Raw genomic sequence first — 52561 nt, 5'->3', positions numbered from 1 at the left:
TATTACCGCGGCTGCTGGCACAGAGTTAGCCGGTGCTTATTCTGTCGGTAACGTCAAAACACTAACGTATTAGGTTAATGCCCTTCCTCCCAACTTAAAGTGCTTTACAATCCGAAGACCTTCTTCACACACGCGGCATGGCTGGATCAGGCTTTCGCCCATTGTCCAATATTCCCCACTGCTGCCTCCCGTAGGAGTCTGGACCGTGTCTCAGTTCCAGTGTGACTGATCATCCTCTCAGACCAGTTACGGATCGTAGCCTTGGTGAGCCATTACCTCACCAACTAGCTAATCCGACCTAGGCTCATCTGATAGCGCAAGGCCCGAAGGTCCCCTGCTTTCTCCCGTAGGACGTATGCGGTATTAGCGTCCGTTTCCGAACGTTATCCCCCACTACCAGGCAGATTCCTAGGTATTACTCACCCGTCCGCCGCTCTCAAGAGATGCAAGCACCTCTCTACCGCTCGACTTGCATGTGTTAGGCCTGCCGCCAGCGTTCAATCTGAGCCATGATCAAACTCTTCAGTTCAAACATCTTTGGGTTTTGAGAAAACCCTAAACTTGGCTCAGCAATCGTTGGTTACATCTTTGATTTCTCGCGGAGTAACTTGTGATGCTGATAATCTTTTTGACTATCAGTCTGACTCCACAAGCACCCACACGAATTGCTTGATTCAGTTGTTAAAGAGCGGTTGGTTAAGCTTTCGCTCAACCGAGGCGCGCATTCTACAGCAGCCTCTGTTGCTGTCAAGCGGTTATTTTAAGAAGTTTTCAAAGTTTCCCCTGTAACTTCAACCACTTGCGCTATCGATTGCTCGTTAGCGGGAGGCGAATTCTACAGCGTTACACGCTGCTGTCAACACCTCATTTCCTGCTTCGATGACTTGAAGCTGACACCGTCGAAAACCAATCCAACTCATTGAAACTCAAGGAGTTTTCCGTTTCAACTGCGCCGGAAGTGGGCGCATTATAGGCTAATAAAATGCGCCGTCCAGCACTTATTTCAGCTTTATTCCGATTTCAGCGTTACACGCGCAAAAGCCTTCTTGCCCGCCTGACAAACATGAGTCGAACCCAGCTTATATATATAGGTGCGATCAACCACCTCACCATCTATACGTACGCCACCGGAACCCAGCAGATCGCGCGCGACCGCAGAGTTCTTGACCAGGCCGGCCTTATTAAGGATGGCCGCAATCGGCATATCCTCTGAAGCCAGAATCTCGACCTCCGGCAGATCGTCAGGCAGCTCGCCATCCTTCATGCGGTTACCCGCACCTCGGTGAGCATTGGCAGCAGCCTCCTCACCATGGAACCGGGCAACAATCTCTTCAGCCAGCTTGATCTTGATATCGCGCGGATTGGCTCCCGCCTCGACATCTGCCTTGAATGCATTGATCTCGTCCATCGAGCGGAAGCTCAACAGCTCGAAATAGCGCCACATCAAAGCATCAGGGATAGACACCAGCTTGCTGTACATCACGCCTGGCGCTTCTTGAATACCTACGTAGTTGCCCAGCGACTTGGACATCTTCTTGACACCATCCAACCCTTCCAGCAATGGCATGGTCACAATGCACTGAGCTTCCTGACCATAGCCCCGCTGCAGCTCACGCCCCATCAGCAAGTTGAACTTCTGATCGGTACCACCCAACTCAATATCTGCTCGCAAGGCTACCGAGTCATATCCCTGCACCAGCGGATAAAGAAACTCATGGATAGCGATAGGCTGATTCGAGGAGTAGCGCTTATCGAAGTCATCGCGCTCAAGCATGCGGGCAACAGTGTACTGAGATGTCAGGCGAATGAAATCAGCCGGTCCCATTTGATCCATCCAGGTGGAGTTGAACGCCACCTCGGTCTTTGCCGGATCAAGAATTTTGAAAACCTGGGTCTTATACGTCTCGGCATTGTCGAGCACTTGCTCACGCGTTAGCGGAGGACGCGTAGCGCTCTTGCCGCTCGGATCGCCGATCATCCCAGTGAAATCACCTATAAGGAAGATGACCTGATGACCCAGCTCCTGGAACTGGCGCAGCTTATTGATAAGGACGGTGTGCCCCAAGTGCAGATCAGGCGCCGTGGGGTCGAATCCGGCCTTAATACGCAATGGCTGTCCACGCTTGAGCTTCTCAACCAATTCAGACTCGACCAGTACCTCTTCGGCACCACGCTTGATTAGCGCTAGCTGCTCTTCAACCGACTTCATAACAGACCCGTAAGGCTCAAATTCAAAGGGCTCCAACCATACAAGATCAGGGGCTAATTACAAGTTCCGGGCGGCATACGGCTGACTATCCGCGCGCGAATGGTTCACGGACTTGCTTCAAGGGCGATTTGGTTATATTTTATACAGTTATTTCATCTTCACCGTGTCAGTCATCTTTTCCAATTCATCCTTATCTCAAAGTCAAAATTATCTATGACCAGTCAACCGCCTAAAGCGCCACCGCTTTATCCGAAGACCCACCTGCTTGCCGCAAGTGGTATCGCCGCCCTTTTAAGCTTGGCCCTGCTGGTATTTCCCTCCAGCGAAGTAGAAGCCAAAAGAACGACCCTGAATCTGGAACTGGAAACTCCTGCAGAACAACTCACACAAGATCAAGACGCTGCAGAACTCGTTCAAGCCACAAATGAAGCCACTCCAACTCCATTTGCGCAGATCGAACCGGCTGAAAACGCTGCTGCAGAGACGGCCAAAGCTGAAGAGCCAAAAGCTCCCAGCCACCGCGAAGTGGTCGTATCCAGGGGCGACACCCTGTCCACCCTGTTTGAAAAAGTAGGCCTGCCGGCAACCTCGGTACACGAGATTCTGGCCAGCGACAAACAAGCCAAGCAATTCAGCCAGTTGAAGCACGGCCAGAAGCTCGAGTTTGAAATGAGCCCCGATGGCCAACTGAGCACCCTGCATAGCCAGGTCAGCGACCTCGAAACCATCAGCCTCAACAAAAGCGCCAAGGGCTACACGTTCCGTCGTGTGACCAAGCTGCCGACCATGCGATCCGCTTATGTTCACGGCGTGATCAACAGCTCCCTTTCAGCCTCGGGACAACGCGCAGGCCTGCCTCACAGCTTGACCATGGACATGGCAAAGGTATTTGGATACGACATCGACTTTGCTCAGGACATACGCCCTGGCGACCAGTTTGAAGTGATCTATGAGCAAAAAGTCGTCAACGGCAAAACCGTAGGCACAGGCAATATCCTGTCCGCACGCTTTACCAACCGCGGCAAGACTTACACTGCCGTGCGGTACACCAACAAACAGGGCATCAGCAATTACTACACGGCTGATGGCAACAGCATGCGCAAGGCCTTCATCCGCACGCCCGTCGACTTCGCCCGTATCAGCTCGCGCTTCTCCTCGGGGCGCAAACACCCGATCCTGAACAAGATCCGAGCCCACAAAGGGGTCGATTACGCCGCACCGCGCGGCACCCCCATCAAAGCAACCGGCGACGGCAAGGTCCTGCTCGCAGGGCGCCGCGGCGGATATGGCAATACGGTGATCATTCAGCACGGCAACACCTATCGCACACTGTACGGACACATGCAGGGCTTCGCCAAAGGCGTCAAAACCGGTGGTTCGGTGAAGCAAGGCCAGGTGATTGGTTATATCGGTACAACCGGCCTTTCGACCGGCCCGCACCTGCACTACGAGTTCCAGGTCAATGGCGTACACGTCGACCCGCTAGGCCGCAAGCTGCCGATGTCTGACCCGATTGCGAAGTCAGAGCGTTCACGCTTCCTGCAACAAAGCCAACCGCTAATGGCTCGCATGAACCAGGAAAAAGCTACCCTCTTGGCCTCGAGCAAGCGTTAAGCGATGGCACTCTATATAGGCGTGATGTCCGGGACCAGCCTTGACGGGATGGACATTGCGCTGATTGAAATGGGGGTAAGCATCACCCTGCTCGCCACCCATTACACGCCAATGCCCGAATCCTTGCGCACTGAGCTACTTGGCTTGTGCGCAACCGGCCCCGACGAAGTAGCACGCTGTGCCATCGCCGAAAACCACTGGGTTGAGCTGGCCGCGCAAGGTATCAATACCCTCCTTTCACAGCAGCAACTGCCCCCCGAGGCTATTCGTGCGATTGGCAGCCACGGCCAGACCATCCGGCATGAGCCCGCCCGCGGCTTTACCGTTCAAATTGGCAATCCCGCGCTGCTGGCCGAACTGACCAATATCTGTGTCGTAGGTGATTTCCGCCGTCGTGACGTAGCGGCTGGCGGACAAGGCGCACCATTGGTCCCTGCTTTCCATGAGGCGCTGTTTACAGACGACTGCGGGTATCGGGCGGTGCTCAACGTAGGAGGATTCAGCAACCTGAGCCTGATAAGCCCTGGCGCTCCTGTTGCAGGGTTTGACTGCGGCCCCGGCAATGTTCTGCTCGATGCCTGGATACAACAGCAACGCGGTGATCTGTATGACCGCAACGGTCAATGGGCTGCAAGCGGCCAGGTCGAACCATTGCTGCTCAACACCTTGCTCAATGATCCGTTTTTCCAGACCCAAGGCCCCAAAAGTACCGGGCGCGAAGTCTTCAACCTCCAATGGCTGAATCACCACTTGCGCAACCTGCCAGACTTCCCGGCAGAGAACGTTCAGGCGACGCTTCTGGAGCTCACCGCACAGACCATCGTGCAGTCATTGCAAATAGCCCAACCGCAGACCGACGAGCTGCTGGTGTGCGGCGGCGGCGCCCACAATGCCGCCCTCATGGCCCGCCTGACCCAATTGCTTGCGCAGACAAAGGTCGACAGCACCCAGGCCAAAGGAGTTGATCCCGACTGGGTCGAGGCCATGGCCTTCGCATGGCTGGCGCATTGTTGCCTCGAAGCCATTCCCACCAATCGCCCCAGCGTCACGGGCGCCCGTGGCCTTCGAGTGCTCGGCGCAATCTACCCTGCCTGAATGCCACACAGCAAAACGCCGCGAATCGACGCGGCGTTGAGTGTGAAGCCCTTTACCGTGCAATCAAATCGAGAACGATGACCCACAACCACAGGTGGTGGTGGCATTCGGGTTCTTGATCACAAAGCGTGAGCCTTCCAGACCTTCCTGGTAATCAACCTCGGCACCTGCCAGGTATTGAAAGCTCATTGGATCGACCACCAGACTGACGCCTTCGCGCTCAACAAGGGTGTCGTCATCAGCCACTTCTTCATCGAAGGTAAATCCATACTGAAAACCGGAACAACCGCCGCCCGTAACGAATACGCGCAACTTCAAACGATCATTACCCTCTTCATCGACCAGGCTCTTCACCTTGTGCGCAGCACCTTCGGTGAATTGCAAAGCCATGGGGGTGAAGGATTCGACGCTCATGCTGACTATCTCCCGGCGCTATGCCGCCATAATGCGTGATGAAGCGCATTATCCGCTTCTCCTAGAAAAGCGGTCAACTATTCATAAGTAGCATCGGCAAGCTATTCGCCTGCCGAGCACGGCACGATGCCGCTTTTTAAGGCAGCATTCCCGCGTGGGACAGGCCCAGACGCTCATCCAGGCCAAACAGGATGTTCATGTTCTGGACCGCCTGACCGGAAGCCCCTTTCACCAGGTTGTCTATAACCGATAACACCACGACCAGATCGCCGTCTTGCGGGCGGTGCACTGCAATACGGCATACGTTTGCGCCACGGACACTGCGGGTTTCCGGGTGGCTGCCAGCAGGCATCACATCGACAAAGGGCTCATTGGCATAACGCTTTTCAAACAGCGCCTGGAGGTCTACAGAACGGTCGACCACAGTCGCGTACAGCGTGGAGTGAATACCCCGGATCATGGGCGTCAAATGCGGGACAAAGGTCAGCCCCACGTCCTTGCCGGCTGCACGACGCAAGCCCTGGCGAATCTCAGGCAAATGCCGATGCCCCTTCACGGCGTATGCCTTCATGCTTTCGGACGTTTCGGCGTAAAGCGAACCTACGCTCGCCCCACGACCCGCGCCGCTCACGCCAGACTTGCAGTCGGCAATCAGCAATGAGGTATCCGCCAGCCCAGCCTCCAGCAAGGGCAGGAATCCCAGTTGAGTCGCTGTTGGATAGCAACCCGGGACCGCAATCAGCCGTGCTTGTTTGATGAGCTCGCGATTCACTTCAGGCAGGCCGTATACCGCCTCTTGCAGAAGCTCTGGCGCACCATGGGGCTGGCCGTACCATTTGGCCCATTCATCTGCGTCCTGCAAGCGGAAGTCAGCCGAAAGGTCGATCACCTTGGTACCGGCATCCAGCAATTCGCCGGCCAATGCATGCGCTACACCGTGCGGCGTCGCGAAAAACACCACATCGCACGCGGCAAGCGCCTGGGTATCGGGCACGCTGAACGCCAAACCGTCGTAATGACCACGCAGGTTGGGATACATATCGGCAACTGGCAGGCCCGCCTCGGATCGGGAGGTAATGACAACCACCTCAGCCTGCGGATGCTGTGCCAGCAAACGCAGCAGTTCGACACCTGTGTAACCCGTGCCGCCGACAATACCGACCTTGACCATAACCTGCCCCTTCAACGAACCACTGGAAAGCCCTCGATGATAGGGACACCGCGCCTCTGCGACAACCGTCAAGGTGACTCTCAGACGGTCTACTACTACTATTTGATCTACCGTGAACCTGGGAATAACTAAAAATGCTTTATCTATGGCTCAAAGCTTTCCACATCATCAGCATCGTCTGCTGGTTTGCCGGCCTGTTTTACTTGCCTCGCTTATTTGTTTACCACGCACAAAGCGAAGACTCCGTCAGCAAAGAACGATTCAGCCTCATGGAGCGCAAGCTGTATCGCGGCATCATGGGCCCGGCAATGATCGCAACCCTCATCTTTGGCGGCTGGCTGATCAGCCTCAACCCGAGCGGTTACTTCAGCCAGGGCTGGATGCACGTCAAGTTGACTCTGGTCATTCTGCTGATCGGTTACCACCACATGTGTGGGGCGCAGGTAAAACGCTTTGCCCGCGGTGAAAACAAGCGCTCTCACGTGTTCTACCGCTGGTTCAACGAAGTGCCCGTGGTGTTCTTGCTGGCAATTGTCATTCTGGCGGTGGTCAAACCGTTTTAAGCACATTTCATTGATTAACAGAGGTTATCCAATGTCACTGCCCGACCTGCTTGAACAGCGCTTGCGCCTGCCGCTGGTAGCAGCCCCGATGTTTCTGATTTCCAATCCTCAACTGGTCCTGGCGTGCTGTCGCAATGGTGTTGCAGGCAGTTTTCCTGCACTCAACCAGCGCGAAAGCAGCGGGTTCAAGGCATGGCTTGAGGAAATAGAAGCCGGACTCGCGACAATGGATAACCCTGCGCCTTACGCCGTAAACCTGATTGTGCATGACAGTAACCCGCGCCTGCAGGCAGACCTGGCCATTTGCGTTGAACATAAAGTCCCCATCGTCATTACCAGCCTCGGCGCAGTGAAGGAAGTCGTGGATGCCGTGCATAGCTATGGCGGCCTGGTATTCCACGATGTCACCACCCGACGTCATGCCGAAAAAGCCGCTCAGGCCGGAGTAGACGGGCTGATTGCCGTGGCCGCAGGCGCCGGAGGACATGCCGGAACCTGGAGTCCGTTTGCGCTGGTCGCCGAAATTCGTCAGTTCTTCGACAAGACCGTATTGCTGGCTGGCTGCATGAATCATGGGCACGAGATCCTGGCGGCGCAGGTGCTGGGGGCAGACCTTGCCTACCTTGGTACACGCTTTATCGGCACCCACGAAAGCCATGCTCCTGACGCTTACAAAGATATGCTGCTGGCATCCCAAGCGGCGGATATTATTCATACCCCTGCCGTATCCGGGGTGCCAGCCAGCTTTATGCGCCAGAGCCTTGAGAACGCCGGCTTCGATCTTGCAGCACTACAAGACAAGACTGGAATGAGCGCCAGCAACAAGCTCAAACCACTGACGGAGGAAGCCAAGGCCTGGAAAACAGTATGGTCTGCCGGTCAAGGCGTGGGCGGTATCCATGATCTGCCGACAACCGATCAATTGATCGCACGTCTGGATGAGGAGTACCGCAAAGCGCTCAACCTCACCCGCCAGTTATCCCGGCAATGGCCACACCCCTGACATACCAGAGCCCGCCATCTCCGGCGGGCTTGTTTATACGAACCGGACAAGGACGCCTTCATGCCCGAACTGAGCCTGGACAAGACACCTCAAGCGCATTACGCCACCCTGGACCCTTTTGGCTTCAGCGGTCGAATTGGGCGTTTACGCCTGCTGGCATGGAATATGGTGATTACCCTGATCACCATGGCGGCTTCGCTACTGGCTCTGCTCGCAACCAAGCTGTCGCCTACCTTGGGGATCACCGTGTGTACAACGCTGACAATTGCTTATTTCCTCATCAGCCTGAGGATAAGCGCACAGCGTTTGCACGATCTCAATTGGTCTGCCTGGATGCTGTTGCTGCATGTGGTGCCTGTGGCCAACCTGGTCCTGACCCTCATGATGCTGTTGATGCCTGGCACTCCAGGACCAAACAGGTTCGGCCCCCCACCGCCACCGAACAGTCCATCGGTCGAAGTGCTGGCACGAATTGTTATCTTTTTGATTGGGTTGGGCATTTTCGCAATGATCGCCATCTTCGCCCTGAGCCTGATGAATGCGGTGGTCAACACAGTCAACAGCAACAGTCTGTAGACTGCGCACCTTTAATGAGCGCGATAACACCAGGGACATCATTGTCACCGGACTGTACCGTTCGATGGAGAACAGCATGACCCGTTACGCTTTGATCACTGGCGCCTCCAGCGGCATTGGCCTGGCCCTGGCTGAAGCCCTCGCCCGCCGTGGTCGCAGCCTGATCCTGGTGGCCCGCCAGCGGGATGCACTGGAAAGTATTGCCCTTGAGCTGAACCAGCGTTTCGGCGTTGAGGTTCTGTTCCGCGCCTGTGACCTGGGGGAGCCCCTGCGGCTGTCCGGCTTCTTGCTCGAGCTTGAAGAGGGCGATCGACAGATCGACCTGCTGGTCAATTGTGCAGGTATCGGCACATGCGGACCTTTCCTGGCGCATGACTGGAGCGCTGAGCAAGACCTGATAGAGCTCAACGTGCTGGCACTCACGCGCTTGTGCCATGCCATCGGCAACATGATGGCGGTACAAGGCGGCGGCCAGATCCTCAACGTCTCATCGATAGCGGCCTTTCAGCCCGGACCGTGGCTGAGCACGTACTTCGCCAGCAAGGCCTATGTATTGCACTTCTCCGAAGGATTGCGAGAAGAAGTGAAAAAAACCGGCATCAAGGTCTCGGTACTCTGCCCCGGCGTGACACGAACGCGCTTCTTCGATGCCGCCAAAATGAATACCGACACCGTTGAGCAAAGTACCGGCGCCATGACCCCCGAAGAAGTGGCGCTCTACACTGTGCGAGCCCTTGAAAAGAACAAGGCCATCATCATCCCGGGGCGACGCAATCGCTGGATAACCCGTGTCCCCCGCCTGCTTTCACGCTGGATGACACGAAAAATCGCAGCGTCCATCAACAAATCCTACTGCCCACGTTAACGTGGGCTGGTGTAATCCGCGTCCCTGAGTACACTCTGACCAGACCTTTCTCAGGGAGATATAGCTTTGGATACTCTGTTCACCAAGATCATCAACCGTGAAATACCCGCCAGGATCATTTATGAAGATGATCAAGTATTAGCCTTTCACGACATCGCCCCTCAAGCACCGGTGCATTTTCTGGTTATCCCGAAAAAGCCGATTCGCACCCTTAATGACTTGACCGAAGAAGACAAATCGCTGGCAGGACATATCCTGTTCACCGCGCAACGTCTGGCCAAAGAGCTCGGCTGTGAAGACGGTTTCCGCGTGGTGATGAACTGCAATGAAAAAGGCGGCCAAACGGTTTACCACATTCACATGCACGTTCTGGGTCAACGTCAGATGAACTGGCCACCGGGCTGATTGGCAAACTTCCAGGCGGCAGTGGGGGCGACGCTGCTCCCACGCTCAGGGATGATCACGCGCAAACCCTCACCGCCCGATTGGGGTAAACTGGGCGCCGTGATTTTTTCCGGAGGTAAGCATGACTACCCAACGTCACTACTCGCCGATTGACCGTCTTCTTTTACAAGCTGATACCGCGATGCGCACCTTGCTGCCATTTAGCGGCCAGCCTCATCGCCCGTCACCCGCGATCGTCAAACCTGAAAACCCGCTGGACGACAAGGCCACCCGACACGTTGCCGGGTTGATGCGGATCAACCACACCGGAGAAGTCTGCGCTCAGGCCTTGTATCAGGGCCAGGCACTGACAGCCAAGCTGCCACATGTCCGCGAAGCCATGGAGCATGCAGCCGAAGAGGAAATTGACCATCTGGCCTGGTGCGAACAGCGTATCCGGCAATTGGGCAGCCATCCCAGCGTCTTGAACCCGCTGTTTTATGGGATGTCTTTCGGGATCGGTGCCGTTGCAGGGCTTATCAGCGACAAAGTCAGCCTGGGCTTTGTGGCCGCCACTGAAGATCAAGTGTGCAAGCACCTTAACGAGCATCTTGAACAATTACCTGCTGACGATGAAAAGTCCCGGGCAATCCTCGAACAGATGCGTATCGACGAAGAACAGCATAAAGAGTCTGCTCTCAATGCCGGTGGCTTTCGCTTCCCGGCCCCGGTCAAGTTTGGTATGAGCCTGATGGCCAAAGTCATGACCAAAAGCACTTACCGCATCTGACTCGCCTGCAGAACGGCAGTTACCAAAAAGGCGGCTACCTCGGGGTAGCCGCCTTTTTTGCGGCTGAAATTTTTACGGCAGTGAACGCACGTAAATAAGCTCGGGCCTTGATTGAGTGCCGACTTAACCCAACTCGATAATTTCGTAGTCATGGCTGATGGCGACACCCGCCGCGCCTAGCATGATGGATGCAGAGCAATACTTTTCGGCTGACAGCTCAATCGCACGCTTAACCTGAGCTTCTTTCAGACCACGGCCCTTGACCACAAAGTGCAGGTGAATCTTGGTGAACACCTTCGGGTCTTCAGTAGCGCGTTCAGCTTCAAGAAACGCTTCGCAACTTTCCACCGCCTGGCGTGACTTTTTAAGGATGCTGACGACATCAAAATTACTGCAACCGCCTAGCCCCAATAGCAGCATTTCCATGGGTCTTACGCCCAGATTACGACCACCACTTTCAGGCGGTCCGTCCATGACAACGACGTGACCACTACCGGACTCGCCAAGAAACATGGCTTCGCCAGCCCATTGAATGCGTGCCTTCATCACCCAGACTCCACTGCTTTAAAAGGGGCGCCAGCTTAGCACAGGGTCAGAAATGGAAGACTCGTCGCACTGAACACTTCTCTGACCTTGCACCAGGAAAATTCTGAGAACCGCACAGAATCTGTCTGTTAAGCTGGCGCCAAATCACTGGCGCCAGCCAGCAAGCGCTCTATATAAAAATAGATCCAACCCATACTGTGCAAGCTTTCGGGATACAACCATGGTGGCTCTCCCCTCTCAGACCAAGATCAAAAACCTCGACAGTTTTTTGACTCAGTGCCAACGCAAACGTTATCAAAGCAAGAGCAACATCATCTGCGCAGGCGAACACTCCCACACACTGTTCTTCATCATTAAAGGATCAGTCACTGTCGTGATTGAAGATGAAGAGCGCCGTGAAATGATCATTGCCTACCTGAACTCCGGGGACTTCATAGGAGAGTTGGGTCTGTTTGAACAGCCGGGGCAAGAACAGACACGTAGTGCCTGGGTACGCGCCAAGACCGAGTGCGAAGTAGCAGAGATCAGTTACACCAAATTCAGGGAGTACTCGCAGCAAGAGCCAGAAATCCTTTACGCACTGAGCGGTCAAATCGCCCAGCGCTTGCGCAACACCACGCGCAAGGTCGGCGACCTGGCTTTTTTTGATGTTACGGGACGAGTCGCACGCTGCTTGCTTGAACTGTGCAAACAACCCGACGCCATGACTCACCCGGACGGGATGCAAATCAAGATCACCCGTCAGGAGATCGGCAGAATTGTCGGCTGTTCACGCGAAATGGTAGGACGCGTATTAAAGGGTCTGGAAGAACAGAACCTGGTCAGGGTAAAAGGCAAAACCATGGTGGTGTTCGGTACGCGTTAACGCTGAAGCAAAGGTGCCAGGACCTGTTGGTAATTGGCACTCAGCCGCTCGAAGAAGTCAGGCGCCGCAAATACCTCATGCAAAGCAATGTGGCTCTCAGCCAGGCAACGTTGGTCCAGTTCGCACAGCTGGTTGAAGCGATTGACCGCAGCCACCATCGACTCGCGCTCGTTTTCAACCAGTAACGCTCCATGTACCAGTCCAACCGGACGCTGCCCGCCTTTACTCTGGCGCCAACGCTGAGCGGTCCCGACCAGCTTGCGTGCATTGAGGTTGACGTTAAAGCGGCCATCACAAAATGCACCGGCAACCTCCCCCACAGATGCTACGCCCCCCAGCTCAGTCAACACATCGCAGACCGGCTCGCATAACCGGCGATACGCCATTTCGATCCGACCGTGATCGCCTTCACTGCGCAAAGGTGCATAGACCAACGCAATATTGATGGTCGATGCCGACTGTGGAACCGGCTCGCCGCCGGTTTCTCGCAACAGGATTGGCCAACCGCTGGCAGCCAATTCGCCACTTGCCTGCTCGAACCCGGGCAAACGACTCAAGCGCCGAGGCATGACCAGCGCACGGTCTATAGGCTGCCAAAACAACACACCCGCCTCTAGCTCACCTGCGCACACAGAAGCGAGCAAGTCTTGCTCAGCCTTAAGACCTGCTTCGACGGTGAGTTGCTGGATGGGTGTCATAAAAGTCCTGGCCAGGCACGATCTGAGTGGAAAGGGGTTGGCACGCGTGACAGACGATACCGCTAATTGCCTGTGCGGTGATTCGGTCACGAGTCACCGCACAGAACTGCTGTCGATCAATCCAGCGTAGAACCGGTTACGTGTACAGCCCGCTCCGGAAAGAACAGACGCTGCAATTCGTTGCCCGGGTTCTCAGCCCGCATGAAGGCTTCACCCACCAGGAATGAATAGACTTCACTGATTTCCATCAGCTCGACATCTGCCCGGTTAAGAATCCCGCTCTCAGTGATCACCAGCCGGTCGCGCGGGATGCGCGGCAACAGATCCAGCGTGGTTTCGAGGCTCACCTCGAAGGTGTGCAGGTTGCGGTTATTGATACCCACCAGTGGTGTGTCGAGGGTTTTCAATGCGCGCTCCAGCTCATCGCCGTCATGCACTTCAACCAGCACATCCAGCCCTGCACTTTTGGCAACGGCAGCCAGTTCGGCCAGTTTCACGTCATCCAGTGCAGAGACGATCAACAGTACGCAATCAGCACCCAGTGCGCGGGCTTCAACGATCTGATACGGGTCGATCATGAAATCCTTGCGAATCACCGGCAAGGTACAGGCCGCACGCGCCTGCTGCAGGTATGCGTCAGCACCCTGGAAATAGTCGACATCCGTCAGTACGGACAAGCAAGTGGCACCACCGGCCTGATAACTCTTGGCGATTTCGGCGGGCACAAAGTGCTCACGAATCACACCCTTGCTCGGCGAAGCCTTTTTGATTTCGGCGATCACTGCCGGTTGTTTCAGCTTGGCCTGTGCCAGCAATGCGTTGGCAAAACCACGCACTGGGTCTGCCAGAGCCGCCATGCGTTCAAGTTCGGCCAAGCTCACGCGCGCACTGCGCTCGGCGACTTCCTGGGCTTTACGCGCCAGAATATTCTCCAGAACAGTAGGCACACTCATGCTTCATTCTCCTGCTTGAAAATAGCGGTAAATGCGCCCAGCTCTTCGAGTTTTTCCCGGGCCAGGCCGGTGTGCAGGGCATCGTGAGCCAGTTCTACACCCTCTTTGAGCGTATAGGCAATGTCGGCGGCATAAAGCGCAGCACCGGCATTGAGTACAATCATTTCAGCGGCTTTCTGGCCCGACTCCGTTTTTCGACGCCCCAAGGCATCACGGATCAACTCCAGCGATTGCTCCGGGCTGTCGACTACAAGGCCGAACAAGCTCTGACTCTTGATTCCCAAGTCTTCGGGCTGAACCCAATACTCTTTGATCTCGCCCTTGTGCAGCTCTGCAACAAAAGTGGGAGCCGCCAGGCTGAACTCGTCCAGACCGTCTTGCGAATGCACCACCAGTACATGCTTGCTGCCCAGGCGTTGCAACACTTCAGCCAAAGGCCGGCACAATGCCTGATTGAATACCCCAACCACCTGATGCACTACACCTGCCGGATTCGTAAGCGGGCCAAGCATATTGAACAGGGTACGCAGGCCCAGATCGCGACGCGGGATAGCCGCATGCTTCATGGCACCATGGTGGGACTGGGCGAACATGAAACCGATGCCCACGCTATCGATACAGCGGGCCACTTGCGTCGGTGTCAGGTTCAGATAGACACCGGCCGCCTCAAGCAGGTCAGCGCTGCCGCTTTTACCCGACACCGCACGGTTGCCGTGTTTGGCTACAGTGCAACCTGCAGCCGCAATCACCAAGGCAGAGGCTGTAGAGACGTTGAAGATATTCGCGCCATCGCCGCCAGTACCAACGATGTCGACAACACCCTCGAGGGTATTAAGCTCAACCTTGTCCGCCAGTTCCCGCATCACCGTCACGGCCCCCACGATCTCGTCGATGCTTTCACTCTTCATGCGCATGCCCATCATGAATGCACCAATCTGTGCCTCGGTGCATTGGCCGGTCATGATGTCGCGCATGACATCGCGCATCTCATCGGTGGTCAGATCGAGGTGGCCGACGATACGGCTCAGGGCAGTTTTGATATCCATATAATGTCCTTAGCGCATGCCGCCGGTTTGTTTCAGAAAGTTGGCGAACAGTTCATGACCCTGCTCGGTCAGAATCGACTCAGGGTGAAATTGCACCCCCTCGATGTTCAATGTTTTGTGACGCAAGCCCATGATCTCGTCCACCGAGCCATCGGTATGCTGCGTCCAGGCGGTCAGCTCGAGGCAATCCGGCAAGGTTTCGCGCTTGACCACCAGGGAGTGATAACGGGTCACCGTCAACGGGTTGTTCAAGCCGTGGAACACGCCCTGGTCGAAGTGGAAAACCGGACTGGTCTTGCCGTGCATGACTTGCCGCGCGCGCACCACGTCACCACCAAAAGCCTGGCCAATGGATTGATGTCCCAGGCATACGCCCAGAATCGGCAACTTTCCGGCAAAGTGCTTGATGGCCTCAAGGGAGATGCCCGCCTCGTTCGGCGTGCACGGGCCTGGCGAGACCACGATGCGCTCCGGCTTGAGCGCTTCAATCTCGGCCACCGTCAGCTCATCGTTGCGCACCACCTTGACCTCTGCGCCCAGTTCGCCGAGGTACTGCACAACGTTATAAGTAAAAGAGTCGTAGTTATCGATCATCAGCAACATGGCAAAGCTCCTCAGGCGTCGGACGCGGGGGTTTGTTCAGCGAGCGCTACGGCACGAAACATCGCGCGGCGTTTGTTCAGCGTCTCTTCCCACTCCAGGGCCGGTACCGAGTCAGCGACAATGCCGCCACCGGCTTGCACATGCAATTCACCGTTCTTGATCACCGCAGTACGAATTGCGATGGCCGTGTCCATGTTGCCGTTCCAGGCGAAGTAACCGACAGCGCCGCCATATACGCCGCGCTTGACCGGCTCCAGTTCGTCGATGATTTCCATCGCGCGGATCTTCGGTGCGCCGGACAACGTGCCCGCCGGCAAAATGGCCCGCAGTGCGTCCATCGCCGTCAGCCCGCTTTTCAGCTGGCCTGTGACGTTGGACACAATATGCATCACGTTGGAATAGCGCTCGATGACCATCTTCTCGGTGAGCTTGACCGAACCGATTTCAGAAACCCGGCCCGTGTCGTTGCGGCCAAGATCGATCAGCATCAAGTGCTCGGCGATTTCCTTGTCATCACTGAGCAAGTCTTCTTCCAGCGCCTGATCGGCTTCTTCGGTGGCACCGCGTGGGCGCGTACCGGCAATCGGGCGCACGGTAATCAGATTGTCTTCAACTCGTACCAGCACTTCCGGAGAACTGCCCACCACGTGGAAGTCGCCAAAGTTGAAGAAGTACATATATGGTGTCGGGTTGAAACAGCGCAGCGCACGATACAGATCAATCGGCGCGGCCTTGAAGTCAATGGACATACGTTGCGACGGCACCACTTGCATGCAGTCGCCCGCGAGGATGTAGTCCTTAATGGTGTCGACCGCTTTTTCGTAGTCGGCCTGGGTGAAGCTGGAGCGAAATACCGGGTCAGCCGCTGGCTGCGCCGAGAAATCCAGACCGCGACGCGGTGCAATCGGTTGGCGCAGTTGCTCGAGCAACGCCTCAAGACGGGCCTGACCTTCTTCGTAGGCATTCGGCTCTGCGGGGTCGACCAACACAATCGCGTGCATCTTGCCGGCGAGGTTATCGAACACCACGACAGCGTCCGACACCATCAGCAAAATATCCGGAACGCCCAGCGGATCAGGATTCGGGCACTTGCCCAAACGCTTTTCCACGTAACGCACGCAGTCATAACCGAAATACCCCACCAGCCCGCCATTGAAACGCGGTAACCCGGCGATGGTCGGCACGTTGTAACGGGCCTTGAATTCCTCAACGAAGGTCAACGGATCTTGCGCTTCGTGAGCCTCGATTTCGACGCCATCATGGGTCACGCGGACCTGGTGCTCATGCACACGCAGAACGGTGCGGCATGGCAAGCCAATGATCGAGTAACGCCCCCATTTCTCACCGCCCTGCACCGACTCCAGCAAATAGGAGTTGGGCTGGTCAGCCAGTTTCAGGTAGATCGACAGCGGTGTGTCGAAGTCGGCAAGAGTTTCACGTGCAAGCGGGATACGATTATAGCCAGCAGCGGCCAAACGCAGGAATTCTTCGCGGATCATGAGGTGCCTCGTGGTCTGAGGGTCAAACTGTCAGGTATGCAAACGTGCCGGTTCTCCGGCCAGATTCAAGTCAGGCGCGCCAACGCCAACGGGCCAGGGCCTTGATAACTTTCATCCAGAGTTTGCGGGTGACCACCACGATGGAATCTCTTTGAGAGGGGTGAACAGAAGTGTCCAACGTTATCTCAGCCGAAGATTCTAAGCAACCGGCTATCAGCTCTTGCAGGTTGCCAATCACCATATCGGGCGACTCTTCTTCGATCGGCCGGCCGTGGTTATAGCCATAGTTCAACGCGACACAGCGCACACCTGCGGCTTTGGCCGCCAGCACGTCATTGCGCGAATCACCGATAAACATTGATTGGGCCGCTGTCACACCGGCCATTTTCATCACGAACAACAACGCCGCCGGATCCGGTTTTTTCTGGGCAGCGTGTCACCCCCAATGATCCAGCGAAAGAACCGGCCGAGTTTCATCTCATCAAGCAAAGGCGCAACAAAGCGCTCCGGCTTGTTGGTGATCAGGGCCATTTCGACCCCCTGCTTCTGCAGCCACTTGAGGCTTTCGCGCACTCCGGCATAGACCCGGGTCAGTTCATGGCCACCGTCATAGGCCTCCATGAATATTTCCAGCGCCCGCTCCGCCTCGGCGTCGTCAATCCCCGAGCCCTGCATGTTGCCGGCCAGCGCACGACGCACCAGCATGGGCGCGCCGTTGCCAATCCACAGCTGCACGTTCTCAAGGCCCGCCGGAGGACGACCAAGCTTGAGCAGCATGGTCTCCACGGCAGCGGCCAGATCCGGCACGGAATCGATCAAAGTGCCGTCCAGGTCGAACATGATCAACTTCGGCAGCTGCCCCTGGAGTAGCTGCTCGAAGCCACTCATGCGCGGGCCAACGCTAGCTCGGAACGCATTTTCTGGATCACTTCTTCGTAGTTCGGCGCATTGAAAATGGCCGAGCCCGCGACGAAGGTGTCCGCCCCCGCCTCAGCGATCTCGCGGATATTGCCCACGTTTACGCCACCATCGATTTCGAGGCGGATTTCACGGCCCGAAGCATCGATCAGTGCGCGAGCTTCACGCAGCTTGTCGAGCGTTCCGGGAATGAACTTCTGGCCTCCGAAGCCCGGGTTGACGCTCATCAGCAGGACCATGTCGACCTTGTCCATGACGTACTTGAGCACATCCAGCGGAGTCGCCGGGTTGAATACCAGACCCGCTTTGCAACCGCCTTCGCGAATCAGTTGCAGGGAGCGGTCGACGTGCTGCGTGGCTTCGGGATGGAACGTGATGTACGTCGCACCTGCTTCGATGAAGTCGCCGATGATCCGGTCAACCGGGCTGACCATCAGGTGAGCATCAATCGGTGCCGTGATGCCGTACTTGCGCAAGGCAGCGCAGACCATTGGTCCGATGGTCAGGTTAGGCACGTAATGATTGTCCATGACATCGAAATGCACGATGTCAGCGCCTGCGGCGAGCACGTTGTCCACTTCTTCACCAAGACGGGCGAAGTCGGCTGAAAGAATCGATGGGGCAATAGCGAAGGGCTGCATAACGCACCTTTTAATGAGCAAATTACGGTGGCGCGCATTGTATACCCCCGATCCCGACCCGCACACCGGGGCCGCGATGATTGACCTGATTGATCCTTGGGGCGTAGCAGTTGCCGAAGGCTACGTCCGAGTGCGAAGCGCTCGCAAAATTTGAAAACCACATCCAGCAAAACCATCGAGTATCTGCGGTTTACAAGGCGCCGAGAAGGATCGAACCGCACCGGACGCAGCCTTCGGCAGCTGCTACGAAGCGTCGCAACATCAGGTCAACTGTTGTCGATGCCATGCAGCTAACGCTGGGCTAGCGTTAAAAAACCACGTAAAGGAGGGCAATGGATTGCCGACTTCAAAAAATGCCTATCGTCTGCGCATAGGCCGCCACTCAGAGTTTGGGCGCCTTTACCTATTAACGACCATCACTCAACAAAGGCGGCCAATTTTTAATAACTTTCAGCTTGGCCGCCTGGTTGTTGATCAATTCAGGCAGGCTCATGAGGACGGTATAGTGATATCCAAGGCATGGGTGGTCATGCCTGATCACTTCCATTGGTTAATCGAGTTGCAGAACAAAACACTCGGTGAGCTGATGTGCCGTATCAAGTCTCGCAGCAGCGTGAACATTAATCGACTAACCAAAACCCATGAACGCGTGTGGCGAAAAGGCTATTACGACAGGGTACTGCGGCAGGAGGACGACGTGAAAGCAGCGGCCCGCTACATCATCCAGAACCCGATTCGCGCTCAACTCGCCACGCGAATCGGGGATTATCCGTTGTGGGACGCTTGCTGGATCTGACGCCTCAGGCCTGTGCGGTGCGCATTTTTTCGCTACGCCCTCGCAGCCATTCGAGGGTCAGCAGCAAGATCACCGAGAACCCGATCAACAGCGTCGCCGCAGCAGCAATGGTCGGGCTGAGGTTTTCACGAATGCCACTGAACATCTGACGCGGCAAGGTTGCCTGTTCAGGACCAGCCAGGAACAGCGTGACCACCACTTCATCAAACGATGTTGCAAATGCAAACAGCGCGCCGGAAATCACCCCCGGCGCGATCAGCGGCAAAGTCACCCGGCGAAAGGCGGTCAAGGGCGAAGCCCCCAGACTGGCTGCAGCACGTACCAGATTCTGATTGAACCCCTGCAGTGTGGCAGACACGGTGATGATCACAAAAGGCACGCCCAATACGGCGTGCACCACAATCAACGAAGCGTAGCTGTTGCCCAGACCAAGGGGCGCAAAAAACAGGTAGCTGGCCACACCGATGATCACAACAGGCACCACCATGGGCGAAATCACCAGCGCCATGACCAGCGCCTTGCCCGGAAAGTCGCTGCGCGTCAGGCCAATCGCGGCCAGCGTGCCAAACACCATCGCCAGCACCGTGGCAGCAGGCGCCACAATCACGCTGTTTTTCAGCGCACGCATCCACTCTGCCGAGGCAAAGAAGTCCTGGTACCAATGCAGGGAAAACCCTTTCAACGGGTACACCAGAAAACTTCCGGAGTTGAAAGACAGCGGAATGATCACCAGCACCGGCAAGATCAGAAACAACAGAATCAGCCCACAGAGAATGCGCAAGCTGTAAAACCAGACCCGCTCAACGGGCGACATATAAGGGCTCAGCATGGCGTTCTCCTTAGCTCAGACGCAGGCGGCTTGCGCCTACCAGCCAGTTGTACATCAGGTAAAGCAGCACGGTGGCCAGCAGTAACAAGCCACCCAAGGCGGTCGCCATGCCCCAGTTGATGCTGGTGTTGGTATAGAACGCCACGAAATAGCTGACCATCTGGTCGTTGGGGCTGCCAAGCAAGGCCGGGGTGATGTAGTAGCCAATGGCGATGATGAACACCAACAGGCAACCCGCGCCGACTCCAGCATAAGTTTGTGGGAAGTACACACGCCAGAAGCTGGCGAATGGATGACAACCCAGCGAGATAGCAGCACGCATATAGGTAGGCGAAATACCTTTCATCACGCTGTAAATCGGCAGGATCATGAATGGCAACAGAATGTGCACCATTGAGATGTAAACCCCGACCCGGTTAAACACCAGCTCCAGCGGTTTATCGATCAGCCCCATGCTTATCAAGGCACTGTTGATCAGGCCACCCGACTGCAGCAGTACAATCCAGGCTGCCACCCGCACCAATACCGACGTCCAGAACGGCAGCAGCACCAGAATCATCAACAGGTTGCTTTGACGGGCCGGCAGGTTGGCCAGCAGGTACGCCAACGGATAAGCCAGCACCAGACAAATACACGTGATGACAAACCCCATCCAGAAGGTACGGGCGAAAATATCCAGGTAGATTGCCTGGTCTGGTGTTGCCGGAGCAATTTCGCCCAGGTCATCGACCCGATGATCCACCGCTGCCAATAGATAGAACGGTGTAACGCTAGAAGCGTTGCGCTTGATGGCCTGCCAGTACGCCGGATCGCCCCAGCGCTCATCAAGGACTTCCATCGCGTCTTTATACGATTCGGGCACTGCCTTGAACGGCAAGGCCCTGGCGGTTTTCATCAGCAAGCTGCGATAGCCTGCCAATTCCATGTTCAGTCGCTTGGACAAGTCGCCCAAGACTTGATTCTTGCGGGCCTCGGCCAGGTCTTCACTCAGCGCCTGGTACACCGACTCCTCCGGCAAGCCTTTGCCATCCCACGCCGACACGGCTACCACAGTGCGCGGCAAGCCTTCGACCACTTCCGGGTTACCCACACTTTTGTAGAGCAGCGCAGCGATCGGCACCAGAAACACCAGCAGCAAAAAAATCACCAACGGCGCAATCAGCGCCTGCGCCTTCCAGCGGTTAACCCGCTCGGCATGTGCCAGGCGTTTTTTCAAGGTGGGGCTGGAGACCTCGTTCAGGGGAACGGCGATAGCCATGGCGAACTCCGGAAATCTTTAAACGATAGCGGTGCGGCCCGGCCGGCCGCCCCGCGTGTCAGGGCTGTTACTTGGCAGCCCAGGCGTTGAAGCGTTGCTCCAGTTGCTCGCCGTTATCAGCCCAGAAGCTGACGTCGATCTGCACCTGGTTGACGATGTTTTCCGGGGCCGTTGGCATGTCGGCCAGCAGCTCCTTCGGCAAGAGCGGCATCGCTTCCTTGTTGGCCGGACCATAGGCGATGTTTTGCGAGTACAGGCTTTGCTGTTGTGGCTGTAGGGTGAAGGCAATGAATTTCTTCGCGGCTTCAGCCTTGTCCTTGCTCAGTCCTTTCGGGATGGCCCAGGCGTCAAAATCGTAAATGCCGCCGTTCCATACCACTTTCAGATTGCTTTCCTTTTGCACCGCTGCAATACGGCCGTTATAAGCCGAACTCATCACGACATCGCCGGAGGCCAAGTATTGCGGCGGCTGAGCGCCCGCCTCCCACCATTGAATGCTCGGCTTGAGCTCATCCAGCTTTTTGAAGGCACGGTTCTGGCCTTCCTTGCTCGCCAGCACGCTGTACACGTCCTTGGGCGCCACGCCGTCGGCCATCAGTGCAAATTCCAGGGTGTACTTGGCACCCTTGCGCAGACCGCGTTTACCCGGGAAGGTCTTGGTGTCCCAGAAATCCGCCCAACTGGTGGGTGCGGTTTTCAACTTGTCGGCGTTGTAGGCCAACACCGTTGACCACACGAAGAAGCCGGCACCACAGGTCTGGATCGCGCCTTTGACGTACTGCTCAGGATTGCCGAACAGGGCCGGGTCCAGCGGTTCGAACATGTCCTCGTCACACCCGCGGGACAGTTCCGGTGATTCCACTTCTACCAGGTCCCAGGAAATACTTTTGGTGTCGACCATCGCTTTGATCTTGGCCATTTCACCGTTGTATTCACCGGCGATGATTTTGCCGTCACCTTTGGCCTCCCAAGGGGCGTAAAACGCTTTGACCTGCGCGGCCTTGTTCGCTCCGCCAAACGACACCACGGTGAGATCGGTGGCTGCCATTGCATTGGCCGCGCACAGCATGCCCAGCGTCAGGGCCGTGAACTTGAGGGATTTATGCATTGTTGTTCTCCACAGGGTTGGTGAAGCCGGGGCGATTAATTCGCCTCTAAGAGAGGGTCCAGCGCGCGTACATGTTCGACTTGCCAACCAAGTGGCACGACGTCTCCCACCGCCAGGCCCGGATCAAGCTCGGCAATGGGCTGTTTCACAAAAAAATCGTTCTTGCCGCAGACTTCGAGGCGCAACCGGACGTGATCGCCCAGGTAGATAAATTCTTCAACACGCCCCGAAAAGCGGTTGATGCACGATTCGCTGGAGCCATTGAGGCTGATGCGTTCAGGCCGGATGGACAACGTCACCGGATCGCCTGTGCGCCCCACATTCACCGCCAGCGCCTGAACCTTCTCGCCCCGGCTCAGTTCCACCACGCAGCGATCACCGTCCTGGCTGTGCAGGCGGCCATTGAGACGGTTGTTCTCACCGATGAAGTTGGCAACAAATGTATTTTTCGGCTCTTCATATAAGGTGCGCGGCGGGGCGATCTGCTGAATTTCACCCTGATGAAACACGGCAACACGATCGGACATGGTCAACGCTTCGCCCTGATCGTGAGTCACATAGACCACGGTGACGCCCAGGCGCTGATGAAGGTGCTTGATCTCCATCTGCATGTGCTCGCGCAGCTGTTTATCCAGCGCACCCAGCGGCTCATCCATCAGCACCAGCTGCGGTTCAAACACCAGCGCTCGCGCCAGCGCTACCCGTTGTTGCTGACCGCCCGACAGTTGGGCCGGGTAACGCTGCGCAAAGGCATCCAGCTGCACCATGCTCAGTACACGCTTGACCCGTTCGCTGATATCCGTCCGGTTCAAGCCGCGCACAGATAACGGGAACCCCAGGTTCTCGGCCACGGTCATGTGCGGAAACAGCGCGTAGTTCTGGAACACCATGCCGATGTCGCGTTTATGCGGTGGCACATTGTTGATCGATCGACCCGCAAGCAGGATTTCACCGGCAGTGGGCGTTTCAAAGCCGGCCAACATCATCAGGCTGGTGGTTTTGCCAGAGCCGGACGGCCCGAGCAATGTCAGGAACTCGCCTTTGCGAATATCCAGATTGAGATCTTTAACGATCAGGTTTTCGCCATCGTAGCTCTTTTGCACACCACGAAAGCTGACCAGTATGTCACTCGCCCCAGCGCTTGCACCGACCTCACTCATAGCCACACCTTTTGTTTTGGACTGCCGTAGCCCAAGACTAATGAAGGTGCAAGCCCACAGAAATCGGGGCGAAGGAGATATTCACATCAGGAGGATGGAAGGGTTTTTGTAGGGATTGCCCTACAACGATGTCGTGATCGGAATGGTCATACATCTACCGTGCACCCGACAGGCAAGGGCCGGAGGCAAACCTGTCGTAAACAGATATGTCGGCCCTATCAATACTGAGGGAGAGACTTACAGCAACTTGTGCTCCATCGCATATTTGACCAGCTCCGCCAGCGACGTGACGTGGAGTTTCTGCATCAGACGCGCCTTGTGGGTACTGATGGTTTTGCTGCTCAGGGCCAGTTGCTGGGCGATGTCATTGACGTTAACGCCCTGCGCCAATCGCTCGAACACCGAAAATTCACGCTCAGACAACAAGGCATGCAATGGCCGGGTGTCGGTCAGGCCGACCTCGAACACCATGCGATCCGCCAGATCCGGGTCGATGTAACGCCCGCCCGCCGCCACTTTACGGATGGCCGTAAGCAGCAGCGCCGGGTCACTGTCTTTGGTGGCGTAACCCGCAGCACCGAACTTCAATGCCCGAGCCGCCATTTGCGCTTCATCGTGCATCGACAGCACTAGAATCGCGGGCGGGTTATTCAAGGCGCGGATCCGCGGGATCGCTTCAAGACCATTCACCCCCGGCATCGAAATATCCAACAGCACCACTTCGCAAGGCACACTCCTCAAGGTTTCCAGCAGTTGCTCGCCGTTACTCGCCTCACCCACGACCAGCAAGTCCTTGGCCAGGCCGATCAACTGCTTGATCCCTTCTCGCACGATGGTGTGGTCTTCAGCTACCAGTACACGGATCACGGGCATTTCCTCATCAAAAATCACTCAACGCTTTGGCTCAAAGGCACGCGCACACTCAGTGTGGTGCCCGCTCCCGGTTCGCTTTGCAGCGACAACGTACCGCCCAGCATCAAAACCCGCTCACGCATGCCGACCAATCCGAAGGATGCCGGCCGGCCGGCCGAGGGTTCAAAACCCTGACCATCATCGCTGATGCTCAAACACAGTTCTTTGCCCTGCACACTCAGCGTCAACTCCACGGTCTGGGCCTGAGCATGACGGATCACGTTGGTCAGTGCCTCCTGCAAAATCCTGAACAGCCCGACTTCCTTCGCGGCACTCAGCGGTGGCAGGTGTTCCGGCACCTGAACCAGGCACGGAATCTGAGTCCGCGCCTCAAACCGCCGGGCCTGCCATTCAATCGCCGAGCAGATACCTGCATCCAGAATCGGCGGGCGTAACGCCGTCGCAACATCCCGTACCAGCTGGAACAACTGGGCAATCAGTTTTTTCATGCTATTGAGCCGCTCGCGCAACCCTGGATCAAGGTCGGCGTAGGCCAGCTCGCACATCGAGGTTTCAAGTTTGAGTACCGTCAGCATCTGGCCCAGCTCATCATGCACCTCGCGAGCGATGCGGGCCTTTTCTTCTTCTCGCACACTCTCAAGGTGCGCCGAGAGTTCCCGCAGTTGGCCCCGCGAACTGTCAAGCGCCAGCTCGATGCGCTTGCTCTCGCTGATATCCCAGACAATGCCGTCCCACACCACCGTGCCATCTTCGAGACGACGGGTAATGGCCTTGATTTCAGCCCAACGCTGCTGTCCTTGGCTGGTCAAGATCCGTCCTTGCCATGACCAGTCACTGTCACTGTCCAGCGCGATATCCTGCACCCGATGGTAATCCGCCTTGTCATCCGGGTGTACCAGGCTGCGCAAACCCACCTCACGCTGACGCAATGTGGCCGGGGAAAACCCGGCCAGACTTTCACTGCCTTCGCTGATGTAAGGAAAGTCCAGTTCACCAGTCAGCAAAGAGCGTTCCAGACGAAAGACCAGCCCCGGGACGTTAGCGGCAATCCCCTGCAAGCGTGCATCGCTTTCTTGCAGCGCCGCCTGTACCCGCCGCCGCTCAGTGAGGTCATTGAGGTACACCACCAAATACTCAGCTTCCTGAAACCGCAAAAAGCTCAAGGTCACATCGGCCGGAAACTGGCTGCCATCGGCGCGGACACAGTGGGTTTCGATACGTTGAACACCCTCCTCGCTGGCGCGTGCACGCCGCCACAAACTCAACCAGCGGTCCATGCTCAAGCCGGGTTCGAAGTCGCTCAAGGGTCGTTCCAGAACAGCCCCGGGTGTATAGCCGAGCATGTCTTCCGCAGCGCGATTGGCATAGCGCACATGGCTGTCCCAATTCACCCACAGAATCCCCATGGGGCTTTGATCAATTGAAAACTGAGTCAAGCGCAACGCTTCAGCGCTGGCGGCGCGCAAGGCGATGTCTTCCCGGGCCCCGAGCAGGGTACGTTCAAGCGCCGTCTGCTGGCGGCGCTGCCAGAACACAATGGCCATGCACGCCAGCAGCACCACTCCGAGCAATGCGCACAGATTTTGCCAGAAGCCCGGCGAAGGGCCGGCTCGCGGATATTTGGGCTGTAACCAACGAGCATGCAATTGCTCCATGTCTCGCGCCGGAATCGCATGCAGCCCACGCTCGACAATGCCAGCCAACTCGGGCCAGTCTCGGCGGGTCGCAACGCGCAGCAGTTGTGGCAGCCCGATATCACCGACCACGGCCAACTCCGCAAACTCGGGCTCGATCGACAAACGGCTGAGCTGGGCTTCATCGACCACGGCATACGTGGCTTGCTGGCTGAGCAATAACTGCAAAGCCTGGCGCTCCAATGGCACGCCTTGCAGGTTCAGACCCGGATAGCTGCTACGCAAGAAGTCCGCAGTGACGCCGGGCATGCGCACCGCAACGCGGGTTTGACTGTCGATGCTTTCCAGTTCAACCGAGCCCGTACCGTTGCGCACCCCCACCAGCAATTGCGGAATCCGCATATAGGGATCGGAAAACAGCCACAAACGCAAACCTGCCGGGGTTTGCGTCAACCCCGGTACCAGATCGATCTCCCCGGCGCGGGCAGCCTTTTCCACACTTTTCAGGTCGGGGTAGTTTCGCCAGACCAGTTCGACATTCAACGTGCTCGCCAGCCACTTCATCAGCTCGACATTGGCCCCCGACAATTGCTGCAAGCGCTGGTCAAACCTGGCGTAAGGGGCCTGCAGCACCAGCCCGACACGCAGCTCCTGATGTTGCGCCAGCCACTGTTGCTGATCCGCCGACAACTGCGCCGCCGGCAAAGGCGCTGCCGTGCCCATCAAGGGCAGCCATAACCAGCCGATAACCCACCAATAGCAAAAACGTGTCATCTGGACGCTCACACCCTGACAAATATGGATCAACCCTTTAGGCTGCCGGGATTACTTCTGGCCTGGAATAACCGATGCTTCTTTACCGTCTGGCATTGCCAGCCTTGTGCCTGTCGTTACTGCTGCCCCTCGCCTTGCCAACCCAGGCAGCCGAGCCCGAACCTGCCCCCGAGACTGCACTTCCTCAGCCGCCGGTGCGCCAGCCACTGCCCGAGCGCAGCCAGGAGGATGCAATGGCGCTTGAGCGAAGCATCCCAAAACACGAACAGCAACTGCTACAGGCCGGAGACGACAGTTTTCTCACGCTCTGGAAACCTGCCAACAGCAGCGCCCCCAGCGGGCTGGTGATTATTGTGCCGGGTAACGGAGAAACGGCTGACTGGCCGCTGGCCGTCGGGCCACTGCGCAACAAACTCCCCGATGCCAACTGGGCCAGCCTGAGCCTGACCTTGCCGGACATCCAAAGCACGGCCAGCCTGACGCGAGAGACCGAACCAGAAAGCCAGCCTGTCACGCCAGACAGTAGCAGCAAAGACGCCAGCACCACAGCCAAGCCCATCGAGCAGGCGGCCAGCGCCGGCACTGAAAACCCCGGAAACGATCCAGTAGCCGTGTCGACGCTTGAAGCGTTAAGCAAGGCCGATGCCGAGCGCATTTTCGCGCGCATCGACGCCGCGCTGGCCTTTGCGCTGCAACAGAACATGCGCAGCATTGTCCTGCTAGGTCATGGCACAGGAGCCTATTGGGCTGCACGTTATCTGGAAGAAAAACAGCCCGCGCAAATCCCCAAGCTGATCATGGTCGCGGCACAAACACCGGCCCAGGCACAACCTCAATTGAGCCAACTGATCTCGTCACTCAACATTGCGCAGCTAGACCTGTTCTATAAAGACAAGCCGCTCACACGCGAAGCCGCCTTGCAACGGCGGCAGGCCAGCAAGCGGGTCAATGGTTTGACATTCAATCAAGTGGCACTGACAGCTATCCCGGGCAACCGGGCCGCCGAGCAGGAACTGCTGTTTCGTCGGATCCGTGGCTGGCTTAATCCGCAGCCTGTGGATAAGTAGCCCCGGCCCTGCGCTTAACGAAAACCGCGCCGCTCACTGATCAAGGCATAAGCGTGATGCAGCTCGCGGGTTTTTTCAGTGGCGTCACGCACCTGCGAAGAAGTCGCCCCGGTGCCAGCGATCTTGTCCGGGTGATGACGACTGAGCAAACGCCGGTAGGCACGCTTTATCTGCACCGGATCACTGCTGTCCGTGACGCCAAGCAACGCCAGCGATGCCTGATAAGTGCCGCCGCGAGTGAGCAACGATTGCGAGTGCACGTCGTACTCAGCACCCAGTGCCTCAACCTGTTGCGGTGTCCAGCCCAGCCAACGTCCCCAGAGCATGATCAGCTGTCGCTCGCCAGGATCGACCCGCGCGTCGGCAACACACATCCGCCAGCAGGCGCGCAACACGCGTTCAGATACCGCCGGCTCGGCTTTCAGGCGCTGCAGATCGTCACGCACCGAGTCACTACCCGACTTGCCACGGTTAAACGCTGCAACGGCCCGCTCCTGCTCACTGGGCGTCATGTCGAGCAGGCGCATCTCTTGACGTGCCTGTTCGATATGCGGGGCCATCACCCGGCCCCCGCTCTTGGCCAGGCGGCCCAACAAAATGAACAGCAGTTCATCGTTGTCCCGCATCGGGCGACCGCCCAAGCGCTCCCGCACATCCGCCCAACTGTGCAACTGCAGGCGCCGATCCAGCACCTGCCCCAACAAGGCACCGAGCATGGCTCCCGGAATGCTGGCAATGAGAAAACCTGCTCCGGCTCCGATCAGCGTCCCTGGCCACAACATATCAGTGAGGGTCCCTGATCAGCGCCTCGACCTCAGCCAGCCGCTCATGTGTGCCCACATCGACCCAACGCCCTTGCAAGCGTTCGCCCGTGACCCGGCCTTCGGCCATGGCCGCGCGCAACAGCGGTGCCAACTTGAAGGCTCCGGCAACAGCCCCCTTGAACAATTCCGGACTGAGCACCGCGATCCCGCTGTAGGTCAACGTGTCGGCACCGGCGCCGCCATCCTGAACCTGCGCATCATTGAGGCAGAAGTCGCCCGCCTGGTGGTGCGCCGGATTATCGACCAGCACCAGATGCGCCAACCCCGACAACGGTCGACGCAAGGCAGCAAAGTCGTAATCGGTCCAGATGTCGCCATTGACCACCGCAAACGGGCTATCGCCCAGCAGCGGCAGCGCCTTGAAAATCCCGCCGCCCGTTTCCAGTGGCTCACCTTCGGCGGAATACCGGATGCTGACGCCCCAGCGTGAGCCGTCGCCCAGATGGTCTTCGATTTGTTGGCCCAGCCAGGCGTGGTTGATCACAATCTCGGTAAACCCCGCCGCAGCCAAAGCCCGCAGGTGATACTCGATCAGCGGCACGCCTCCTGCACGAATCAGCGGTTTGGGTGTGTGCAGGGTCAATGGCCGCAAGCGCTCACCCTTACCCGCCGCCAGGATCATCGCCTTCATACGGGAGCCTCGGCAGACTTGGGCAGGCTGGCGAACAACTCACCCAGCTCCGCCAGCTCAGGACGACGTGCCAGCACCGCTTCTATATACGAAAAGAAGCGCGGCACATCCGCCAGATAACGCGGCTTGCCATCCCGATGGCAAATACGGGCAAAAATCCCGATCACTTTCAAGTGACGCTGCACACCCATCAAGTCACTGGCACACAGAAAGTCTTCGAAGTCAGGCTGCACTGGAATGCCCAACGGCAGCGCCAACTGCCAATAATCCTTCAACCAGGCCTGGACACGCTCTTCTGGCCAACTGAGAAAGGCATCCTTGAACAGGCAGGTAATGTCATAGGTCACCGGGCCGTATACAGCATCCTGGAAATCCAGGACCCCAGGGTTGGGGATACTGAGCATCAGGTTGCGCGGCATAAAGTCGCGGTGCACCAGCACCTGTGGCTGCGCCAGAGCACTGTCAATCAGCAGCGCGCTGACCCGCTGCCAGGCCGCTTGTTGCTGCTCATCGAACTCGACACCCAAATGAGCACGCACATACCACTCAGGGAACAATTCAAGCTCGCGGCGCAGCAATGCCACGTCGTAGCTGGGCAATGGCGCTGTCATCGGCAAATGCTGAAAGGCCAGCAAGGACTCAATCGCGTCCTTGAACAGCTCGTCGGCGTTGCTGCTGTTAATCACGTCGAGAAAGGTTTTATTGCCCAGGTCGTTCAGCAGAAGAAAGCCGCGTTCAAGGTCCTGGGCATAAATTTTCGGTACGTTTATCTGGCTGGTGCGCAGTAATTGCGCAATATCGACGAAAGGTTTGCAGTTTTCCTGCGGCGGCGGCGCGTCCATGACGATAAAGCTGCGGCCTTCGCCTTCCCAGCGAAAATAACGTCTAAAACTCGCGTCGCTACTGGCCGCAGTCAGCGTGGCCGGGGGCACGGCACCCCAGCCCTCGTTCGCAAACAGGTCTGGCAACTGCTCATCGAGCCAAACTTTCAGGTGTTGCAGGCGTACATCTTGGTCAGGCATTACAAGGGTCTCCGACGGCGCTAGCCGTCAAGCGGGTCATGCTTTATTATCCAGAATCTTTTCCAGACCATCGATAGGCGTGCGGTCCCCCACCGCGGGCTGATGGCACGCAGGAAGCCCGGACTAATAAGATGGCATTGAAATCCCCCGCGTTTCGTAAAAAATTTCCGTTGCTGGTAACCGGCAGTCTGCTGGCCATGCAACCTTTAGCCACGCCATTCGCTGTTGCCGAGGAGCAGTATGACTGTTCCGTGTCGGCTACGGGAGGCTGGGATTGCGCGCCTAAAACGAATGTAGCGCAATTGCCACCTCGTCCGACGCATGCTGGCGCTGTGGTCGATGCTTCCGGCGAAACAGCCGAGCAAGCCGCACAGACCCCGCTGGTGACTGAAGCCAAGGGCCGTGGGCTGAAGTCACGCAGCGAAGACTACAGTCACCTCGACTGGGTCCCGCGTGACAAGCTGACACCTGCGCAACTGGCCGAAACCGGTCCGTACTGCGCTGGCTCCTACGTCGAGCCAATCCGTCCGGGCATGAACGACACCACCAGCAAAAGTGATGCCCCAACCTTTATTGGTGCCAAGGCCTCACGCTATCAGCAGGAAGAACAGGTCGCGACCCTCGCCGGTGACGTTGTCATGCGTCAGGGCAGCATGCAGATCGAAGCCGACGAGGCCGAAAGCCGTGGCGAGCTCAATGGCAAGGTCCGCCTTCGCGACAACGGTGCATTGATTGTCGGCGATCACGCCGATGTTCAACTGGACACCGGTGCTGCCAAGGTCGATAACGCCGAATACGTTTTGCACAAGTCGCGCATTCGCGGCAGTGCGCTGTACGCCAAGCGCGGTGAAAACGCGATCATCCGCCTCAAGGATGGTACGTACACCACGTGCGAGCCGAACAGCAACGCCTGGCAGCTCAAAGGCAACAACATCACGTTGAACCCGGCCACCGGCTTCGGTACGGCAACCAACGTGACGCTGCGGGTCAAAGACATCCCGATTTTCTACACCCCGTACATCTACTTCCCGATCGACGATCGCCGTCAGTCCGGTTTCCTGCCGCCGTCCTTCAGCAGCAGTTCCGACACCGGCTTCATGCTCGTGACCCCGTACTACTTCAACCTGGCACCCAACTACGATGCCACGTTGTACCCGCGCTACATGACCAAGCGCGGCCTGTTGATGGAAGGCGAGTTCCGCTACCTGACCGAGTCCAGCGAAGGGCAGTTCGGCGCCGCGTACCTCAACGACGACAACGACGACCGCAAGCTGCAGACCGACTACACCGACAAGCGCTACATGCTCAACTGGCAGCACAAGGGTGGCCTGGACTCCCGTGTAATGACCGAGGTCGATTACACCAAGATCAGCGACCCGTACTACTTCCAGGATCTCGAGAGCGATCAGATCGGCGTTGAAAGCCAGGACTTCGTCAACCAGCAGGGCGCCGTCAGCTACCGTGGCGACAATTACACCGCCCGACTGAACGCCCAGGCCTACCAACTGGCAACGGTTACCCAGATCACGCCGTACAACATGCTGCCGCAGCTCACCTTCAATGGTGCCCTGCCGTATCACCCGGGCGGTCTGGACTTCAAATATGACACCGAGCTGGTGCGTTTTGACCGCGACCTGGAAACCGGCAACTTCGTTGATGAAGACGGGAAGGTCTCGTCTCGCCTGGACAACAACGTTACCGGCCTGGCACGTGCCAACGGCACACGCATGAATGTCGCACCGGCCATGAGCCTGCCGATGAACTGGAGCTACGGCTTCCTGACGCCATCCCTGAAGTACATGTACACCCAGTACGACCTTGATCTGGATGGCAAGGGCAAGGCTCAGTTAGCTACCGGTGATAATTTCGACAGCTCGGTTAACCGCAGCGTACCTATCGCCAGCATCGACAGCGGCCTGTACTTCGACCGCAACACCCAATGGTTCGGCACCAACTTCCGCCAGACCCTGGAACCGCGGGCGTTCTACCTGTATGTCCCGGAACGCAACCAGGACGACATCCCGATCTTCGACACCAGCGAAAGCACCTTCAGCTATTCCTCGCTGTGGCGTGACAACCGCTTCACCGGCACTGACCGTGTGGGTGACGAGAACAAACTGTCCCTGGGCGTCACCAGCCGCTGGATTGAAGAAAACGGCTTTGAACGTCAACGCATCAGCGTGGGCCAGGCTTACTACTTCAAGGACCGCAAGGTTCAACTGCCAGGCATTGACGCCGATCGTGCCGACGCAACGGCCGGTGTGTCGCCGTACGCACTCGAGTATGCTTACCGCTTCAACCGCGACTGGCGTGCAACCGCCGACTTCAACTGGGACCCGGACAGCCACAGCACTCGCTCTGGCAGTGCGATGATGCACTACCAGCCGGAAGACAACCCGAACAAGGTGGTCAACCTCGGTTACCGTTATCGTAACGACCAGGTTCGCTATGACCAGTACACCGGCAAGTGGACAGTGGGCGGTGGTGACTACCTGTCGCCGGGCGATCCTGGCTATATCAAGGATTACTACAAGATTAAGCAGCACGACTTCTCGGTTATCTGGCCGATCGTGCCGCAATGGAACGTCATCAGCCGCTGGCAGTACGACTACAACCGCGACCGTACCCTGGAAGCCTTTGGTGGCTTCGAGTATGACAACTGCTGCTGGAAGCTTCGTCTGATCAGTCGTTATTGGGTTTCCAACGACGAGTACTCCCAAGAAGCCCCGGAAAACGAAAAGGGCGATCATGGGGTCTTCCTTCAAATTGTGCTGAAAGGTCTCGGTGGCGTTGTTGGCACCAAAGTAGAGAGCTTCCTCGACAAAGGCATCCAAGGTTATCGTGAACGTGAAGATCAAGCTTTCTGAGTGTCTGCGCCCGCTAGTGCTGGGCGCGCTGTTCCTGGGTACTGCAGCTCACGCTGCGGTACAGCCCCTTGATAAGGTTGTGGCCATCGTCGACAACGACGTGATCATGCAGAGCCAGCTGGACAACCGTGTCCGCGAAGTTCAGCAAACCATTGCCAAGCGTGGTCAGGGCGTTCCGCCGGCCAGCGTTCTGGATCAGCAGGTGCTTGAGCGTCTTATCGTCGAAAATCTGCAATTGCAGCTCGGTGAGCGTGCAGGCATCCGCATCACGGATGAAGAACTGAACCAGGCCATTGGCACCATTGCCCAGCGCAATAACATGACCCTCGATCAGTTCCGTCAGGCCCTGGCTCATGACGGCCTGTCCTATGAAGATGCCCGCGAGCAGGTACGTCGCGAGATGATCATCAGCCGTGTGCGTCAACGCCGCGTGGCCGAGCGCATTCAGGTCACGGATCAGGAAGTTAAAAACTTCCTGGCATCCGACCTGGGCAAAATGCAAATGTCCGAAGAGTTCAACCTGGCCAACATCCTGATTCCAACGCCGGAAAGCGCGAATTCGGAAGCGATCCAGACCGCCTACAAGCAAGCTGAAGAGGTGTACAAACAGCTCAAGCAAGGCGCGGACTTCGGTCAAATGGCGATCGCCCGATCGGGCAGCGATACGGCACTGGAAGGTGGCGACATGGGCTGGCGTAAAGCCGCTCAGCTACCGCCTCCATTCGATCGCATGCTGAGTGAAATGCCAGTGGGCGACATCACCCCACCGGTACGTACACCCGGCGGCTTCATCATCCTCAAGCTCAACGCGAAACGTGGTGGCGAGGCCGTGGTGGTTGACGAAGTACATGTTCGCCACATCCTGATCAAGCCGAACGAAATTCGCAGCGAAGCGGCGACCAAGACACTGGCAGACAAACTCTACGAGCGCATCACCTCGGGTGAAGACTTTGCCGAGCTGGCCAAGAACTATTCGGAAGACCCGGGTTCCGCCCTTAACGGCGGCGACCTGAACTGGATCGACCCTAACTCGCTGGTACCTGAGTTCCGGGAAGTCATGGCCGATACCCCGCAGGGTACTTTGTCCAAGCCGTTCCGCACCCAATACGGCTGGCATGTCCTGGAAGTCCTGGGCCGTCGCGCCACGGACAGCACCACCCAGGCTCGCGAGCAGCAGGCAATGAACGCCTTGCGTAACCGCAAGTACGACGAAGAGCTGCAAACCTGGCTGCGCCAGATTCGCGACGAAGCCTACGTAGAGATCAAACTCCCTGCTGCAAACCCGGCAGAGAGCGCCGACCAGGCTGCGCAGTGAACACACAGCGTTTTGCCCTGACACCCGGCGAACCGGCAGGCATAGGCCCCGACCTGTGCCTGCTACTCGCCTCGCAACGCCAGCCACATCCCCTGATTGCCATTACCAGCTGCGACCTGCTCCTTGAGCGGGCCGCCCAGCTGGGTGTGGCTGTCAGTCTGCTGCCCGTCAGCCCGGGCAACTGGCCAGAGCAACCGGCTCCGGCAGGCAGCCTGTACGTATGGGACACCCCACTGAGCGCAGCTGTTACCCCCGGCACGCTGAACAAGGCCAACGCTGCGTTTGTGTTGCAAACCTTGACCCGGGCCGCACAAGGCTGCCTGGACGGCGATTTTGCAGGGATGATTACTGCACCGGTACACAAAGGCGTGATCAACGAAGCGGGCATTCCGTTTTCCGGACACACCGAATTCCTTGCCGACCTGACCCGTACCGAGCAGGTCGTGATGATGCTCGCTACCCGCGGGCTGCGCGTCGCGCTGGTGACCACCCACTTGCCGCTGCGCCAGATCGCCGACGCCATTACCCCCGAGCGACTGATGCGGGTGACCCGTATCCTGCATGCCGATCTACAACAAAAATTCGGCATCGCCCAACCGCGGATCCTGGTTTGCGGGCTCAACCCCCACGCCGGTGAAGGCGGTCATTTGGGTCATGAAGAAATAGACATCATTGAACCAACCCTGGAGCGCCTGCGCAGCGAGGGCATGGACCTGCGTGGCCCGCTGCCTGCCGACACTCTGTTTACCCCCAAATATCTGGAGCACTGCGATGCAGTGCTGGCGATGTACCACGACCAAGGCCTGCCCGTACTGAAATACAAAGGGTTTGGTGCCGCAGTCAACATCACCCTGGGCTTGCCGATCATCCGTACCTCCGTCGACCATGGCACTGCCCTGGATCTGGCGGGCAGCGGCAAGATCGATACCGGCAGCCTGCAAGTCGCCCTGGAAACCGCCTACCAGATGGCCGAGACCCGTATATGAACGAGCAATACCAACACAAGGCGCGCAAGCGCTTTGGCCAGAACTTCCTGCACGATGCAGGCGTAATCGACCGTATTCTGCGGGCCATCAGCGCCAAAGCAGGCGACCGTCTGCTGGAGATCGGCCCGGGCCAGGGTGCTCTGACCGAGGGCATTCTCAACAGCGGCGGTCAACTCGACGTTGTCGAGCTCGATAAAGACCTGATCCCGATCCTCAACCAGCAGTTTGCTGGCATGAGCAACTTCACCCTGCATCAAGGCGATGCACTGAAGTTCGACTTCAAGACCCTCAACGCAGCACCGCGTACTCTGCGGGTTGTCGGTAACCTGCCGTACAACATCTCCACGCCGCTGATTTTTCACCTGCTGAAAAATGCCGACATGATCCGCGACATGCACTTCATGCTGCAAAAAGAAGTGGTAGAGCGCATGGCTGCCGGTCCTGGCGGCGGTGACTGGGGTCGTCTGTCGATCATGGTTCAGTACCACTGCCGCGTCGAACACCTGTTCAACGTAGGCCCCGGCGCCTTCAATCCGCCGCCTAAAGTCGATTCAGCGATTGTCCGCCTGGTGCCCCACGAAGTACTGCCACACCCCGCCAAAGACCATCGCCTGCTTGAGCGCGTGGTTCGCGAAGCGTTCAACCAGCGTCGCAAAACGCTGCGCAACACCCTCAAGGCCCTGCTCAGCAACGCTGAAATCGAAGCCTGCGGCGTTGATGGCAGCCTGCGTCCTGAGCAACTCGACCTGGCCGCCTTTGTGCGCCTGGCCGACAAACTCAGCGAACAACCAGTCCCGGCACCCGTTGTCGACTGATTGTCAGGTACATATGCGGTTACCAGGTCGACATCTGGCCTAGTACCCGCAACTTGGCCTAGACTCAGGCATCAGTTTTATTCCGAACTGTCTCCGCTTTCACGTAAGGCCTTTCGCATGCCCGATCCCCGTTATCAGGTCGACGTCAGCGTCGTCACGCGCTACCTGCCAGAACAATCCCAACCTGAACATCAGCGTTTTGCTTTCGCGTACACCATTACAGTACGCAACAAGGGCTCACTGCCCGCGAAGCTGCTGTCCCGACATTGGGTGATCACCGATGGCGATGGTCATGTCGAAGAAGTCCGTGGCGCAGGTGTAGTCGGTTTGCAGCCAGAGATCGAACCCGATGGCGAGCACACGTACAGCAGCGGCTCGGTCATCACCACCAAAGTCGGCACCATGCAAGGCAGCTATCTGATGCATGCCAGTGACGGTCACGAATTCAAAGCCATCATTGCGCCCTTTCGCCTGGCCGTACCCGGGGCCCTGCACTGATGTCGGTGTACGCCGTCGGGGACTTGCAAGGCTGCCTGCAGCCGCTTAAATGTCTGCTTGAGCGCGTCGCCTTCCACCCCGCCAAAGACAAACTGTGGCTGGTGGGGGATCTGGTCAACCGCGGCCCGGAATCGCTGGAAACCCTTCGATTCCTTTACCGCATGCGCGAATCCCTGGTGTGCGTGCTGGGCAACCATGACCTGCACCTGCTCGCCGTGGCCCACAACATCGAACGCCTGAAAAAAGGCGACACGTTGCGCGAGATCCTGGAGGCCAGCGATTGCGATGAACTGCTGACCTGGCTGCGCCAGCAACCCTTGTTGCATTACGACCTTGAACGCAATACCGCGCTGGTGCATGCCGGAATACCGCCGCAGTGGTCACTGAAAAAAGCACTCAAATATGCCAGTGAAGTGGAACACGCCTTGCGTGACGATATTCTCCTTGCGCCTTTTCTCGATGGCATGTACGGCAACGAACCTGCCAAGTGGGACAATGAACTGACTGGCGTTACGCGTTTACGGGTGATCACCAACTATTTCACCCGCATGCGTTTTTGCACCCGGGACGGCAAGCTCGACCTTAAAAGCAAAGAGGGCCTCGGCAGCGCTCCGGCGGGTTATGCACCGTGGTTCAGTTATAAAGAGCGCAAAACCCAGGACCTCAAGATCATCTTTGGGCACTGGGCAGCTCTCGAAGGGCATTGCAAGGAACCGGGTATTTTCGCACTCGACACCGGCTGTGTCTGGGGCGGAGCGCTGACCCTGCTCAATGTCGACACGGGCCAGCGCCTGAGCTGCGACTGTGACGATCTCGGCCTCGCTGTGCCCTCCGGCCCTCCATTGACCGATCAATCCTCCACTCCCGTGGGCGCCCGTTAACGGCGTCCGTCGTCAGGCTACAGGAAACTCAAATGACCGAATTCAAACGTATTCCGCCGGAGCAAGCCCAAGCCTTGCGCGAGCAAGGTGCCGTCGTGGTCGATATTCGCGATGCGCAGGCTTATGCCTCCCGCCATATCACCGGCGCCCGGCATCTCGACAATCACTCGCTGCATGATTTCATCACTCAGGCCGACCTGGATGCCCCGCTCATTGTCGCCTGCTACCACGGCAACTCCAGCCAGAGTGCTGCCGCTTACCTGGTCAGCCAGGGCTTCAGCGATGTATACAGCCTGGATGGCGGCTTTGAGTTATGGCGTGCGACTTATCCGAACGAAACGTCCGAAGGCACCGCCGAATAAATTTTTATTAGCGCCAAGCCCACGTGATCAAAGGGCTGGCGCCCCTCCTGACCAACGGTCGATCGTAACAATTCACGCATCTCGCCTTGACCTCCCTGATTACCAACTATCCTTTAGCTCAGGCCATCCAAATCTGGGGAGAGCCGGTACACCGGCGAATGGATCATCGGTAGTAACTTCAAGGGCTTAGCCACCTTGATGGTGTCCTGGGGGGTACACAGCAGCTGAAATGCTGCTGCATGCCAGCACTCGAACTGACCGATCTGTTGCCGGCTCCACGTATCGAGCGAGGTGACGTCATGAGTATTTTTAGCCACTTCCAACAACGCTTTGAGTCCACGCGCCAGGAGGAGCTCACGCTCCAGGAATATCTGGAGCTGTGCAAACAAGACAAAAGCGCATATGCCTCAGCAGCTGAAAGGCTTCTGCTGGCCATCGGCGAACCGGAACTGCTGGACACCTCGAACAATTCCCGTTTGTCACGGATCTTCTCCAACAAGGTGATCCGTCGCTATCCGGCCTTTGAAGACTTCCACGGAATGGAAGAATGCATCGACCAGATAGTCTCCTACTTCCGCCACGCCGCTCAGGGCCTGGAAGAGAAGAAACAGATCCTCTACCTGCTGGGCCCGGTAGGGGGCGGCAAATCATCGCTTGCCGAAAAACTGAAACAACTGATCGAAAAGGTCCCGTTCTATGCCATCAAAGGCTCGCCGGTCTTTGAATCCCCCCTGGGCCTGTTCAACGCCACCGAAGATGGCGCGATTCTCGAGGAAGACTTCGGCATTCCAAAACGCTACCTGAGCACCATCATGTCGCCGTGGGCCACCAAGCGCCTGGCCGAATTTGGTGGCGATATCAGCCAGTTCCGCGTGGTCAAACTTTACCCGTCGATTCTCAATCAGATCGGGGTGGCCAAAACCGAACCCGGGGATGAAAACAACCAGGATATTTCAGCCCTAGTAGGTAAGGTTGATATCCGCAAGCTGGAAGAATTCCCGCAGAACGACGCCGATGCCTACAGCTACTCGGGCGCACTGTGCCGTGCCAACCAGGGCCTGATGGAATTCGTAGAGATGTTCAAGGCACCGATCAAGGTGCTGCACCCATTGCTGACGGCCACGCAAGAAGGCAACTACAACAGCACTGAAGGTCTGGGGGCGATTCCGTTTACTGGCATCCTGCTGGCCCACTCCAACGAATCGGAGTGGCACACCTTCCGCAACAACAAGAACAACGAAGCTTTCATCGACCGGATCTACATCGTCAAAGTACCGTACTGCCTGCGTGTCAGTGACGAGGTGAAGATCTACGACAAACTGCTGTTCAACAGCTCACTGGCCAATGCTCATTGCGCACCCGACACCCTGAAAATGCTGGCACAGTTCACGGTGCTGTCCCGCCTCAAAGAGCCCGAAAACTCCAACATCTACTCCAAGATGCGGGTTTATGACGGCGAGAACCTGAAAGACACCGACCCGAAAGCCAAATCCATTCAGGAGTACCGCGACAGCGCTGGCGTCGATGAAGGCATGAACGGTCTTTCTACCCGTTTTGCGTTCAAGATCCTGTCCAAGGTTTTCAACTTCGACCCGCATGAAATCGCCGCCAACCCGGTTCACTTGCTGTATGTGCTCGAACAACAGATCGAGCAGGAACAGTTCCAGGCTGAAACCCGCGAACGTTACCTGCGGTTCCTCAAAGAGTATCTGGCACCGCGCTACATCGAGTTCATCGGCAAAGAGATCCAGACCGCTTACCTCGAGTCCTACAGCGAATACGGACAAAACATCTTCGACCGTTATGTGTTGTACGCAGACTTCTGGATTCAGGATCAGGAATACCGCGATCCGGAAACCGGTGAAATCCTCAACCGCGTAGCCCTTAACGAGGAACTGGAAAAAATCGAGAAACCGGCCGGTATCAGCAACCCGAAAGATTTCCGAAACGAAATCGTCAACTTCGTGCTGCGCGCCCGCGCCAACAACAACGGCAAAAATCCGACCTGGCTCAGCTACGAGAAGCTGCGCGTGGTTATCGAGAAGAAAATGTTCTCCAACACCGAGGACCTGCTTCCCGTCATCAGCTTCAACGCCAAGGCGAGCAAAGAGGACCAGCAAAAACACAACGACTTTGTTACTCGAATGGTCGAGCGTGGCTACACCGACAAACAAGTACGACTGCTCTCCGAGTGGTACCTGCGGGTCAGAAAGTCGCAGTAATCCAGCGACTGGCTTCAAGCCTCAAGCGGCATGAAAGCGCTCGCCTGCCTGGCGGTTCGCCCTTGCAGCTTGAGGCTTACCCTTTGAAGCTCCCCGGAGGGGCCTATGAGCTATGTGATCGACCGACGCCTCAATGGCAAGAACAAGAGCACGGTAAACCGTCAGCGTTTTCTGCGGCGCTACCGTGACCACATTAAAAAGGCCGTAGAAGAGGCCGTAGGCCGCCGCTCCATCACCGACATGGAACATGGCGAACAGATCAGCATTCCCGGCCGGGATATCGATGAACCCGTGCTGCACCATGGTCGTGGCGGCAAACAAACGATAGTTCACCCGGGCAACAAGGAATTCACCAGCGGCGAGCATATTCAACGCCCGCAGGGAGGCGCTGGAGGCGGTGGCGGCCCAGGCAAGGCCGGTAATTCCGGCGAAGGCATGGACGAGTTCGTGTTTCAAATCACCCAGGAAGAATTCCTCGAGTTCATGTTCGAAGACCTCGAGTTGCCAAACCTGGTGAAGCGCAACCTGACTGGCACAGACACATTTAAAACCGTACGTGCCGGGATCAGCAACGAAGGTAACCCGTCACGCATCAACATCATCCGTACTCTGCGCTCCGCTCACGCGCGGCGTATTGCCCTGTCCGGCAGCAGCCGGGCCAAACTCAGGAAGGCCAAAGCCGAACTGGAGCGGCTGAAACGCGAAGAGCCGGACAACTTCGGTGACATCAAGGATCTGGAAGCAGAAATCGAAAAACTCAGCGCCCGGATTCACCGCGTGCCGTTTCTCGACACCTTTGACCTCAAGTACAACCTGCTGGTCAAGCAGCCCAATCCCAGCTCGAAAGCCGTCATGTTCTGCCTGATGGACGTTTCAGGCTCCATGACCCAAGCCACGAAAGACATCGCCAAGCGCTTTTTCATCCTGCTGTACCTGTTCCTGAAGCGAAACTACGACAAGATCGACGTAGTATTCATTCGCCACCACACCAGTGCCCGCGAAGTCGACGAAGAAGAGTTTTTCTATTCCAGGGAGACGGGCGGCACCATTGTCTCCAGCGCACTCAAACTGATGCAGGAGATCATGGCCGAGCGTTATCCCACCAACGAGTGGAACATCTACGCAGCGCAGGCGTCCGACGGAGATAACTGGAACGACGACTCCCCTATTTGCCGCGACATCCTGATCAACCAGATCATGCCCTTTGTGCAGTACTACACTTATGTAGAGATAACTCCGCGCGAACATCAGGCGCTCTGGTACGAATACGAGCGCATCAGCGAGGCATTTTCCGACACCTTCGCTCAACAGCAACTGGTCTCGGCCGGGGATATCTATCCGGTCTTCCGTGAACTCTTCCAGCGCAGGTTAGTGACATGACCGCCAAAGAGAATAAACGCCATCCTATTTCCACTGGCTCTGAGTGGACCTTTGAACTGATCCAGGCTTATGACCGCGAAATCGGCCGCTTGGCCGAGCGCTATGCGCTGGACACTTACCCCAATCAGATCGAAGTCATCACCGCCGAGCAAATGATGGATGCCTATGCCTCTGTGGGCATGCCGCTTGGCTATCACCACTGGTCCTACGGTAAGCACTTCCTGAGTACCGAGAAATCCTACAGCCGAGGCCAGATGGGGCTGGCCTACGAAATTGTCATCAACTCTGACCCGTGCATTGCTTATCTGATGGAAGAAAACACCATCTGCATGCAAGCACTGGTGGTTGCCCATGCCTGCTATGGCCACAACAGTTTCTTCAAGGGCAATTACCTGTTCCGGACCTGGACCGATGCCAGCTCCATCATCGATTACCTGGTGTTCGCCAAGCAGTACATCATGCAGTGCGAGGAGCGTCATGGCATCGATGCGGTCGAGGATCTGCTCGACTCCTGCCACGCGCTGATGAACTACGGTGTCGACCGCTACAAACGCCCTTATCCGATTTCGGCCGAAGAAGAGCGTCGCCGGCAAAAGGATCGCGAAGAGCATCTGCAAAAACAGATCAACGATTTGTGGCGAACAATCCCAAAAAGTGCTGACAAGTTCAGCGAAAAAGACAATGCACGCTTCCCGGAGGAACCTCAGGAAAACATCCTGTACTTCATCGAGAAACATGCGCCATTACTGGAGCCATGGCAGCGTGAAGTGGTGCGCATCGTGCGCAAAATTGCCCAGTACTTTTACCCTCAACGCCAAACCCAGGTGATGAACGAGGGCTGGGCGACCTTCTGGCACTACACGCTGATGAACGATCTCTATGACGAAGGTCTGGTGACTGAAGGCTTCATGATGGAGTTCCTGACCTCCCACACAAGCGTGGTTTTCCAGCCCGGCTTTGACAGCCCCTACTACAGCGGGATCAACCCCTACGCACTGGGGTTTGCGATGTATCGCGACATCCGCCGCATTTGCGAAAACCCTACCGAGGAAGATCGGCGCTGGTTCCCGGACATGGCTGGCAGCGATTGGCTTTCAAGCATCAAGTTCGCCATGAGCAGCTTCAAGGACGAGAGTTTCATCCTGCAGTACCTGTCACCCAAGGTCATCCGTGACCTGAAGCTGTTCAGCATCATGGACGATGATCAAAAGGACGACTTGCTGGTGCCCGCCATTCACGACGAGAACGGCTACCGCATCATCCGTGAAACCCTGGCCGCTCAGTACAACCTGGGCAATCGTGAGCCCAACGTGCAGATCTGGAGCATTGACCGCCGCGGTGACCGCTCACTGACCCTGCGTCACCAGCAACATGACCGTAAACCCCTGGGCGACTCAACGGACGAAGTACTCAAGCACCTGCATCGCTTGTGGGGCTTCGACATCCACCTCGAAACCCTCCAGGGCGATCAAATCATGAAGGTGCAACACGTTCCGCCCAAAGGCGATCATGGCGATGCTGAGTACGGGCGCCTGGACATGAGCGCCATCCACCTTTGACGTACAGGAGCCTCCGTTAGCGTGACACACGGGTTATTCTGTCGCGCTAACGGAGGTTTTTATGAAGATTTATAAAGTGGGCGGCGCTGTCCGTGATCGCCTTCTGGGCATCCCCGTCACCGATATCGACCGGGTGGTGGTAGGCGCTACAGCCGAACAGATGCTTGCCAAGGGTTATCGCCCTGTGGGCTCTGACTTCCCGGTATTTCTTCACCCAAAAACCGGAGAAGAATATGCACTGGCGCGCACCGAGCGCAAAAGTGGCCGGGGTTATGGCGGCTTTGTGTTTCATGCGAGCCCCGACGTCACCCTTGAAGAAGACCTGATCCGTCGCGACTTGACCATCAATGCAATGGCAGAAGACGACGAAGGTAATATCACCGACCCCTATGATGGCAAGCGCGATCTCGAAGCGCGGATTTTGCGCCATGTTTCCCCCGCATTCGCCGAAGATCCTCTCAGGGTCTTGCGTGTAGCCCGTTTTGCAGCGCGCTATGCCGGGCTCGGCTTCAGCATCGCCCCCCAAACGCTGGAACTCATGCGTCAACTGGCCAGATCCGGCGAGTTGCAAGCTCTGACGCCGGAACGCTGCTGGAAAGAGATATCTCGCGCACTGATGGAAAAGCATCCTCATGTGTTTATTGAGGCACTGCGCAGCTGTGATGCACTTGAAGTGTTGCTGCCCGAGGTCAACGCCCTGTTCGGGGTGCCGCAACCTCCCGCTCACCACCCGGAAATCGATAGCGGCCTGCATACCCTGAGCGTACTGGAGCAATCTGCACTGCATGAGCAGCCGCTGACGGTACGCTGGGCGTGCCTGCTGCATGATCTTGGGAAGGGGCTGACACCCGCGAGCGAGTGGCCACGACACATTGCCCACGAGCACAAGGGTTTGCGTCTGATCAAGGCAGTGAACGACCGCTACAAAGTGCCCCGTGATTGTCAGGAATTGGCACTGCTGGTGGGTGAATATCACACCCACGGCCATCGCGCCCTGGAGCTTAAGGCCTCGACCCTGCTGGAATTGCTGCAGCGCTTTGATGTGTACCGTCGGCCACAGCGTTTTGAGGAGTTTATCGTCGCGTGCGAAATGGACGCCAAAGGACGTCAGGGACTGGAAAATCGACCGTATCCGCAAGCCGACTACTTGCGCGGCGCAGCCTTGGCGGCCCAGGCGGTGGCCGTGCAACCCTTGCTGGAGCAAGGTTTCAAAGGCCCGCAGCTCGGCGAAGCCCTGAAACACGAACGCCTCAAGGCACTGCAGGCCTACAAGAACGCGAGGCAACCTCTGTAGACGCTGCCGAAGGAAGGTCCGAGGGATCTTCAAGACCCGGCAGCGGCAACGGGTTAACCAATAAGCATGCGCTCCGGCGTTAATTGCACGCCTCGCCACTCAAATGCCACTGGGGCGAGCACTTGGTCGATCTGCGCATCCGCCCACATCCGGGCCAGGGTTTCGCCTGTGCCCGGATGGACTTTGTCCGCAGCCATCAATGACAACGGCCAGAGCACGAATGCATTTTTGAGGATCTCGGCACGCGGCAGGATCAATCCATCAAAATTACCCTCCAGATCGCCGTAGAACAACACGTCGATATCCAAAGGCAATCCTTTACGATCTTGCGCATAACGACCGTTATCAGCCTCGATCAGTTTCAAACGTCGGCTTAGCTCGGCCAGTGGCAAATCCGTTTGAGCAGACACCACCAAGTTGAAAAAAGGCCCGCTTTTGATCCCTACCGGCTGACTTTCGAACACCGGTGAACACTGCATGTCCCGCAAGAAAACGGCCAGCGCTTCGAGACCGGCATCCAAATGCTTTTCACGCTCGACATTGCTGCCCAGCCCGAGAAAAATCCGAGTCAGCGACATCCGCGCTCTATCTCCACGCCCACGCCTGTGGCCGCCGCAACCGCGCCGGGCTTGGTCAGCTTGAGGTGCAACCAGGGAATATTGAACTCACTCATCAAGACCTCGGCCAGACGCTCGGCGAAGGTTTCAACCAGTTGAAATTGCGCCTTTTCGGCAAAAGCCTGAATTCGCGACGAAACACTCGCGTAATCCAGTGCCAAGGTCAGATCATCGCCCGCAGCAGCAGGACGGTTATCCCACGCAAAACTCAAATCCAGCCGCAGGCACTGACGGATGCCACGCTCCCAGTCATAGGCACCAATGACGGTGTCGACTTCCAGGCCTTCGATAAACACTCTGTCCAAGCACTTTTCTCCGCAGCACGACAAGGGCGCAATGCGCCGTTAGAATCAGGGGCATCCTCGCCCGGAATAGTTAGCATGTTTTGGTTACTGGCGATCCTCGCCTACCTGCTCGGCTCTCTGTCCTTCGCCATTTTGCTCAGCCGTGTGACGGGAAATCCCGACCCGCGAATGAGTGGATCAGGCAATGCTGGCGCGACCAACATGTTGCGTCTGGCCGGTAAAAAGCTCGCCATCCTGACCCTGTTCGGCGACTTCTGCAAAGGCCTGCTGCCCGTATTACTGGCCAACCAGATCGGTCTCCCGCTCCAGCAACAAGCCTGGATCGGCATCTGCGCCGTGATCGGACACATGTACCCGGTGTACTTCCGCTTCAAGGGCGGGAAAGGCGTCGCCACGGCTGCCGGCATGCTGCTGGGGCTTTACCCGCCCGCCGCATTGCTGGCCGTTGCTGCCTGGCTGCTGACCTTCCAGCTAAGCCGTACCAGCTCGCTGGCGGCCCTGATTGCCACACCCCTGACCCTGCCACTACTGGCCTGGCAAGAATCGGCCGCCTTGCTGCCGATGTGCGCCTTGACGGCATTGATCGTCTGGCGACATCGCAGCAATTTACGCGACCTGGTGGCCGGGCGCGAACGGCATTTCTGAATTATCCGGGTGAACAGAACTCACGCACCCGCTCAAACCCCGCTCACGCACACCCTCACAAAGGTTTTAACTGCTCCATCGGCCAGCGCGCCTGCACACTGATTGCCAGACTTTCGTGCTGGCCAGCCTGCAAACGCTGACAGCCGGCAAAGGCGATCATCGCGCCATTGTCCGTGCAGAACTCTGGACGAGCGTAGTAAACATTGCCATTCATGTCGCCCAGCATTTTCTCGAGCGAAACGCGCAAAGCCTTGTTGGCGCTGACGCCCCCGGCAATCACCAGCCGCTTCATGCCAGCGTGCTTCAGCGCCCGCTTGCACTTGATGGTCAGTGTTTCAACCACCGCTTGCTGGAACGCCAGAGAAATATCACAACGGGTCTGCTCGGTATCGTCCCCCGCCGCTACACAGCGCTGCCATGTATTCAAGGCAAAGGTCTTGAGACCGCTGAAGCTGAACTCCAGCCCCGGACGGTCAGTCATGGGCCGAGGGAACACGAACCGCCCTGCAACGCCCTGAGCCGCCAGTCGCGCGATCTCCGGACCACCCGGATAATTGAGCCCCATCATCTTCGCCGTCTTGTCGAACGCTTCCCCGGCCGCATCGTCCAGGGTCTCGCCCAACAATTCGTATTCGCCGATGCCATCAACGCGAACCAGCTGCGTATGACCTCCCGATACCAACAAAGCGACGAACGGGAATTCCGGTGGCTGCTCTTCGAGCATCGGGGCCAACAAGTGCCCTTCCATGTGATGCACGCCAAGGGCCGGAATGCCCCAGGCAAAAGCCAGCGCCTGAGCGCAAGAAGCCCCTACCAGCAGGGCTCCGACCAATCCAGGCCCGGCGGTGTAGGCAATCGCATCGATCTCGGTAGGCACACAGTCGGCCTCGGCCAACACCTGACGAATCAACGGCAGCATGCGCTTAACGTGATCCCGCGAGGCGAGCTCCGGTACTACACCGCCATAAGCGCGGTGCAGGTCGATCTGACTGAACAGTGCATCGGCCAAAAGCCCACGCTCACTGTCGTACAGCGCGACGCCGGTTTCGTCGCAAGAGGTTTCTAATCCCAGTACTAGCATGGGTTTACGCCTTGTAGAGGCTAAATTCGAAGCCGCGCATAATAGTCGCCACTTCCGCGCCCGGCCAGCGGTTTTCGATCAGAGGCTTTGCATTCCGGGCGATGAGGGGTTAACATCCGCAACCCTTAAAAACCGACGTCTTCCAACGCGATTTTGCCTTGAGACGTTGACCCCGGTAATGAATGAAGGTAGCTCTGGATGCCAGCCGTCAAAGTAAAAGAGAACGAACCCTTCGACGTAGCTCTGCGTCGTTTCAAGCGCTCCTGCGAAAAAGCCGGTGTACTGGCTGAAGTTCGCAGCCGCGAATTTTACGAGAAGCCGACTTCTGAGCGTAAGCGTAAAGCAGCAGCCGCTGTTAAGCGTCACGCGAAGAAAGTTCAGCGCGAGCAGCGCCGCGCCGTTCGTCTGTACTAATACACAGACGTTCGTAGCAAGCTTCTGCCAAGCCCGGCCTAAAGCCGGGCCGTAGGCAGTTGCAACACGTTACAAGCTTTACCGTCAAGGCCGCAGATGCGACCGCGACGAAACGCTACATCACGTCAGACCTGGTCTAATAGCCAGCGGTGCACGTCTTTACTGACGAGCCTTCCAAGGCTACCGACGAGCACACTTCTCTGATTTTCCCAAAGACGATCAGCCCAAGACACCTCTCCAGTGTCTGCTTATGAGCTATCCGAGACCAGCCATTGGTCAATGCCGGACTCAGAGCGCAACACCTATCGAACCCCATTCACCCTGATTAAAAATGAGTCAGCGGAGTTTCGACAGTTACACTCCCCCTAAATGATTGAGCTGACGTCCCACGATCGAGCAGAGCCTTCGCCTGCACGCCTTGATGACCACGCCCTTTATACGGGTTAATTTCAGCGCAGTGATGACGAGAACGCCATGGCCGGGTTAATCCCCCAGAGCTTTATTGACGACCTTCTGAACCGTACCGATATCGTCGATGTCGTCAGCTCGCGCGTGCAAATGAAGAAAGCCGGCAAGAACTACACCGCCTGCTGCCCCTTCCACAAAGAAAAAACCCCCTCCTTCAGCGTCAGCCCGGACAAACAGTTCTACTACTGCTTTGGCTGCGGCGCTGGCGGCAATGCCCTCGGCTTCATCATGGACCACGACAACCTGGATTTCCCCCAGGCCGTCGAAGAACTGGCCAAAGCCGCAGGCATGGAAATACCCCGGGAAGAAAGCGGACGCCCACATAAACCACGGCAACCGACCGACTCTCCGCTCTACCCCCTTCTGACCGCCGCAGCCGACTTTTATCGCCAGGCCTTGAAAAGCCATCCGGCACGCAAAGCCGCTGTGGACTACTTGAAAGGCCGAGGCCTCACCGGCGAAATAGCCCGCGACTTCGGCCTCGGCTTTGCTCCGCCCGGCTGGGACAATCTGTTCAAGCACTTGAGCAACGATACTCTGCAGCAAAAAGCCATGATCGATGCCGGCCTGCTGGTTGAAAACGCCGAGACCGGAAAACGCTATGACCGCTTCCGCGATCGCGTCATGTTTCCGATCCGCGACAGCCGTGGCCGTATCATTGCCTTTGGCGGACGAGTTCTGGGGGACGACAAACCCAAGTACCTGAACTCCCCGGAAACACCGGTGTTCCACAAAGGCCAGGAACTGTACGGGCTGTTCGAGGCCCGCAAATTCAATCGCAGCCTCGATGAAATCATCGTGGTCGAAGGCTACATGGACGTTATCGCGCTCGCCCAGCAAGGCCTGCGCAACGCCGTCGCAACGCTGGGTACCGCAACCAGCGAAGAACACATGAAGCGCCTGTTTCGCGTGGTACCCAGCGTTTTATTCTGTTTTGATGGCGACCAGGCAGGCCGCAATGCCGCCTGGCGCGCACTCGAAGCCACCCTGCCCTGCTTGCAGGACGGTCGCCGCGCACGCTTTCTGTTCCTGCCCGAAGGTGAAGACCCGGATACCCTGGTCCGCTCCGAAGGCACTGACGCTTTCAAGGCACGCATCAACCAGCACGCACAACCGCTGGCCGATTACTTCTTCCAGCAATTGACCGAAGAAGCCGATCCGCGCTCCCTGGAGGGCAAAGCCCACATGGCCACGCTGGCGGCCCCGCTGATCGACAAAGTCCCGGGCGCCAACCTGCGGACCTTGATGCGTCAGCGCCTCAGCGAAATCACCGGACTCAACAGCGAGGCCGTGAGCCAGCTGGCGCAAAATGCGCCCGCAAAGACCCAGGCCCAACCCACGTACGACCCCGGCATTGACTATGATGCCATGCCCGATTACAGCGACTTCCAGCAACCGGACGTCTACCTCCCTCAGCAGGAGTGGACGCCGAAAAAACCCGGTGCCGGCGGCAAAAAATGGGAAAACAAACCGTGGGACAAAAAAGGCAAGCGCACAGGCGAGCGCGAACAGGCCTGGATCCCGGTAGGGGTTGAACCACCCACGCTGACCGCACTGCGCACGCTGCTGCATCACCCGCAACTGGCCAAAAAAGTTGAAGACGCCGGGCACTTTGCCGCAGAAGACCAGACTAACAATCAACTATTGATCGCTCTGGTCGAGGCCGTACAGAAAAATCCTAAGCTAAGCTCTATCCAGTTGCTGTCCCGCTGGCACGGCACTGAACAGGGACGCTTACTGCAAAGACTGCTGGAAAAGGAATGGCTAATTGATGCCGACAACCTTGAACAACAGTTTTTCGACACCATAACTAGCTTGTCAGCTCGCCAACGTGAGCGAAATCTAGAGCAACTTCTTCGAAAAGCACGTCAAGGCGAGCTTAGTACCGAGGAAAAGAAACAGCTACTCGACCTCTTGGGTCGTAATAATCCTGCATCGAACCCGACCTCAACTGGCGCGTGAGGTCATAGCTAAGGTATAATCCTCGGCTTGTTTTTTGCCCGCCAAGACCTTCAGTGGATAGGGTGTTATGTCCGGAAAAGCGCAACAGCAGTCTCGTATCAAAGAGTTGATCACCCTCGGCCGTGAGCAGAAGTATCTGACTTACGCAGAGGTCAACGACCACCTGCCCGAAGATATTTCAGATCCGGAGCAAGTGGAAGACATCATCCGCATGATTAATGACATGGGGATCCCCGTACACGAGAGTGCTCCGGATGCGGACGCCCTTATGCTGGCCGATGCTGACACCGATGAAGCAGCTGCTGAAGAAGCAGCTGCCGCGTTGGCGGCAGTAGAGACCGACATTGGTCGTACTACCGACCCAGTACGCATGTATATGCGTGAAATGGGCACGGTAGAACTGCTGACACGTGAAGGCGAAATCGAAATCGCCAAGCGTATCGAAGAAGGCATCCGTGAAGTGATGGGCGCAATTGCGCACTTCCCTGGCACGGTTGACCATATTCTCTCCGAGTACACTCGCGTCACCACCGAAGGTGGTCGCCTGTCCGACGTTCTGAGCGGTTATATCGACCCAGACGACGGCATTGCGCCGCCCGCCGCCGAGGTTCCGCCTCCTGTCGACCCCAAGACGGCCAAAGCCGCCGAAGGCGACGACGAAGAGGAAGAGAAGGACGACTCCACCGATGAAGAGGAAGAGGTCGAAAGCGGCCCCGACCCGATCATTGCGGCGCAGCGCTTTGGCGCCGTCTCCGACCAGATGGAAGCCGCTCGCAAAGCCCTGAAAAAGCACGGTCGTGACAGCAAGCAGGCAATTGCCGAGCTGGTTGCACTGGCTGAGCTGTTCATGCCGATCAAACTGGTTCCGAAGCAATTCGAAGGCCTGGTTGAACGTGTTCGCAGCGCCCTGGAGCGTCTGCGTGCACAAGAGCGTGCCATCATGCAGCTGTGTGTACGTGATGCACGCATGCCGCGTACCGATTTCCTGCGCCTGTTCCCGGGCAACGAAGTCGACGAAAGCTGGAGCGACGCGCTGGCCAAAGGCAAAAGCAAATACGCTGAAGCCATTGGTCGCCTGCAACCGGACATCATCCGTTGCCAGCAGAAGCTGTCGGCTCTGGAAGCTGAAACCGGCTTGAAGGTTGCCGAGATCAAGGACATCAACCGTCGCATGTCGATCGGTGAGGCCAAGGCCCGCCGCGCGAAGAAAGAGATGGTTGAAGCGAACTTGCGTCTGGTGATCTCCATCGCCAAGAAGTACACCAACCGTGGCTTGCAGTTCCTCGACCTGATCCAGGAAGGCAACATCGGCTTGATGAAAGCGGTAGACAAGTTTGAATACCGCCGCGGCTACAAATTCTCGACTTATGCCACCTGGTGGATCCGTCAGGCGATCACTCGCTCGATCGCCGACCAGGCCCGCACCATCCGTATTCCGGTGCACATGATCGAGACGATCAACAAGCTCAACCGTATTTCCCGCCAGATGTTGCAGGAAATGGGCCGTGAACCGACCCCGGAAGAGCTGGGCGAACGCATGGAAATGCCTGAGGATAAAATCCGTAAGGTATTGAAGATCGCTAAAGAGCCGATCTCCATGGAAACCCCGATCGGTGATGACGAAGACTCCCATCTGGGCGACTTCATCGAAGACTCGACCATGCAGTCGCCAATCGATGTTGCCACCGTTGAGAGCCTTAAAGAAGCGACACGCGATGTACTCGGCGGCCTCACCGCACGTGAAGCCAAAGTACTGCGCATGCGTTTCGGTATCGACATGAATACCGACCACACCCTTGAGGAGGTTGGTAAGCAGTTCGACGTTACCCGTGAGCGGATTCGTCAGATCGAAGCCAAAGCGTTGCGCAAGCTGCGCCACCCGACGAGAAGCGAGCATCTGCGCTCATTCCTCGACGAGTGATCCCAAAACCCCCGGCCCTGCCGGGGGTTTTGCTTTCTGACCGAAAAACCTTCCCCGCGCCCGCCCTCATCCGCCGCAGATTTCTCAGCTATAGCCCTTCACCCGCCTATTTCAGACTTTTCGGATAGCACTCCCGAGAAAGCATCGTTATAATCCGCGACCTACTGAGGGCCTATAGCTCAGTTGGTTAGAGCAGGGGACTCATAATCCCTTGGTCGTAGGTTCGAGTCCTACTGGGCCCACCATACTCAAAGCCGCGCACTGCGCGGCTTTTTTGTTTGTGCGATTTGAGGTTTCAACCTCTGCAGCCAAGCCATGTACCATGATCGCCCTGCCCGTTCATGCCATTGGAGCTTCTCTTGCTTGATACTCGCCCGCCCGCACTGGATGAAATAGACCGTCAATTGATTGCTGCCTTGCAGCTCAATGCCCGTGAAAGTGTGGCGATGCTTGCGCGTCAGTTGGGGATTGCGCGTACCACCGTGACGTCTCGGTTGGCACGTCTGGAGAAGACCAAGGTGATCACCGGGTACGGGGTGC

The 52561-nt window shown here is 57.3% G+C and carries 49 protein-coding genes, 1 tRNA gene, 1 rRNA gene and 1 pseudogene (2 of these 52 cut by a window edge); 28 read left to right on the top strand and 24 right to left on the bottom strand.

Going from position 1 to position 52561, the window contains the following annotated elements; translation table 11 throughout:
• Together DQN55_RS02435 and tyrS are read right to left on the bottom strand one after the other, a co-directional pair.
• Positions 1-529 (bottom strand): 16S ribosomal RNA (locus DQN55_RS02435); it reaches 1008 nt to the left of the window's first position.
• Between the two features lie 480 nt (positions 530-1009).
• Positions 1010-2209: a tyrosine--tRNA ligase gene (gene tyrS, locus DQN55_RS02425; protein ID WP_048380697.1), complete on the bottom strand. Its 1200-nt coding sequence runs from the start codon at positions 2207-2209 to the stop codon at positions 1010-1012.
• Positions 2210-2422: 213 nt separating this feature from the next.
• On the opposite strand from tyrS, the gene DQN55_RS02420 reads away from it, so the two are divergent.
• Together DQN55_RS02420 and DQN55_RS02415 are read left to right on the top strand one after the other, a co-directional pair.
• Entirely contained in the window at positions 2423-3823 is a 1401-nt protein-coding gene (locus DQN55_RS02420; RefSeq protein ID WP_048380699.1) for a peptidoglycan DD-metalloendopeptidase family protein, read from the top strand.
• Between the two features lie 3 nt (positions 3824-3826).
• Entirely contained in the window at positions 3827-4918 is a 1092-nt protein-coding gene (locus tag DQN55_RS02415; RefSeq protein WP_048380701.1) for an anhydro-N-acetylmuramic acid kinase, read from the top strand.
• 63 nt (positions 4919-4981) lie between these two features.
• On the opposite strand, the gene erpA is transcribed toward DQN55_RS02415, so the two are convergent.
• The gene (gene erpA, locus DQN55_RS02410; RefSeq protein WP_016782396.1) at positions 4982-5332 is read right to left on the bottom strand and encodes an iron-sulfur cluster insertion protein ErpA; all 351 of its coding nucleotides are present in this window, start codon (positions 5330-5332) and stop codon (positions 4982-4984) included.
• 136 nt (positions 5333-5468) lie between these two features.
• On the bottom strand, positions 5469-6503 hold the full coding sequence (gene argC / locus DQN55_RS02405; protein WP_048380703.1) for an N-acetyl-gamma-glutamyl-phosphate reductase: 1035 nt from the start codon (positions 6501-6503) through the stop codon (positions 5469-5471).
• Positions 6504-6637: 134 nt separating this feature from the next.
• Between argC and hemJ the strand changes: the two genes are divergently transcribed.
• The 6 genes from hemJ (at position 6638) to coq7 (ending at position 10684) form a co-directional block, all read left to right on the top strand.
• The gene (gene hemJ / locus DQN55_RS02400; protein WP_048380705.1) at positions 6638-7066 is read left to right on the top strand and encodes a protoporphyrinogen oxidase HemJ; all 429 of its coding nucleotides are present in this window, start codon (positions 6638-6640) and stop codon (positions 7064-7066) included.
• A 31-nt stretch (positions 7067-7097) separates the two neighbouring features.
• The gene (locus DQN55_RS02395; RefSeq protein WP_048380707.1) at positions 7098-8069 is read left to right on the top strand and encodes an NAD(P)H-dependent flavin oxidoreductase; all 972 of its coding nucleotides are present in this window, start codon (positions 7098-7100) and stop codon (positions 8067-8069) included.
• 60 nt (positions 8070-8129) lie between these two features.
• Positions 8130-8645 (top strand): DUF805 domain-containing protein, encoded by a 516-nt coding sequence (locus tag DQN55_RS02390; protein WP_048380709.1) that lies wholly within the window; start codon positions 8130-8132, stop codon positions 8643-8645.
• 76 nt (positions 8646-8721) lie between these two features.
• Positions 8722-9510 carry an SDR family NAD(P)-dependent oxidoreductase gene (locus DQN55_RS02385; protein WP_048380711.1) on the top strand — a complete coding sequence of 263 codons (789 nt, stop codon included), beginning with the start codon at positions 8722-8724 and terminating at the stop codon, positions 9508-9510.
• Between the two features lie 66 nt (positions 9511-9576).
• Positions 9577-9915 (top strand): histidine triad nucleotide-binding protein, encoded by a 339-nt coding sequence (locus tag DQN55_RS02380; protein ID WP_048380713.1) that lies wholly within the window; start codon positions 9577-9579, stop codon positions 9913-9915.
• Positions 9916-10036: 121 nt separating this feature from the next.
• Positions 10037-10684, top strand: coding sequence for a 2-polyprenyl-3-methyl-6-methoxy-1,4-benzoquinone monooxygenase (coq7, locus tag DQN55_RS02375; protein ID WP_048380715.1), 648 nt, complete (start codon positions 10037-10039; stop codon positions 10682-10684).
• Between the two features lie 123 nt (positions 10685-10807).
• Here the strand turns inward: coq7 and DQN55_RS02370 are convergent, their stop codons facing one another.
• Entirely contained in the window at positions 10808-11230 is a 423-nt protein-coding gene (locus DQN55_RS02370) for an OsmC family protein (RefSeq protein ID WP_003444470.1), read from the bottom strand.
• A 220-nt stretch (positions 11231-11450) separates the two neighbouring features.
• Here DQN55_RS02370 and crp point away from each other — a divergent pair, with 220 nt between their 5' ends.
• Entirely contained in the window at positions 11451-12095 is a 645-nt protein-coding gene (gene crp / locus DQN55_RS02365; protein ID WP_048380717.1) for a cAMP-activated global transcriptional regulator CRP, read from the top strand.
• On the opposite strand, the gene DQN55_RS02360 is transcribed toward crp, so the two are convergent.
• The 7 genes and pseudogenes from DQN55_RS02360 to rpe form a co-directional block, all read right to left on the bottom strand.
• On the bottom strand, positions 12092-12793 hold the full coding sequence (locus DQN55_RS02360; RefSeq protein ID WP_048380719.1) for a lipoate--protein ligase family protein: 702 nt from the start codon (positions 12791-12793) through the stop codon (positions 12092-12094). The two genes, crp and DQN55_RS02360, sit on opposite strands and share 4 nt — an antisense overlap.
• 116 nt (positions 12794-12909) lie before the next feature.
• The gene (trpC, locus tag DQN55_RS02355) at positions 12910-13746 is read right to left on the bottom strand and encodes an indole-3-glycerol phosphate synthase TrpC (RefSeq protein WP_048380721.1); all 837 of its coding nucleotides are present in this window, start codon (positions 13744-13746) and stop codon (positions 12910-12912) included.
• Complete coding sequence (trpD, locus tag DQN55_RS02350) at positions 13743-14792, bottom strand: anthranilate phosphoribosyltransferase (RefSeq protein ID WP_048380723.1); 1050 nt, start codon at positions 14790-14792, stop codon at positions 13743-13745. Before trpD ends, trpC begins: the two co-directional genes overlap by 4 nt.
• Positions 14793-14801: 9 nt before the next feature.
• Positions 14802-15395 (bottom strand): aminodeoxychorismate/anthranilate synthase component II, encoded by a 594-nt coding sequence (locus DQN55_RS02345; protein ID WP_048380725.1) that lies wholly within the window; start codon positions 15393-15395, stop codon positions 14802-14804.
• Positions 15396-15406: 11 nt separating this feature from the next.
• Entirely contained in the window at positions 15407-16894 is a 1488-nt protein-coding gene (gene trpE, locus DQN55_RS02340; RefSeq protein ID WP_048380727.1) for an anthranilate synthase component I, read from the bottom strand.
• A 70-nt stretch (positions 16895-16964) separates the two neighbouring features.
• Positions 16965-17782 (bottom strand): annotated as a pseudogene (locus DQN55_RS02335) (phosphoglycolate phosphatase).
• Positions 17779-18453, bottom strand: coding sequence for a ribulose-phosphate 3-epimerase (gene rpe, locus DQN55_RS02330; protein ID WP_048380730.1), 675 nt, complete (start codon positions 18451-18453; stop codon positions 17779-17781). Before rpe ends, DQN55_RS02335 begins: the two are co-directional and overlap by 4 nt.
• A gap of 337 nt (positions 18454-18790) precedes the next feature.
• On the opposite strand from rpe, the gene DQN55_RS02325 reads away from it, so the two are divergent.
• Positions 18791-19249, top strand: coding sequence for an REP-associated tyrosine transposase (locus tag DQN55_RS02325; protein ID WP_048380731.1), 459 nt, complete (start codon positions 18791-18793; stop codon positions 19247-19249).
• Between the two features lie 4 nt (positions 19250-19253).
• On the opposite strand, the gene DQN55_RS02320 is transcribed toward DQN55_RS02325, so the two are convergent.
• The 6 genes from DQN55_RS02320 to DQN55_RS02295 form a co-directional block, all read right to left on the bottom strand.
• Positions 19254-20078 carry an ABC transporter permease gene (locus DQN55_RS02320; protein ID WP_048380733.1) on the bottom strand — a complete coding sequence of 275 codons (825 nt, stop codon included), beginning with the start codon at positions 20076-20078 and terminating at the stop codon, positions 19254-19256.
• A 10-nt stretch (positions 20079-20088) separates the two neighbouring features.
• Positions 20089-21336 carry an ABC transporter permease gene (locus DQN55_RS02315; protein WP_048380735.1) on the bottom strand — a complete coding sequence of 416 codons (1248 nt, stop codon included), beginning with the start codon at positions 21334-21336 and terminating at the stop codon, positions 20089-20091.
• Between the two features lie 67 nt (positions 21337-21403).
• On the bottom strand, positions 21404-22444 hold the full coding sequence (locus tag DQN55_RS02310; protein ID WP_048380737.1) for an ABC transporter substrate-binding protein: 1041 nt from the start codon (positions 22442-22444) through the stop codon (positions 21404-21406).
• Between the two features lie 35 nt (positions 22445-22479).
• Positions 22480-23604: an ABC transporter ATP-binding protein gene (locus DQN55_RS02305; protein WP_048380739.1), complete on the bottom strand. Its 1125-nt coding sequence runs from the start codon at positions 23602-23604 to the stop codon at positions 22480-22482.
• Between the two features lie 237 nt (positions 23605-23841).
• Entirely contained in the window at positions 23842-24477 is a 636-nt protein-coding gene (locus DQN55_RS02300; protein WP_172601016.1) for a response regulator, read from the bottom strand.
• 14 nt (positions 24478-24491) lie between these two features.
• A complete protein-coding gene (locus DQN55_RS02295; RefSeq protein ID WP_048380740.1) occupies positions 24492-26885 on the bottom strand; it encodes a PAS domain-containing sensor histidine kinase in 2394 nt (797 codons plus the stop codon).
• A 74-nt stretch (positions 26886-26959) separates the two neighbouring features.
• On the opposite strand from DQN55_RS02295, the gene DQN55_RS02290 reads away from it, so the two are divergent.
• Positions 26960-27952, top strand: a complete 993-nt coding sequence (locus DQN55_RS02290; RefSeq protein ID WP_048380742.1) for an alpha/beta hydrolase family protein — start codon at positions 26960-26962, stop codon at positions 27950-27952.
• A 14-nt stretch (positions 27953-27966) separates the two neighbouring features.
• Here the strand turns inward: DQN55_RS02290 and DQN55_RS02285 are convergent, their stop codons facing one another.
• From DQN55_RS02285 to DQN55_RS02275, 3 genes are read right to left on the bottom strand one after another with little or no spacing between them, the layout of a single operon-like run.
• Entirely contained in the window at positions 27967-28734 is a 768-nt protein-coding gene (locus DQN55_RS02285; RefSeq protein ID WP_048380744.1) for a DnaJ domain-containing protein, read from the bottom strand.
• A gap of 1 nt (position 28735) precedes the next feature.
• A complete protein-coding gene (gene murU, locus DQN55_RS02280) occupies positions 28736-29407 on the bottom strand; it encodes an N-acetylmuramate alpha-1-phosphate uridylyltransferase MurU (protein WP_048380746.1) in 672 nt (223 codons plus the stop codon).
• Entirely contained in the window at positions 29404-30429 is a 1026-nt protein-coding gene (locus DQN55_RS02275; RefSeq protein ID WP_048380747.1) for an aminoglycoside phosphotransferase family protein, read from the bottom strand. The genes murU and DQN55_RS02275 overlap by 4 nt, the downstream gene beginning before the upstream one ends.
• Before the next feature lie 131 nt (positions 30430-30560).
• Here DQN55_RS02275 and DQN55_RS02270 point away from each other — a divergent pair, with 131 nt between their 5' ends.
• The 11 genes from DQN55_RS02270 to DQN55_RS02220 all read left to right on the top strand — a co-directional run bounded on the left by DQN55_RS02270 (position 30561) and on the right by DQN55_RS02220 (position 44608).
• The gene (locus tag DQN55_RS02270; RefSeq protein ID WP_048380749.1) at positions 30561-33296 is read left to right on the top strand and encodes an LPS-assembly protein LptD; all 2736 of its coding nucleotides are present in this window, start codon (positions 30561-30563) and stop codon (positions 33294-33296) included.
• Positions 33277-34611, top strand: a complete 1335-nt coding sequence (gene surA / locus DQN55_RS02265) for a peptidylprolyl isomerase SurA (protein ID WP_048381674.1) — start codon at positions 33277-33279, stop codon at positions 34609-34611. Before DQN55_RS02270 ends, surA begins: the two co-directional genes overlap by 20 nt.
• Positions 34608-35597 carry a 4-hydroxythreonine-4-phosphate dehydrogenase PdxA gene (gene pdxA, locus DQN55_RS02260; RefSeq protein WP_048380751.1) on the top strand — a complete coding sequence of 330 codons (990 nt, stop codon included), beginning with the start codon at positions 34608-34610 and terminating at the stop codon, positions 35595-35597. Before surA ends, pdxA begins: the two co-directional genes overlap by 4 nt.
• Positions 35594-36412, top strand: coding sequence for a 16S rRNA (adenine(1518)-N(6)/adenine(1519)-N(6))-dimethyltransferase RsmA (rsmA, locus tag DQN55_RS02255; RefSeq protein ID WP_048380753.1), 819 nt, complete (start codon positions 35594-35596; stop codon positions 36410-36412). The genes pdxA and rsmA overlap by 4 nt, the downstream gene beginning before the upstream one ends.
• Before the next feature lie 117 nt (positions 36413-36529).
• Positions 36530-36910 carry a Co2+/Mg2+ efflux protein ApaG gene (gene apaG / locus DQN55_RS02250; RefSeq protein WP_048380754.1) on the top strand — a complete coding sequence of 127 codons (381 nt, stop codon included), beginning with the start codon at positions 36530-36532 and terminating at the stop codon, positions 36908-36910.
• Entirely contained in the window at positions 36910-37791 is an 882-nt protein-coding gene (locus DQN55_RS02245; protein WP_048380756.1) for a symmetrical bis(5'-nucleosyl)-tetraphosphatase, read from the top strand. The genes apaG and DQN55_RS02245 overlap by 1 nt, the downstream gene beginning before the upstream one ends.
• A gap of 32 nt (positions 37792-37823) precedes the next feature.
• Positions 37824-38153, top strand: coding sequence for a thiosulfate sulfurtransferase GlpE (gene glpE, locus DQN55_RS02240; protein ID WP_048380758.1), 330 nt, complete (start codon positions 37824-37826; stop codon positions 38151-38153).
• Between the two features lie 299 nt (positions 38154-38452).
• Positions 38453-40375 (top strand): PrkA family serine protein kinase, encoded by a 1923-nt coding sequence (locus DQN55_RS02235; protein WP_048381676.1) that lies wholly within the window; start codon positions 38453-38455, stop codon positions 40373-40375.
• Positions 40376-40480: 105 nt separating this feature from the next.
• On the top strand, positions 40481-41755 hold the full coding sequence (locus DQN55_RS02230) for a YeaH/YhbH family protein (protein WP_048380760.1): 1275 nt from the start codon (positions 40481-40483) through the stop codon (positions 41753-41755).
• Positions 41752-43314, top strand: coding sequence for a SpoVR family protein (locus DQN55_RS02225; RefSeq protein WP_048380762.1), 1563 nt, complete (start codon positions 41752-41754; stop codon positions 43312-43314). The genes DQN55_RS02230 and DQN55_RS02225 overlap by 4 nt, the downstream gene beginning before the upstream one ends.
• 61 nt (positions 43315-43375) lie before the next feature.
• Complete coding sequence (locus DQN55_RS02220; protein ID WP_048380764.1) at positions 43376-44608, top strand: multifunctional CCA addition/repair protein; 1233 nt, start codon at positions 43376-43378, stop codon at positions 44606-44608.
• A 53-nt stretch (positions 44609-44661) separates the two neighbouring features.
• Here DQN55_RS02220 and folK read toward each other — a convergent pair whose 3' ends face one another.
• The gene (folK, locus tag DQN55_RS02215; RefSeq protein WP_048380766.1) at positions 44662-45186 is read right to left on the bottom strand and encodes a 2-amino-4-hydroxy-6-hydroxymethyldihydropteridine diphosphokinase; all 525 of its coding nucleotides are present in this window, start codon (positions 45184-45186) and stop codon (positions 44662-44664) included.
• Entirely contained in the window at positions 45177-45530 is a 354-nt protein-coding gene (gene folB, locus DQN55_RS02210) for a dihydroneopterin aldolase (RefSeq protein ID WP_048380767.1), read from the bottom strand. The genes folK and folB overlap by 10 nt, the downstream gene beginning before the upstream one ends.
• 75 nt (positions 45531-45605) lie before the next feature.
• On the opposite strand from folB, the gene plsY reads away from it, so the two are divergent.
• The gene (gene plsY / locus DQN55_RS02205) at positions 45606-46175 is read left to right on the top strand and encodes a glycerol-3-phosphate 1-O-acyltransferase PlsY (protein ID WP_048380769.1); all 570 of its coding nucleotides are present in this window, start codon (positions 45606-45608) and stop codon (positions 46173-46175) included.
• A gap of 55 nt (positions 46176-46230) precedes the next feature.
• Here plsY and tsaD read toward each other — a convergent pair whose 3' ends face one another.
• Positions 46231-47256 (bottom strand): tRNA (adenosine(37)-N6)-threonylcarbamoyltransferase complex transferase subunit TsaD, encoded by a 1026-nt coding sequence (tsaD, locus tag DQN55_RS02200; RefSeq protein WP_048380771.1) that lies wholly within the window; start codon positions 47254-47256, stop codon positions 46231-46233.
• A gap of 198 nt (positions 47257-47454) precedes the next feature.
• Between tsaD and rpsU the strand changes: the two genes are divergently transcribed.
• The 5 genes from rpsU to DQN55_RS02175 all read left to right on the top strand — a co-directional run.
• On the top strand, positions 47455-47670 hold the full coding sequence (gene rpsU, locus DQN55_RS02195; protein ID WP_002551877.1) for a 30S ribosomal protein S21: 216 nt from the start codon (positions 47455-47457) through the stop codon (positions 47668-47670).
• Between the two features lie 474 nt (positions 47671-48144).
• A complete protein-coding gene (gene dnaG / locus DQN55_RS02190) occupies positions 48145-50100 on the top strand; it encodes a DNA primase (RefSeq protein WP_048380773.1) in 1956 nt (651 codons plus the stop codon).
• Positions 50101-50167: 67 nt separating this feature from the next.
• Complete coding sequence (gene rpoD / locus DQN55_RS02185; protein WP_048380775.1) at positions 50168-52021, top strand: RNA polymerase sigma factor RpoD; 1854 nt, start codon at positions 50168-50170, stop codon at positions 52019-52021.
• Between the two features lie 168 nt (positions 52022-52189).
• Positions 52190-52266 (top strand) — tRNA-Ile (locus tag DQN55_RS02180).
• 114 nt (positions 52267-52380) lie between these two features.
• On the top strand, positions 52381-52561 hold the start of the coding sequence (locus DQN55_RS02175) for an Lrp/AsnC family transcriptional regulator (RefSeq protein WP_048381678.1). The gene runs 272 nt beyond the window's last position; 181 of the gene's 453 nt are visible here — the first part of the coding sequence; it begins with the start codon at positions 52381-52383; its stop codon lies off the right edge, out of view.

It is taken from the genome of Pseudomonas taetrolens, assembly GCF_900475285.1.
GTDB classification, from domain to species: Bacteria; Pseudomonadota; Gammaproteobacteria; order Pseudomonadales; family Pseudomonadaceae; genus Aquipseudomonas; species Aquipseudomonas taetrolens.
Note: the sequence above shows the minus strand (reverse complement) of the source record. Positions and strands in the feature narration are given on the sequence as shown.

What these genes read in the sequence shown, in the direction of transcription:
- tyrS (WP_048380697.1), bottom strand. Translation starts at nt 2,209, where the DNA reads ATGAAGTCGGTTGAAGAGCAGCTAGCGCTAATCAAGCGTGGTGCCGAA.
- DQN55_RS02420 (WP_048380699.1), top strand. Translation starts at nt 2,423, where the DNA reads ATGACCAGTCAACCGCCTAAAGCGCCACCGCTTTATCCGAAGACCCAC.
- DQN55_RS02415 (WP_048380701.1), top strand. Translation starts at nt 3,827, where the DNA reads ATGGCACTCTATATAGGCGTGATGTCCGGGACCAGCCTTGACGGGATG.
- erpA (WP_016782396.1), bottom strand. Translation starts at nt 5,332, where the DNA reads ATGAGCGTCGAATCCTTCACCCCCATGGCTTTGCAATTCACCGAAGGT.
- argC (WP_048380703.1), bottom strand. Translation starts at nt 6,503, where the DNA reads ATGGTCAAGGTCGGTATTGTCGGCGGCACGGGTTACACAGGTGTCGAA.
- hemJ (WP_048380705.1), top strand. Translation starts at nt 6,638, where the DNA reads ATGCTTTATCTATGGCTCAAAGCTTTCCACATCATCAGCATCGTCTGC.
- DQN55_RS02395 (WP_048380707.1), top strand. Translation starts at nt 7,098, where the DNA reads ATGTCACTGCCCGACCTGCTTGAACAGCGCTTGCGCCTGCCGCTGGTA.
- DQN55_RS02390 (WP_048380709.1), top strand. Translation starts at nt 8,130, where the DNA reads ATGCCCGAACTGAGCCTGGACAAGACACCTCAAGCGCATTACGCCACC.
- DQN55_RS02385 (WP_048380711.1), top strand. Translation starts at nt 8,722, where the DNA reads ATGACCCGTTACGCTTTGATCACTGGCGCCTCCAGCGGCATTGGCCTG.
- coq7 (WP_048380715.1), top strand. Translation starts at nt 10,037, where the DNA reads ATGACTACCCAACGTCACTACTCGCCGATTGACCGTCTTCTTTTACAA.
- DQN55_RS02370 (WP_003444470.1), bottom strand. Translation starts at nt 11,230, where the DNA reads ATGAAGGCACGCATTCAATGGGCTGGCGAAGCCATGTTTCTTGGCGAG.
- crp (WP_048380717.1), top strand. Translation starts at nt 11,451, where the DNA reads ATGGTGGCTCTCCCCTCTCAGACCAAGATCAAAAACCTCGACAGTTTT.
- DQN55_RS02360 (WP_048380719.1), bottom strand. Translation starts at nt 12,793, where the DNA reads ATGACACCCATCCAGCAACTCACCGTCGAAGCAGGTCTTAAGGCTGAG.
- trpC (WP_048380721.1), bottom strand. Translation starts at nt 13,746, where the DNA reads ATGAGTGTGCCTACTGTTCTGGAGAATATTCTGGCGCGTAAAGCCCAG.
- trpD (WP_048380723.1), bottom strand. Translation starts at nt 14,792, where the DNA reads ATGGATATCAAAACTGCCCTGAGCCGTATCGTCGGCCACCTCGATCTG.
- DQN55_RS02345 (WP_048380725.1), bottom strand. Translation starts at nt 15,395, where the DNA reads ATGTTGCTGATGATCGATAACTACGACTCTTTTACTTATAACGTTGTG.
- trpE (WP_048380727.1), bottom strand. Translation starts at nt 16,894, where the DNA reads ATGATCCGCGAAGAATTCCTGCGTTTGGCCGCTGCTGGCTATAATCGT.
- rpe (WP_048380730.1), bottom strand. Translation starts at nt 18,453, where the DNA reads ATGCAGCCCTTCGCTATTGCCCCATCGATTCTTTCAGCCGACTTCGCC.
- DQN55_RS02320 (WP_048380733.1), bottom strand. Translation starts at nt 20,078, where the DNA reads ATGCTGAGCCCTTATATGTCGCCCGTTGAGCGGGTCTGGTTTTACAGC.
- DQN55_RS02315 (WP_048380735.1), bottom strand. Translation starts at nt 21,336, where the DNA reads ATGGCTATCGCCGTTCCCCTGAACGAGGTCTCCAGCCCCACCTTGAAA.
- DQN55_RS02310 (WP_048380737.1), bottom strand. Translation starts at nt 22,444, where the DNA reads ATGCATAAATCCCTCAAGTTCACGGCCCTGACGCTGGGCATGCTGTGC.
- DQN55_RS02305 (WP_048380739.1), bottom strand. Translation starts at nt 23,604, where the DNA reads ATGAGTGAGGTCGGTGCAAGCGCTGGGGCGAGTGACATACTGGTCAGC.
- DQN55_RS02300 (WP_172601016.1), bottom strand. Translation starts at nt 24,477, where the DNA reads ATGCCCGTGATCCGTGTACTGGTAGCTGAAGACCACACCATCGTGCGA.
- DQN55_RS02295 (WP_048380740.1), bottom strand. Translation starts at nt 26,885, where the DNA reads ATGACACGTTTTTGCTATTGGTGGGTTATCGGCTGGTTATGGCTGCCC.
- DQN55_RS02290 (WP_048380742.1), top strand. Translation starts at nt 26,960, where the DNA reads ATGCTTCTTTACCGTCTGGCATTGCCAGCCTTGTGCCTGTCGTTACTG.
- DQN55_RS02285 (WP_048380744.1), bottom strand. Translation starts at nt 28,734, where the DNA reads ATGTTGTGGCCAGGGACGCTGATCGGAGCCGGAGCAGGTTTTCTCATT.
- murU (WP_048380746.1), bottom strand. Translation starts at nt 29,407, where the DNA reads ATGAAGGCGATGATCCTGGCGGCGGGTAAGGGTGAGCGCTTGCGGCCA.
- DQN55_RS02275 (WP_048380747.1), bottom strand. Translation starts at nt 30,429, where the DNA reads ATGCCTGACCAAGATGTACGCCTGCAACACCTGAAAGTTTGGCTCGAT.
- DQN55_RS02270 (WP_048380749.1), top strand. Translation starts at nt 30,561, where the DNA reads ATGGCATTGAAATCCCCCGCGTTTCGTAAAAAATTTCCGTTGCTGGTA.
- rsmA (WP_048380753.1), top strand. Translation starts at nt 35,594, where the DNA reads ATGAACGAGCAATACCAACACAAGGCGCGCAAGCGCTTTGGCCAGAAC.
- apaG (WP_048380754.1), top strand. Translation starts at nt 36,530, where the DNA reads ATGCCCGATCCCCGTTATCAGGTCGACGTCAGCGTCGTCACGCGCTAC.
- DQN55_RS02245 (WP_048380756.1), top strand. Translation starts at nt 36,910, where the DNA reads ATGTCGGTGTACGCCGTCGGGGACTTGCAAGGCTGCCTGCAGCCGCTT.
- glpE (WP_048380758.1), top strand. Translation starts at nt 37,824, where the DNA reads ATGACCGAATTCAAACGTATTCCGCCGGAGCAAGCCCAAGCCTTGCGC.
- DQN55_RS02235 (WP_048381676.1), top strand. Translation starts at nt 38,453, where the DNA reads ATGAGTATTTTTAGCCACTTCCAACAACGCTTTGAGTCCACGCGCCAG.
- DQN55_RS02230 (WP_048380760.1), top strand. Translation starts at nt 40,481, where the DNA reads ATGAGCTATGTGATCGACCGACGCCTCAATGGCAAGAACAAGAGCACG.
- DQN55_RS02225 (WP_048380762.1), top strand. Translation starts at nt 41,752, where the DNA reads ATGACCGCCAAAGAGAATAAACGCCATCCTATTTCCACTGGCTCTGAG.
- DQN55_RS02220 (WP_048380764.1), top strand. Translation starts at nt 43,376, where the DNA reads ATGAAGATTTATAAAGTGGGCGGCGCTGTCCGTGATCGCCTTCTGGGC.
- folK (WP_048380766.1), bottom strand. Translation starts at nt 45,186, where the DNA reads ATGTCGCTGACTCGGATTTTTCTCGGGCTGGGCAGCAATGTCGAGCGT.
- plsY (WP_048380769.1), top strand. Translation starts at nt 45,606, where the DNA reads ATGTTTTGGTTACTGGCGATCCTCGCCTACCTGCTCGGCTCTCTGTCC.
- tsaD (WP_048380771.1), bottom strand. Translation starts at nt 47,256, where the DNA reads ATGCTAGTACTGGGATTAGAAACCTCTTGCGACGAAACCGGCGTCGCG.
- rpsU (WP_002551877.1), top strand. Translation starts at nt 47,455, where the DNA reads ATGCCAGCCGTCAAAGTAAAAGAGAACGAACCCTTCGACGTAGCTCTG.
- dnaG (WP_048380773.1), top strand. Translation starts at nt 48,145, where the DNA reads ATGGCCGGGTTAATCCCCCAGAGCTTTATTGACGACCTTCTGAACCGT.
- rpoD (WP_048380775.1), top strand. Translation starts at nt 50,168, where the DNA reads ATGTCCGGAAAAGCGCAACAGCAGTCTCGTATCAAAGAGTTGATCACC.